Below are 57671 nucleotides of genomic sequence, written 5' to 3'. Positions count from 1 at the left end.
GACGCTTTAACCGAGAAGTTCGACAACCGAGTCCGGACCGATCTGGGCCAGCCAGACTTTGCCCGCAGCGATCATGTGCTCCTTCCAGTGTGCTTCTGCGCCAGGCCCGTCCTCGGCCTCGATCAGATCGACGAGCTTGGTGTGAGACTTGAGACCGAACCGAAGGCGGCGCTTTGAGAACTCAGGATCGATGTCAGCCTGCCGACGCTGCGCTAGTAGCAGATGCTCGTCCACTAACCCGCGAAGCGCTTGAGCAACCATGATAAGGGTCTGGTTCCCAGCGAGCTCGATCATGGTCTGGTGAAACTCGGCAATCCGCCGCGATACCGCCATTCGATCGCTGATCAGCGCCAGTTCGATGTCGATCAGCCCACGCAGGACCGGCACGGCCGCCTTGCTGTTGCGCTCCGCCACCATGCGCGCAGCCGGTGGCTCTATCAGAGTGCGCATCTCGTAAAGATCGCCAATTGTGACACCCTTGGCTTGAAGCGTAATGCCGGCCGCGCGTGCGATCATTTCGTAGTTTGGTGAGGAAATCCGTGCCCCACCTCTTGCCCCGCGCGACACAGTCACAAGGCCTTCGGACTCGAGAATGCGCACAGCCTCCCGGATCGTCGGACGCGAGACCTCGAACTCGGCTATGAGGTGCACTTCTGCTGGGAGCGTGTCGCCGTCCCTCAACTCCCCGCGAATGATCCCGTTGCGGATCTGCCGCGCGACAAGCTCTGCGGTTTTGGGGACGCGCACCGCCTCGGCGTTCCTGCGCGTCCCGGTTGGAATGTCGGCGAAGCCTTTAGACAATTTATATTCCTTGCAATAGCGTACCCTTATTATCAACCGGGGCCGATATTACAAGCTTTGGCTCTCGATGCCGAACTCATTGTGCTCGCCTTATTGCGGCTATTTGCCCGTGTATCGGTTCCGCACATCGTATGTCAGCGCCGCCGTGACCATGGGATCGCACAGGCCTTCGAACGTCCAGCCCTCCGGGGCGAATTGACTACGGATCAGTTCAGGCTCCTGTACCAGGGCAACATGACCACCCACGATATACACCTCCCGGCCGCTTAGGTTTGCCGAATGCGGCGCGCAGAGCCAGGCAATCACGGAAGCAACATGCTGAGGCTGGGAATCGACGCCGTGCGAGAGGAGCCAGTTGTTCGATATGGGCGGGATGTGCAGCGTTTGTGTCTGGTATGTGATGGTTTCCATCACTTCGGGGATACCCAGATTGGTGCCGCCGGACATAGGCCGAACCACGTTTGCGCGCACGCCGAACTCGCCAAGCTCGCGCGCCACGGCCCGCGTCATGCCGACAACACCCTCCTTGGAGGCACAGTAGTTCGCCATGCCCCAGTGCCCGAAGCCGGACGGCGATCCCATATTGACGATAGCTCCACCTTGCTTTGCCAGATGCTCGGCGCCGGCACGGATCGTGGCAAAGTAGCCCTTGAGGCTGACGTTCAGCACAAGATCGAAGTCTTCTTCGCTCATTTCGGTGATCTTGCGCGGTCGGATGATCCCGGCATTGTTGATCAGGAAATCAATTCGACCATAGGTGTCCATCGTGCATTCGATGAGCGCCTTCCCGCCTGCCATCGACGCGATGCTCGAGGTTTCGGCCACGGCTTCTCCGCCAGCGGCTTTTATCTCGTTGACCACGGCTTGGGCAAAGCTGGTGTCGCCGCCGCCGCCTTGCGGGCCACCCCCAAGATCGTTGACGACGACTTTGGCGCCTTCACGCGCCATGAGCAACGCTGCTTCACGGCCGATTCCGCGTCCCGCTCCGGTGATCGCGACGACCTGGCCTTCAAACACACCCATCTCCACCTCCTGAATTCTGAAAATTTTTGGTATTATCAATTTATATGATTGTCCAGCGCTCGCTTGCTATTGCTCGTGGCTGAGCCCAATCATGCAAACCGACATTTAGGTTCGTTATCAACGACGAGCGTAATACGGGAACGGGGTTTCGTTGCGCTCGCCGCCGTAGATCCGGTGATGCGAATAAGGATAGCGCGGCCTCGTCTGGCTCGCGCGGTCAAGCAATTCCATCTCGGCGTCACTGAGTTGCCATTGCTGCGCGGCGAGGTTTTCGGCGAGTTGCGCTGCGCCGCGCGCTCCTATGAGTACCGAACTGACGCCGGTGCGACGAAGCAGCCAGTTGATCGCAACTTGCCCATGGGTCACTCCGGAGCGCGCCGCGACGATCGTGTCCATCGCGGCAAGGACAGCTTCCCCGCGCGGAGTCTGGTATGCACGTATGCCTCCGCCTTGCTCAAGCCGGGTAGGCTCGCTTCGCTCTTTGCGGAACTTGCCGGTCAGGAATCCTTGCGCGAGCGGGCTCCAGATCAGCGCCCCCACGCCCTGATCGATTCCACAGGGGAGAAGCTCGTCCTCGGCCTCGCGGGCCATCAGCGAATACTGTATCTGCTGGCCAATGAAGCGGGCCTGATGCATCTTGTCGGCTGCGGCAAGCGCCTTCATCAGGTGCCAGCCGCCATAATTCGAGCATCCGACATATCGCACCTTGCCTGCGGTGACGAGATCGTCGAGGGCGCGCATCGTTTCCTCGATCGGCACGCGGCCATCCCAGTTGTGGATCTGGTAGAGGTCGATCCAGTCGGTCCCCAACCGCTTGAGACTGGCTTCGCATGCCTCGATTAGGTGTCGCCGCGAAAGACCCATGTCATGCGCGTTGCGGCCCATTCGGCCGAAGGCCTTGGTTGCCAAGACCACATACTTGCGTCGCGTCCCCAAGGCCTCGCCCAGAATCTCCTCCGAGAGGCCCTCGCTGTAGACGTCGGCGGTGTCGAACAGCGTGACACCGGCATCGAGGCACATGTCCACCTGATGCCGCGCATCCTCTCCGTGTGTGCCTCCCATGGTGGCAAAACTGCCTTGACCGTCACCGAATGTCATCGCGCCGAAGCCGAGAACAGATACCTCCAGACCACTTCGCCCAAGAAACCGAGTTTGCATGCCTACTCCTGTAATCCGAAATGGAATGGACCGGGCTCTGTGCCAGATACCGCCGTCTTCGCGCCTGCAGATCGGACAAGGTCCGTACGAGCGCTCCGCACAGTCTGTGGTCGGCCGTGCATGTCAGCCTGCCTCCTGTCCGCCCCTCACCGCCGCCCCCGGAAACGATGCGCGGCGAGTCGCTGCATCGCGGTCGAACCCGGCGTTGCGCATAACCTCATGATCGATGCCCTGCGCCAGCCGCATCCCGTCCGTGTCGTACACCAGCCGCTTGTTTTCGGCGTTCGAATGCGGACTGATCGCCAGGATCGCTTCTGCGTAGTCGGCCAGCGCAGCATCGAGCGCCCCGTCGACAACACACAGGTTCGCGAGGCCGGCACACTCGGCATCGACCCCGGTGACCGGACGACACGTAACCATCATCTCGATCGCGCGCGCCGAGCCGACGCGGCGCGGCAGGCGCTGCGACATGCCCCAACCCGGCACGAGACCCCATTTGCCATGGGTATCGGCAAAGCGGGCGGTCTCATCGCAGATGATGAAATCCGCCGCCAGAGCCAGTTCCAGTCCGCCGGTGAAGCAGGTTCCGCGCACCGCAGCGATCACCGGCTGCCTCAGCTTCGAGAGCAGTTCCAGCGTGTGGACTTCCTTGCGCAACCAGCCCAGTGCATCGGTATGGGGCTTTTCGCCAAGATCGTGGCCCGCGCAGAAATGATCGCCCGCTCCCCTGACGACGACCAGCCGGACCGATGAATCAGATTGCAGCGCGACAAGATGGCCTCGCAGGGCCCGAAAGAGCTCGCGATTGATTGCATTGCGTTTTTCGGGACGATTGAGCACGAGGGTGGCAACGCCGCCCGCGTCATTGCGCAACACCAGATCGCTCACTCCATCCCTCCCTGTTGCAGTGACCCTTGGCACGAGGCACTTGCCGAATAACATCATAATCATATAAAGCTTAAATGTCAGCCGGAATTGTCCGGGGCCAGGTAGAGGATGAGGCGGCGCGAGCATGAAGGACGAGGACTTCGCCACGTATGGGCTCCAGCCGCCGCCAGCGCGGATCGATCCACCCAACAGCCCTCGAGACGTGGCGGAAATCCTTGATCGGTCGATTGCCAGCGCACCAGATGCAGAAGCGCTGGTCGAGGCCTCGCAGCGAATGACCTTTGCCCAGGTCGGGTCTGCGGTCGAGTCTGTGACCACGCTGTTCGAGCAAGCCGGCCTCAAGCCCGGAGACCGAATCGCAGCCTCGCTCGGCAACACCTGCGATCTCGTGATCGCCTTCTTCGCGGCGATGCGCCTGGGAGCGGTGTGGGTGGGGATCAACAAGATCCTCCCTGCGGGCGACAAGCGCTACATTCTCGATCACAGTGGTGCGAAACTGCTGCTGGCCGATGCGAGCATCGCCGGACAGATCGACAGCCTGCGCGGCGAGCTGTCCGCCCTGGCGCATGTCTGGGTGATCGACGAGCCTGCTCGGGACGGCGGCTGGCACGCGGCAAGGACCATGGAATCGCAAGCCCGCGCGTCACGACCGCCGGTCGATCCATATGCCCCTGCCGCCATCATGTACACGAGCGGGACCACCGGAGTCCCGAAAGGGGTGGTCCACAGCCAGCACAACATGGTGGTCGTTCCGGCCGCCACGTTCGCCCACGGCATCCTTTCGCCCGATGCTTCACGCGGCGCGGCTCTGCCTCTGACCATCACCAACGTCATGATCCTCGGCCCGATATCGGCCTTCTTCGCGATCCGACCCTTCAAGTTCGGTCCATCCACGAAAGTCGCGCCATTGGTCGAATGGCTTCACGCAGAGCAGATCGGCCAGATCGCATTCGTGCCGACGATGGTCTACGATCTTCTCCAGGCCGGGCTCGACCTGCCACCGGGGCTGTCGCTCGGGGCAGGCGGCGCACCATTGCCGCAGGTCATCCGCGAGGCCTTCTTCAACCGTTACGGATTTCACATCGGCACCAGCTACGGGCTTACCGAAGCACCCACGGTCGTGGCGATATCGGGCGATCAGATCACGCCAGACGGCGCCAGCGGGTTGGCTGTGCCGCACATGGACGTAACAATCCGTAGCGAAGATGGCCGGGTCCTTCCGATCGGTGAGACCGGCGAGGTCTGCTTTGGTCCCGTCTCCGAAGGTCCATGGGCTGGAGTCTATACACCTCCGCTGGGATACTGGCGCGAGCCCGAGCGCACTGCAGCGCTGCTTCGCGGCGGGGTGGTCCACTCGGGAGACCATGGCCGGCTCAATGAAGAAGGATGGCTGACGATCGCAGACCGCAGCTCCGAACTGATCCTGCGTGGCGGCTCGAACGTATATCCTGCCGAGATCGAGCGTATTCTCCATCGGCACGATGACGTGGCCGACTGCGCCGTGGTCGGTCGGCCTGACCTCAGGATGGGCATGTTGACCGTAGCCTGCGTACTGCCTGCACGGCCCGGCATCGACGCCGACGCCTTGCGAGACGAACTGCGCGCACTCTGCGCCGAACATCTCACACGGTACAAGATCCCCGACGAATGGCGGTTCTTCGAGGAATTCCCGCGCAATGCGATGGGCAAAGTGGTGAAGCCAAAATTGCGCGAACTGGTTGCGCCGACAATCTGACGGGAAGAGGAACGATAACGATGCAGGTAAAATCAAGGCTGCCGCAGCTTGTCGAGGAACTGACTGCAGATTGGCTGACAGAGGTCCTGTCCCGCGATTATCCGGGGACCGTAGTGACACAAGCCCATGTCGGCACGGTGATTTCGGGCACTGCGACGAAGGTCCGGCTGCTGCTCACCTACAACGCCGCTGGCCACAGTCACCGTCTGCCGCCTACGATGTGGATCAAGGGAGGCTTCATCCGGCACGACTACTCGTACGACAACTCGTTCGTGAACGAAGCCCGTTTCTTCGGCACCTGGGCGCGCGAACTTGAGATCAATATTCCCAGGGCCTACTGGTCAGGCTGGGAAGATGGTGTGCAAGGGCTGGTCCTGCTCGAGGACCTCGCCGCCCGCAATGCAACATTCGGCAGGGCCACAAGCCTGATCTCGATTGACCAACAGGCACAGGCGCTCGACCTTCTGGCCAAGATGCATGCCAAATGGTGGGAATCGCCCGAACTGAAGTCTCTCAAGAACTTCTCGAAAGCTTGGGAGGCAGACGGCGACATCGTCATGCAGATGCTGCGTCCGGACTATTTCGACGCCTGTATCAACGATCGCCGCTGCGCCGCCTATGTTGGCCCGTACCGCGACCGTGAGCGGGTCATGGCAGGGCTGCGCACGCAGTGGGCGCGAGGATGCGAAGTGCCGCAGGTGTTCAGCCACGCCGACGCACATCTCGGTAACATGTTCTTCGAACCTGACGGCACGCCCGGCTATCTCGATTGGCAATCGTGGCAGGAAGGTCCTTACATGCACGATGTCGCCTATTCGACAATCGGCAATCTCAAGGTGGAAGACCGGCGCCACGCCGAAAAGGATCTGGTCGCTGGCTATCTTGCAGCGCTGTCTGCCTACGGCGTTGCCAACCCACCCTCGTTTGAGGACGCGTGGGCCGCTTATCGTCGCCACGCGATGCATGGGTTCATGTGGCCGTTCACGCCAGAAGAAATGCAACCGCTCGACATCGTGACAGCGGAGGGCGACTGTTTTGGCGCGGCGGTCATGGATCTTGATACCTTCGGGGCACTGGGTGTCTGACGTGATCAGCTATTCGCAACCACGGATGATTGCGGTCCGCGGTGCCCGCAACTTCCGCGATCTGGGCGGTTATCCGACTGAGGACGGTCGGACGGTGCGATACGGCGTTGCCTATCGCGCCGGCCACCCCGGCGATCTGTGTGAAACCGGCATCGCTGAATTCGCGGCGCTCGGCATCGGTGCCATCGTCGATTTGCGCACCACCGAAGAGCGTGAACACCTCCCCTACCCCGCACGAGCCTTGGGAAATGCGCACTACTGGGCATGTGACTATGCACTCAGTCGCGGCGACATTGTCGCGATGCTCAAGGACTGCGCAACTACGGCCGATGATATGCGTGAGCGCATGCGGAGCAATTATCGCCAGCTACCCGATGAGCAACACGCGGCTATCAACGCAACGCTCCAATTCCTGCTTGAAGGCATGACTCCGGTGCTGATCAACTGCACCGCAGGCAAGGATCGAACGGGGGTAGTGGCTGCAATCGTCCTGGCCGCGCTTGGCGTTTCGACCGAAGTCATAAGTCATGACTATGCCTATACCGAAGTCGTGCAGGATCCGGGCCAGGCGCTGTTCCACTATGATCGCGATGGACCGTTCGCATACCTGCTCGATGTCGACCCCGAAGTGATGCGAGCGATGATGGGTTCGCATCCTGAAAACATCGCGGCCATGCGCCACGAACTGGTCACACGTCACGGCTCGATGGAGGGCTACCTGCTCGAACGGCACGATCTCGACGAGGTCGCGCTACGGGGACTGCGAGCGCGAATGCTCGAAGGCTGAGCGTCAGCAGCCAACTGCTCGGCAGAATTACTCGACCTCGAGTTCGGTCATCGCGAGCATTTCTGCGGGATCGCGCGCTGCCGTACCAAGCTCGCGCACCGCAAAGACCAATCCTCGGCCCATATTTTGCGGCGATGCGGGCATGTGCTTTGCGCCCTCCTCGATAATCTTCGCAATCCGCTCCTGCAGCGTACGATAGACTTCGACCACGACGGGAAGGGCACGATTATCCATGTCACGCGCGTCGGGCGTGTTGCACTTGAGTTCGAATACTTGGACCAGCCACAGGCGGCACGCAGTCAACAGTTGGTCCCGCAGCGACGTGCAGGCCCTGAGCGCGACTTCGATCTCTGCCATCCTGATGCGATTGAGATCGCCAACGCTGGCCTAAAACACTTGTTCTTTTCCGGGGAACAAAAAATTGAACGCCGGTCGAGAGATATCGGCCGCTTGCGCGATCTGGCCCATGGCCGTCCGCGTGAACCCATGGCGCATGGCGAGTCGACGCGCTGCGCAGGCTTTTCGAAGACAAGCAGTTCAACGGTTGCGCTCAAGACAGAAACCCTTTCGCATATCCGAACCACTAGACTTGCAGACCTGCTGTTCCAGAACGCTTGCAACTCACCACTTCTTGCGGAACTGGGCGCCACGGAAGCGTTCGAGCAGGCGCTCCTTGCGGGTAGCCTCGTCGACAACGGGCGTTCCGGTGGGAAGATGGGCGCGCAGTTCCGAGAGCTTGATCCGTTTGATGGTGGGGTGCGGAGCAGAACTGGCCTGATACCAGCGACCCTGGACAACGCCCTTGAACCGCCCCGCCGTGTCCAGCCAGTTGGGCACGCCGGGGTCGACATTGCAGATCACCGCCCGGAACCTTCCATCTCGGTCGCGCTGCGCCTGGAAGCCGTTGAGGCTCGACTGGCACTTGTCCCACTCGATAGAGTTGAAGAGCTGGTCCGCAAGCAGCACCTGCCAATACCGCACGCGCTCGGGGACGTCGGTTTCGAGCAACAGGCACTCACCTTCGGCAAACTCGAACAGGCCTTCGTAATAGGTCTGGTCCTTGAGCCCGCCGATGCTCGCCCAGTCGTTCAACGTCACCGTGTTGACCGGATTCTGCCTGAGCGTCTGTACAAAGTGAACGAACAACTTGGCATAACGCTCGGGAAACCCGGCAAGACGTTCCAGGCGATAGGCAATCTCATCGATCGGCCAGCGGTGGTAGGTGGCCGGTCCGTCGAGCCGTTCGATCGCCATCGTGCTGTCAACTTCGTTGATCCAGTCGTAGCTGGCTTCGCGTATACCGACGGTGCGGGCGTTGGGGTCAAGCTGGTAGAAGTCCCCGGTATAGCCTTCAGGCCGTTCGGGCGCGAGAATGAGGCTGAAGCTTCCGTCCTTTCCGATCGTCAGCGTGTCGAGGTCAATGTCCCCCACACTTGGACCCGGCACATCGTCCACCCCGATATAGCCCGAGCCAATGCCGATGTGGACAAATAGCGTCGTTCCGCGCTTGCCTGAAATCCGATAGGTTCCATGGCCTTCGATGAAACTCGAGCGGTACATGTAATCGGGGTTCGGCGCTGCGGATTTGATGATCGGGTTTAGGAAGGTGTAGAATACCGGATGCTGGGGATCCGAGTGAAAGATTGCCATGTAGCCCTGCGCCAGGCTCATCGCCATCTGCTGGATCGCCTCCTGCTTGAGCCAGGCATCCTGAGGGTCGATCACGTATTCCAGCGTCTTGTCGACACCTTTGATCAACTCGATGAAGCGTGGCCAATCCATCGGCACTGCAGGACTCTGGCTCATCGCAATCTCCTTGGCGATCGTAGCTCCTGCCGCACGCGGAAACAGCAGCGGCAGGGCAAGTGTGGTGGTGGTGAACGCCCGGCGCGTTGTGGCGAAGGGTGTCGAGGGCATCGAGTTTCAGTTCTGCGGCACAGGCGCGAAGTACGCCTTGCCCCCTTCGCCCTTGAGCAGGATCAGTTCGTAGTAGTGGCCAAGCGCCCTGGTCGTGTCGATGTAGGCGTATCGCAGCGCATCGCCCGCAGTCCCTTCGGTCGAAACCGGGCAACCGCCCGCGCCAAGTTGCGCAATTATCGCGTCAAATTCCGCGTCGGTCTCTGGCTTGAATCCGAGATGGTGCAGGCGCGCACCTGCGCCCAAGTCGGGGCGCCAGTTGCTGTAGATCGATTCGACTGCCGGGTTGGGCTCAATCAGTTCGACCATCAGGTCTGCATCGGTCCATGCCAACGCGATGGCATTCGTGGGCGAGCCTTCGCCGTACAACGCCGCCATGTCCATGAGGTGCCAGTTCGACACGCCGTGCTTCGCGGCGAATTCGTCCATCCCGGCGCGGATATCGTCGACGAGATATGCGATCTGGAAGTGACGTTTGAAAAGCACGGTCATGGCCAAATCCTCACTCGAAGCCGAAGCGGACCATGTAATCTGCAAAGGCAGCGCGGATCGGTCCCGCATCCTCGGTGGGCGGGTAGCTGTGTCCTCCATCCGACCGATCGGAATTGGCGGTGGCCCAGGTGCGCATCCGCGCCTCGGCTTCGGGCGACAGCGTGATGCCGAAGTGATCGTAGATCGTGTGCACTACGCCCAGCGGATCACGGCGAATGTCTGGCTGCATCACGTTGACGAAACGATCAGGTACACGGTCCTGCGCGGCCATTGTGCGTTTCAATGCCTCCGCCCAGAACCAGGTTTCGCGCGCGAGGCGGCGCGGCCGGTCAATGTCTTCGCCGGTATAGGCCAACATGACGTTGCCCAGCAGGCTCACGAGGCTGGCCAGGCTCGAGACCGGGTTGCGGTGAGTCTGTACCACGCAGGCATCCGGAAAGACGGCAAGCAATGCATCGATCCCGAAGACGTGACTCGGGTTCTTCAATAGCCAAGGCCGGTCATCGTGGAGGCCGACCAGTCGCAACATGTCCTTGTACCGAGCAAACGAAGCACGTTCATCGGCCGCAGCGAACCATGCATCATAGACAGGCACATCGATCTGCGACGGGATGTGGTTGCAGCAAAAGGACTGCGCCATCGGCAGCAGACATTCGTCCACATCATCCGCCTGCACGCCATGCGCAATCATGACTTCGGGCGCGACTTGGGCCATCAACGCGGTCTGTTCGGTCACGGCGCGGTATTGCGGATGTGCGTCCCATTCCTCGCGGGGCGGGCGCGGCAGCGGTGCCGGGCAAATCCACTTCTCGATGCCCTGGAGTTGCGGGTCATGGCTGAGCAGATTGTGCAGTGCGGTGGTGCCGGTCCTGGGGGCGCCTATCACCACGATCGGACGGGGAATCTCGCGCGACGCATAGCCCGGGTTTGCGCGGAAATTCGCTTCGGTCTGTATGCGGCTGGCGAGGGCACTGACGATCAGACCCTCTGCCGCTCGGGCCTTCATCGGCGAAGGCGGCGGATCGGCATCGAGAGCCTCGAGCAGCACGCGCAAGCCTTCGTGATAGTCATTGCCACCGAAATCGGCGATCCCGCCAGCCTGCGCGCGTGCCTTTTCATGCAACTCGTCGAAGCGATCAATCCAGCGCATGTTCATCAGCTCCATGGATCGACCAGCAACTTGCCGCCGCCGCCGATGCCCTTGCGGAATTGCTCGAAGGCTGCAGGTGCGGCGTCGAGACCGACTGTCTCGGTCACCATCGCGCGAGCAAGATAACCCTCCGCAGCGAGTGCGTCGGCGCAGGCTGCATAGTCCTCGCGGGTATAGATGATCGACCAGCGCATGGTGACGTCCTTCATCAAGTTCATTGCCGGTACGATGGGATCGGGCTGCATGCAGAAGCCCAGCCCCATTATCAGCCCCTGCGGTTTGACCAGATCGACCGCGCGACCAAACACGCCCGGCACGCCGGCCGCCTCGAACACCACGTCGGGTGCACCACCGAGGATCGTCTGGATATCCTCCTTCGCGCCGTCGCTTTCGACCACGAACCGGGTGCCGCCCATTCCTGCTGCAAGGTCGCGCCGACGCCCACTGGAAGCGAGGAGCACTACGTTCTCGACTCCGCGGCGGCGCAGCCAGAACAATACTGACAATCCAATCGGGCCAGGCCCGATGATCAGTACCCTTGCATCCTTTTCCGGATTCGCCAGCCGCACTGCGCGGCAGCCGACCGCGAGCGGTTCAACCAGTGCGCTATCGACGAGGCTGACCGTCTGCGGCAGCCGAGTTGCTCCGCGCGCGCTGACCTTGGCATATTCAGCCAGACCGCCGCCATAACCTTGCCACTGGTTGTTGCAGAGAATGTCGATCCCGGTCCTGCACCCTTCGCAATGACCGCACCCGACGACCGGCAATGCTGACAGGTGGTCGCCGATGCGCCACCCTTCGACTCCCTTGCCTATCGCAACGACTTCGCCACCGTATTCGTGACCGAGCTGGCTGCCGGCGGGCAAGGTCATGCCATGCCCGCTCGTCGCATGCAGATCCGTGCCACAGACCCCGCAGCGCGAAACCCGGATAACCAGTTCCCCTTCGGCTGGTTCCGGATCAGGCAAGCTTGCGACCTCCAGCGGTTTTCCCACGGCGTTGAACACCAATCCGCGCATCACACTCTCCTCCGGACACGTCATCCGCCCGTTTGAAATGAGGTTATGTCGGGTATAGTTGGGGCAATACCCTCGGTTGAGGGTAATCGGGAGGAAGGCAATTCCGGAACTGGACGAGATGGCTGTGGCCGCAATGCGCGGGGTGACCACGGACCCGCCGTGGGAAGCCTTTGTCGCTCTGATGCGTGCCTATTTCGAAGGTACACACGCAAACCTGATTTTCCGCAGGGCCGATCACGAGCAGCCATTCATGACTGCGGACTTTGCCGCCGAAGTGTTAACCGCCGGAGATCCCCATGCCTTCTACCGGCCGGCTGACGATCCGATCCCCTACTTTCGCATGACACCGCTGCGGGTCTACGGCATCGAGGAATTCATCGATGGCCAAGGCCATCCGTTTCTCGCCCAATTCCTCGCACCGCTCGCCATGCGCGCACTGATGATCGTGCGGGTTGCAGCAGACAACGGACTTCAGGCATGGCTGTCGGTAACGCGAAACAGTGCCGAAGCGTTCGGTTCGGTCGAGCGCGGCGAACTGGAGCGAATCGCAAGACTGTTTTCTCCGGCGCTGTCCCTGTTCGGCGCATGGCGCGAGGCGAACGACCAGCGCGACGCCTATGCCAGAGTGCTGCGAGCACGCGCTACCGGGCTGTTGCGTATCGACCAGACCGGCCGCGTGCTCGCGTCAGAATCTTCGACGTTTGACTGGCTTGCTGCGGAAGCGTCGATCACGCTTGAGGATGGGCGCTTGAGTGCAAGTGCGGGGTCCGATCAGCAGCGGCTCAACAAGGCGCTCGCCAGAATCTTGTCTGGTGAGAGCGAGGAGGAACTGCTCGGCCTCGAGACGAACGATGGCCGCCGCATCGAACTGCTGTTCTACCGCGTGAGCGAGGCCACAGAGCCCGCCTGGGCCAACGCTACCCGCGCAATCCTGTACCTCCGGGCCGAAGGCCGGGAATCCCTGCCCTCACCGCAGCGCATCACCACTCTGTTTGGCCTGACGCGCCGCGAAGCGGCACTGGCGCTTTTGCTCAGCAGAGGGCTCACGTTGTCGCAGGCCGCACAGAATCTCGGAATTTCGGTGATGACCGCCCGGGCATACCTGCGCCAGGTGTTCCAGAAGACCGGACTTTCACGTCAGGTCGACCTGATCCGCCAGATCCAGGCGAGCATTGCCGCGGTTGCCTGAAGTCCGGCCTGCGCCGGGTCTGCGAATGCAAGCTTGCCAGCCCATATCCTTTAGATGATTATATGCAATGCAGGTGGAGTGTCTCCGCTTCCTCCGCCCGCACGATCTGATCGTCTGCGTCTGGCAACCTTCGCACGAAAACGGCGGCAACGATTGACGGGAGAACGATGTGACGGACCTTTCCGGCAAGCGCGCGGTGGTGACCGGGGCCGCATCGGGTATCGGGCGGGCAATTGCCGCAGAACTCGCTGGCCGAGGTGCGCAGGTGCTGCTGGCTGACGTCAATCAACCGTTGCTTGGCGAAACCGCTGCGCAGATCGACCGTGGCGTGCTGTGGCAAGTCTGCGACGTTTCGGACCATGCGGCGGTGGAAGCGCTGGCCGAGCGCGCGCGGGGCGAAATGGGCGGTGCAGATCTGGTGTTTGCCAATGCAGGTGTCATCGCGAGTGGGCCGTTGCTGAAGATGAAGCCGGCCGAGGTCGACTGGATACTGGGAGTAAACCTGCGTGGAGCGTGGAGCACCCTTGCCGTCTTCGGTACAGTGCTGGCGGAGCAGATCGAGGGCGGTCGGCTGTGTGTCACAGGTTCTGAGCATTCGTTCGGGCTGCAGCATGCCGGCGCGGGTATCTACACCGCAAGCAAGCATGCAGTGCTTGGGCTTGCCGACGTGCTGCGCGCTGAACTGCCGACGAATGTGAGCATAAGCGTGCTGTGCCCGGGTCTTGTGGCAAGCGGACTGGGGCAAGGCCGGCGACCCGAAGGCATCCCGCTGCCGGGCGGTAATCCCGAATTTGTCGCGGCGATGCAGGCCCGCGCAATGTCGGCCGGACCGGTTGCGCGGGCAACAGTTGAGGGTACGATCAAGGGCGAATTCCTGATCGTCACCCATCCCCACGCAGTAAAAGCGGCGGAGCGACGCCATGCCGAGGTCGCGGCGGCCTTTGCCGCACAGGCACCCTATTCCGGTGAAGCCGAGCGCTACAGCGTCCCAAGGATCATGGCCGAGGTCTCGGCAGAGCTGAAGGCCAAGCGGTCTTCCTGACCTGTCCTGATCAATCAAGGTCCCGACCGCGATCGCGTTATCGGTGTCTTCGCCAGCATCGATGAATCAGGGCTTGCCCGAGTCACGAGTTCGATGCATGACATATAGTATACCAGTTAGGAGGATTATCGGGTGAGCGGTCGGTATTCGAAATACGTCGGTCTCGACATAACGCTTGATGGGCCCGTGCTGACGGTGATGCTCAATGACCCGCCGATGAACTCTCCATCGCCCGAGGCGCATGACGAACTCGGCCGCATCTGGGCCGATGCCTCGGCTGATCCGCAGGTCAGGGTGATCGTATTGACCGGCGCGGGCGATAAGGCGTTTTCGGCCGGGGGAAACATCAATCGCATGGTCGAATTGTGGGGCGACCGCGGCCACTGGCAGGTCGGCATGGCGGAAGCACGCGCCCTAATCGTCGGTGCGCTGGAATGCACCAAGCCGGTCATCTCGCGCATCAACGGCCATGCGATGGGGCTCGGCGCGAGCGTGGCACTCACCGCGGACATTACGGTCATGGTCGACGATGCGAAGATCGGCGACCCGCACGTCAAGGTGGGCTTGGCAACCGGTGACGGCGGCGCGCTGCTGTGGCCCAATCTGGTCGGCATCGTCGAGGCGCGGCGACACCTGCTCACCGGTATCCCGCTTTCCGGCGCACAGGCCGCAGCAAAGGGCCTTGTCACCGAGGCGGTGCCGCGCACCGAACTCGATGCTGCCGTGCAGCGTTGGGTGGATGCGCTGCTCGCACTATCACCCAGTGCGGTACAGACTACGAAGCGGGCGCTCAATCTCGCGATCATCGATCAGGCAAAAGCCTACATGGGCGAGATGCTGCGTCTCGAGACCCAATCGTGGAGCTCGGTCAACCATCGCGAGGCTGCAACTGCAATCGCCGAAAAGCGTAACCCCAACTTTATCGACGAATGAGAACCATGGACGAAACGATTGAACTGGGCGTTCTCGCCGAAAGCTTTGCCGAGATGCTGGGCGCGGAATGGCCGCGCGAGAAGGCCATTGCGCACTCATTCGGGACGGATGCGCCCTTCGAAGAGGGTCTTTGGCAGACGATGGCAGATCTTGGCTGGGCCGCGCTGACGGTGCCGGAGGCCCATGGCGGGCTTGGCCTTGGCCCAGACGCTGCCTTGCGACTTCACATGGCATTCGGTTCCTCTGTCGCACCGGTGCCTATGCTGGGTACCACGCTGGCCGCTGCGTTGCTGACAAGCGCACCTGATCATCCGCAAGGAGGCGCGCTGCTTGGCGGGCTTGCGGAGGGATCGGTGCGTGCAGCCTTCGCCGCCACGACAAGCGTGCCGCTCGCAGCCGATGGCGAGGCTGCAAGCGGCAAGGTGAACGACCTGCTCGACGCTCCATGCGCGACTCACCTGTTCCTGCGCGCGACCCGTGGTGGAGCCACCGGCTGGCTGGTCGTACCTGCCAATGCCGCTGGCATTGCCATTGAACGGTTCGCTCTTGTCGATACTTCCCGCTCGATGGGGAATGTCACGCTCGATGGTGTGGCGATCGACGATGCCGCGTTTGTTGCTGCTGACGCCGCTGCCGAAGCCGCGGTAACGCGGGCTGCAATGCTGGCGATCGCTGGCGACGCGCAGGGCGGCGGCGAGGCCGTTCTGGCAGCGACGATAGAATACATGTTGGGACGCGAACAGTTCGGTGTATCGATCGCCTCGTTTCAGGCGCTCAAGCATCGCGTTGCCGATCACCACACCGCGCTCGCTGCCTCGCGAGAGCTGCTCGAAAAGGCTGCAGCGCTACCCGCCGCCGATCCTGAAGCGCTGCTCTACGCCATTTCGGCCAAGCAGCATGCCACACGGCTGACCGCCGAGGTGGCACGCGACTGCATCCAACTTCACGGTGGGGTCGGCTTTACGGCCGAGTACGTGCCGCACATTTATCTGAAGCGCGCCAAGGTCAACGAGTGCCTGTGGGGCACCCGCTCCGCAACGCTCGACAGCGTGGCCGAACTGCTCGAGTGCATCGGCCTGGAGACCGTGAGTGCGGAAGGCACGCCCCGTGCCTTCGACATTCTTGGCAAAGTCGGCGACGAACCTGCATTCCGTCGGGAGATCCGCGACTGGCTTGCTGCCACGCTTGATCCGGCGTGGCGCGGCAAGTGGCAGTCGGCGCGCGAGAGCGACCTTCGGGCATTGATCATCACGTGGCTGGAGGAGCGGCGCAAGGTCGGTCTGGCCGCGCCGCACTGGCCAAAGGAATGGGGTGGCCCCGGTCTGCCCTTTGCATACCAGATCATGGTATACGAGGAGCTTTGCCGCGCTGACGCTCCCGAACTCGATATGTTCACCATTTCGTTGTTCCACACCCCGGCGACGCTGTTCGAGCACGGTTCGCAAGCGCAAAAGGACAAGTACCTCGACGGAATCGTCAACGGGACCGATATGTGGGTGCAGGGCTTCTCCGAACCCGGCGCAGGTTCGGACCTTGCAAGTCTGCGTACCAGCGCGGTCCGGCAGGGCGACCACTACGTGGTCAACGGCCAGAAGATCTGGTCGTCGGGCGGGATGAACGCCCGTTATTGCCTGCTGCTCGCGCGTACCGACCCGAACGGCAAGCGCAAGCATGACGGCATCTCCTATTTCATCATGGACATGCAGTCCCCCGGCGTCGAGGTCCGCCCCATCCGGCAGATCACGGGCGAAGCCGAGTTCTGCGAAATCTTCATGGACGACGTCAAGATCCCGGTCGAAAACCTGATCGGAGCTGAGGGCAACGGCTGGATGATCGCGCAGTCGACGTTGTCGACCGAGCGCGGTCTTCTGATATTTGGCGCAGTAGAGCGGCTGGCTCGGAGCTTCGCACTCGACGGACGTGACGCCGCCGGAAGCTGGATGCAGGACGCACAGTTCCGTCGCGAGTACGCGCAGTACTGGGCCGAACTCCAGACCATTCGCCTCATGATCCGCAAGCTACTGATCGAGCTTGAAGCCAATCCGGACAAGGCCTCCCCGACGCTACCCACTTTCATCAAACTGACCTTCGGTCCGTTCCTGCAGCGCTACAGCGAGTTCCTGCTTCGTGCCGAGGGGATGGAAGCGATGAAGTGGGAGCCGGCGATCCCCGGCACCGGACATTCCAGTCGCCTGCGCTTCCAGGATTTCCTCAAGAGCTACGGCTGGACCATCGCAGGCGGCTCGAACGAGATCATGCGCAATATCGTCGCCGAACGTATCCTGGGCATGCCGCGCGGGTGACGCGAAGGGAGCAAGGGAAAAGCGGATGAACGAGAGCCCTTGCCCAGCGGAGAACGCGCGTTTCGTGGCGATGATCGTACCGTTGATGATGACTGAAGTTGTTGCCACGCTCGGCCTGGTCATGCTCTTCGCAGCGCTGCGCCAGCTCGCGGTCGATCTCGGCTCAGCCGCAGCTGCAGGTTGGCTGGTCACGGCGTTCATCCTTTCCTCCGCAGTCGGCGGCGCACTGCTCGGCAGGGTGGGAGACGTTGTCGGTCGGCGCCGTGTGCTGCTGGCGGTTCTGGCTGCGGCCGTGATCGGCTCGCTGATCGGTTGCTTCACGCGCAGCGCCGGCCCCCTGATACTCGCGCGCACGCTGCAGGGCCTTGCCGGGGCATCGATGCCGCTGTGCATCGGCCTTGTCCGCGAGCGTGCACCTCCTGCGCTCGTGCCACGCGGCATCGGGTTGATTTCTGCAACTGCCAGCATTTCCGCTGGACTCGGACTGCTCGTCGGCGGGGTTATCGTAGACCTGTTCGACTGGCAGGCGGTGTTCACCGTGCTTGCCATTCTCTCGGTGCTCGCACTTCTAGGCGTGTGGCGCCTCGTTGCGGCTGATCCACCCCGCGGCTCCACCCGGATCGAAGATGTTGTGGGTGGGCTGCTGTTCGCGCCCGGAATAGTGGGCCTGCTGCTGGGCATCGAGGAGATCGGGCACAGTGGCATGGCGGACCCGCGCAACTGGCTGTGGATCGTGGTGTCCCTTGCGCTGTTGGCGATCTGGGTCTGGCGCGAACTGACCGTCGCGCAGCCGCTGATCTCAGTTCGGCTCCTGCTCGTGCCGCAGATCGCTCTTGCCAATCTTGCTTTGGTGTTCGCCGCTCTGGGTGCGTTCCAGTCGGGCCAGATGATGGCGCAGTTCGGTCAGCAGCCGCCCTCAAGCGGAGCCGGCCTCGGCCTCTCAGCCACAGGCGCAGCCATGCTGCTCACGCCGATCAACATAGCAGCCGGCTTCATCTACGCGCGCTTTGCCGGCCTCGTCGCTCGCCATGGGCCGCGCACGATGGCATTGCTTGGTGGCTTGCTGATGGCCGCGAGCTTCACCGGCCTCGTCCTGGTGCACGGCTCGGTCGTCGTGGTTGAGGTCTGGCTGGCAATCCAGATGGTCGGGCTTGGCATGGTCTTCGTTACCGTTCCGGTCGTGGTTGTGTCCGCATGCCCCCCTGAGCGGGTGAGCGAGGCAACCGGAATGATCGTTGTCATCAGATCAACCGCGATGGCGATCGGCGCGCAAGTGGTCGCCACGCTGCTCTCAACGCCCGGCGCTGGAACTCATGCCAGCGAAGGCACCTGGCGCATAGTCTTTGCCTGGGGCGCCATCACCGCCCTTGCAGTCGCGATCGTCGCTTTGCGGCTTCCTTCCCGCCTTCAGATCGAAAAGGCCCCCGATGTCCCTTGAATTTCAGGCAGAGATTGCCCCGCTTTTCGAACCCTTCGCGCTGCGCAGCCTTTCGCTCGCAAATCGCGTTGTCATGGCGCCGATGACGCGCGGGTTCTCGCCAAGTGGAGTGCCGGGAAAGGACGTCGCCGGGTATTATGCCCGCCGGGCCGATTGCGGGCTGATCATCACCGAAGGTGTCGGCGTCGATCACCCTGCCGCGCTCGGTGGCAGCGGCGTCGATGGTGACAACGCTCCGCACATGTACGGGCGTGGCGCGCTCGAAGGCTGGCGCGCCGTCGTTGACACGGTCCACGCGGCAGGTGGCAAGATCATGCCACAACTCTGGCATCAGGGCGTGATGCGCGAGATGGGAACCGGACCGCACCCCGAAGTCGAAACCCTGCGGCCTTCAGGTGTCTGGGGTCCGCTGGACCGCACTGCGATGGTGACGCCTGAATATCTTAGCAATGTCGCAGCAAAGCCCGGACGCGCCATGACCGACGAAGAAGTCGTCGACGTGATCGAAGGTTTCGCCCGCAGCGCACGATATGCAATGGACGTCGGTTTCGACGGTATCGCCATTCATGGCGCTCATGGCTACATGGTCGATGATTTCCTGTGGGATGGTACCAACAGCCGTACCGATCGCTGGGGCGGCGACCACATCGGTCGCGCCGCGTTTGCAGTCGAACTCGTCAAGGCGATCCGGCGCGAAATCGGGCTGGAGCCAGTCATCAACTTCCGCTTCTCGCAATGGAAACAACAAGATGTACGCGCGCGGTTGGCAGAGACACCGGACCAGCTCGGTGAAATCCTGGGCCCGATAGCTGATGCAGGCGTCGACATCTTTGACGGTAGCCAGCGCTATTTCGACAAGGCCGAGTTCGAGGGGTCGTCCCTCAATCTGGCAGGCTGGGCCAAGAAGTTGACCGGCAAGGCTGCGCAGACGGTAGGCGGCGTTGGCCTGAGTTCGGGCGTGTACGATTCCAAACGCACAGGTGGATCGGACGCAGCGCGCGAGAACATCGCCAATGTAGCCCAGCGGCTTGCGCGCAGTGAGTTCGATCTCGTCGGGGTGGGCCGCGCAATCATGCACGACCCGGCCTGGGTCGGCCGCGTACAGAGAGGCGAGGAGTTGCTGCCCTTTGCCGAGGCCTCGCGCTTCGTCCTGACCTGAGGCTTGTGCAAGGTGCAGATCAGGGCAAGGTCGTCACCTCGGCCCGCTCGGCCTCTCGCTCGTTCCAATAGCTGTTCCAGCTTGCATCGCTTTGGGGCAACTCGCAGGCGAAGTCCTCCTCACGCCCCGGCCACTTGTTGAAGTCGAGGCTGCGCGGAGCTTCACGCGCATCGCCCACGAAAAGGAAGCGTGGGCGGCGGCCCAGGAAGAGCCAGCGGCCTTCGATCGCGACATAGCGGTCAAAATAGACCATGAGGTTGACGATCCATTGATCTCCATCCTCATGTTCAGCTCGGCAATAGACGGTGCCCCGTGCGGTCTCGCTGCCAAGGTCTGTTATCACATGGCCGACGACCTGATGGAAACTGCGGTAGAAGCGAGCCAGCACGGGTCCATAGAAGGCGCGCGCGCCTGCGGCACCGGTGCCATGCTCGCCAAAGCGTGTCTGCGGCGCGAACAGTTCGCCCAGTGAGTGGATATCGCGGCTGTCCACTGCACGAGCATAGCTGCTGGCAAGTTGCCTGATTGCGAGCTGCGCTTCGACCGCAGCCAACCGCTCCTCAATTGTCCGGATCATCGTTCTCTCCCTTGGCTGACTACCAAATCAGTGCACTTGTTTATATGAAAATCAAGAGATGAGGACATGGCGATGTCGAGGGATGCTATGGACGCCATACGGCGCAAGTCTGCTGGGGTAGCGACAGAGGCATGCAACACCGTACCGACCATCACCGGTGCGCTGCATATGCTTGATGACGCGGCGGGGCGGATGGAAGCTGGTGAGCGCGGCGCCGGCTGGATGTTGACCAGCAACCCGGACCTTGTGAACCGTCTCTGTGCCTCGGAAGACATCGCAACTCTGAAGGTCTATCGCACGGAAGTCCGGCTGAGCCTGGCATGACGCACGGTCAGCCCTCGCTTACCGGAGGATCGAACCGACCAGCTATGGGCGCGAAAGCTGGCACACGGCCTTCGCGCCGTGCAGCAACAGCTTCACGAAAATCGTGCCCCTGCAGCATTGTGAGGGCAAGCGTCGCAGCGTGGTCCTGCGCGGTTGCAAAATCGTGCGTGGCCGCCTGGAAGATCTGCTTCTTAATTGCTGCGAAGCTTGCCGGCGCCCCACTTGCGAGGTCCTGCGCGTAGGCCAGCATGGCTGATCCAAAACCTTCGACCGGCAGCACATGCGCGACAAGACCCTTGGCAAGTGCTTCGCCTGCGCCCATCCGTCGCGCCGACAAAAGCAATTCGGCCGCATTGCCCGGCCCAATCGCGTGTGACAGCAGCCAGGCGAGCCCGCCTTCGGCCGGCAGCCCAAGCTTCACAAATGGCGCAACGAATACGGCGTCCTCGGCCGCGATACGGATATCGGCCGCGCAGGCAAGTGCAAGGCCGATGCCAGCGCAAGCGCCCCTGATCGCTGCAACCACTGGCTTTTCAAGCCGCATGATGCCATCGTAGCGAAGCCCGTTCGAGCCCGAATGGGCTGCATCAGGTCCGGCCGATATCTCGTCCAGGACATGCAGGTCCGCACCGGCGCAAAAGGCTCGCCCCGCACCGGCCAGCAACACCACGCGAACTTCCGGGTCCACTGCTGCGCGAGTGAACGCGGCCGTCAGACCCTGGCTTAGCGCGCGGTTTGAGGCATTGAGGCGGTCCGGCCGATTGAGCGTGATTTGTGCAACGCCTCCCGCAGCGCTGTACAACACTGCCTCTTGGGCCTGCGTGCTCACCAGCCAGCCAAGTCAGCAGCACGCTGCCTGTGTCGGCTGGGCGTGCCGAGCCATGCCCAATCAAGCATTGCGCGCTTCATGTAGATGTGCGTGTCGTGTTCCCAGGTGAAGCCGATACCGCCGTGCGCCTCGACTGTATCGCGGGTAACCTGGAGATACGTCTCGGCAAGATGCGCCTTGGCCTGCCCAGCGGCGTGGCGAGCCTTTTCTGGCAACGCATCCCAGGCATGCGCTGCAAACCAGTACAGCCCGCGCGCCGGTTCGGTGGCCAGAGCCATGGCGACGAGCTGATAGCGTAGCCCTTGGAAAGCCGCGATCGGCTGGCCGTACTGCTCGCGGATTTTCGCGTACTCGACCGACATGTTCACGCAATGGTCGGCTCCACCAAAGGCGTCGGCAGCGAGCAGCACGGCAGCGGCATCGAACACTCGCGGTGCAGCGACGGTGCCGTTCGCCAGCAGTTCGGCCGATGCATCGGTGAACGTCACGGTATCGAGCGGACGGGTACGGTCGGCAACATCGAGCCGGGCCACGGTAAAGCTCGCGTCTTTCTCGACTACCGCCAATGCGCCAGTGCCAAGCCCGACGACGATAAGGTCGGCCTCTTTTGCGTTGGGCACCATTGTCTTGGTACCAGTCAGGGTTTCACCCAGAAGCGTCCATTCATCCGGTGCCCAACGGCCCGGGCTTTCGCCGAAGGCGACGGTCGCAATCTTCTCGCCGCTGGCCAGCGCCGGCAACCATCGTTCCTTCTGCTCTTCCGAACCGCCGAGCGAGATCGCCAGCGCAGCGAGCGCGTGGCCGAGAAACGGCACTGGCGCTGCTGCGCGGCCGAGCGCCTCGGAAACGATCGCGAGGTCGATCAGCTCGAGCCCGAGCCCGCCGTGCGCCTCAGGCACCATGATCGCCGGCACACCCAGTTCGGACAGCGCAGACCAGAGCGCTGCATCGAACGCTGCCTCGCCGGGGGTGTCGAACACCTGATGAACGTGCAGTGCATCACACCGGTCGCGCAGGAGTCCGCTGACGCTGTCGACGAGTGCGTGCTGTTCGGGAGAAAGAAGAAAATTCATGCTGCGGCTCCCTGGCTATTGGCAGCGCGTTCGCTTGTCCGCTCGCGTGGCAGGCCGAGCACCCTTTCGGCGATGATGTTGCGCTGGATGTTGCTGGTGCCCCCGGCGATCGACATCGACAGCGAAATCATAAAGCGTTCGATCCACTTGAGGCGCGCGCCTCCCATGTCGGCAAAGTCGTCCTCCACAGCGTCGCGGGCCAGCTTGGCCATGCGACCAGCAAGGTCGGTCATATAGAGCTTGCGCATGGTCGAGAAAGTATCACCAGGCTGGTTGTGTATGTCGAGCGAGGTCGAGCGGTAGGTCGAGTAGACGAGGCTCATCAACTCCCCCTCGATCGCGGCGAGTTCCTCGCGGATGCGCAGGTCCTTGATTGCCGGTTGCCCGTCGCGTTCGACCTCCTTCAGCAACTTGACGAGATCGCGAAACATCGAAAGCGGCCAGGTCATCGCAGAGATGCCGGAACGTTCGTGCTTGAGCGTCGATCGGGTGACGTTCCAGCCCTTCCCGCGTTCACCCACGAGCATGTCGACCGGTGTCTCGGCATTGTCGAAGAAGACTTCGTTGAACTCCTTCTGCCGGGTCATCTGGACGAGCGGTCGAATGGTAACGCCTGGCTGGCGCAAGTCGATCAGGAGGTAAGAGATGCCTGCGTGCTTCGGAGCGCCAGGCTCAGTGCGCACAAGACAGAAGATGTGAGTCGACTTGTGCGCGTGACTTGTCCAGATCTTGCTGCCGTTGATGATCCACTTGGTCCCGTCTGACGAGAGCTCGGCACGTGTGCGGAGCGAAGCAAGGTCCGAGCCTGCGCCGGGTTCGGAAAAGCCCTGGCACCATACGATGTCGCCAGTCAGCGTGGGCGAAATGAACCGCTGCTTCTGTTCTTCGGTGCCCCATTCGAGCAACGTCGGCACGACAAGCCCATTGCCTGGAATCCGGCCCGAAGGGGCTCGGGCACGAGTCAGTTCTTCACGAATGATCTCGGCGCGCGCAATGTCGTACGGTTGCTCCGATCCGCCGTATGCGCGAGGGATCGAGCGGTGCATGTAGCCCTGCTCAATGGCGGCAACAACGAAGGCACGTTCATTTGCATGGCTTTTGAGATCGCCGTCTTCGGGCGGCCAATGAGACGCGATGAAGGCGCGCACCTCGGCGCGGAAGGCGTCATATTCGGGTCCAAAACCGAGGTCCACACCTAATCCTCTCTACGATTATCGATACCTTCGGTTCACCAGACAGAACGTTGCCCGTCAAGCCAAAATCAGATAACGACGTTATTGGATTATAAGGTTTGATGTTTGGCGCTTTTGACACATTGACATTTTTTGTCGTTATGTCAGAAAAGTGCCGGATCTGAGAATCGATGGCGCCAATAACGGTCGCCACAATTGGGAGATTGGCAGTGACATCGGATACTCTGGCAGCAATTCCAGACAGTGTGCCGCCTGAACTGGTGGTCGACTTCGATTTCTTCAGTCTGGTCGACGCGATTGAGCGTGGTGAGGCAGAGGATATCCAGAGCGCGTGGGCCGTGCTTCACAAGGGTCCGGATATCGTGTGGACTCCCCGCTACGGTGGCTATTGGATCGCAACCCGCGCGGCAGACATTGATGTGATCCAGATCGATCACGAGCACTTCAGTCACAACGAATTCGACATTCCGCTCGTTCCTGGAAGGGTGAAGTCGATCCCGCTCTCGCTCGATCCGCCCGAGCATACCCCGTACCGCAAGCTTCTGATGACGGCCTTCACACCTCAGAAGGTTCGCGCTTTCTCCCAGATCGCTCGCGACACGGCTCAGGCGCTGGTCGCGAAGCTCAAGCCCCGCGGTGAATGCGAATTCATCGACGAGTTTGCCAAAGTGCTGCCGATCCAGGTATTCCTCTCGATGATGGACCTCCCCTTCGAGGATCGCGAGTGGCTGCTGCCGCGAGTAGAGATCGCAGTGCGCAGTGCCGATATCGAGGCCAAGACGAAGAATCAGGGCGAGTTGGTCGGCTACCTGATGCAACATATTGCCGCACGGCAGGAAAAGCCGGGCGAGGACCTGCTCTCCATGATCGTCCACGGCGAAGTCGAGGGCCGGGCGCTCAACCCTATGGAGATCATGGCGATGAGCATGCTGGTCCTCGTCGGCGGGCTGGACACGGTCGCCTCGCAGCTAGGGTTCGTGGCGCACTATCTGGCCCGACACCCCGAGCAGCGGCACGAACTGATCGACAATCCCAAGTTGATCCCGGTCGCCTGCGAGGAATTCCTCCGCCGCTTCGGCCTGCCCAACACCGCACGCGAAATTACGATGGACTTCGAGTACAAGGGGCTGAAGTTCAAGAAGGGCGACATGATCCAAGCTCCCAAATGCCTCTACGGGCTGGACGACAGGGTCAATGAGCGGCCGTTCGAGGTTGATTTCCATCGAAAGCCTTCAAGCATCAAGCATGCCGCGTTCGGAGCCGGCCCACACATCTGTCCAGGCAATGTGCTCGCTCGGCGTGAGCTGATCGTATTCCTTGAGGAATGGCTGCCTGCGATCCCCGACTTTACAATCGATCCCGAGCGCCCGCCGGTGTTCGCGGCAGGTAGCGTGAACGGCGTGGACAAGCTTTATCTCAAGTGGCGCACCTGATCATGACGGCCTCTACAAAGATCGACGACAGCGCGATCCGCGCTGCCATTCGGCAGGCAATAGACGCGGGGCTCGAGGAAGCAGTCCATGTCGTGGCTTACCATGAAGGACGGCAGGTCCTGAACGTGTGGGATGGCTTGGCCGATCCTGTCCGCAACAAGGCCGCGAGCGAAGATACGCTCTACAACGTCTACTCGGTAACGAAGGCCGTCGCTGCCACGGCGCTTCACATCCAGGCCGAAAAGGGCCTGATCGACTACGACGCGCCAATTGCAGCTTACTGGCCTGAATTTGCGCAAAACGGCAAGGCCGCTGCGACCGTGCGCCATGCCCTCACGCACCGTGCCGGAGTGCCGCTGATGCCCGAAGGCGTCACTCCCGAATTGATGTGCGACACCGGCTGGATGACCTCGCAGATCGCTGCGATGGAGCCGCTCGCCCCGCCGGGAGAAAAGACGCTATACCAGTCGATGACCTTCGGCTGGATCATCGGCGAGATCGTGCGCCGCTCCGATCCCTCCGGCCGCGATCTTGGAACCTTCGTGCAGGACGAGATCGCAAAGCCGCTGGGCCTCACGGATCTCTGTATCGGCATGCCCGATGCTGTCGCGGACCGTGTCGCGGTGATGTCCAACCGCAATGAGAATGATCCCCCCCCGCCCGCTGCCACGCTCTATGCGAAATCGATGCCGTACGCGGTCGATCTCGTACCGCGGGTCTTCGGCCGTCCAGATGTGCAGCGCGCCTGCATTGCCGGGGTGGGCGGCATCTTCAACGCACGCGACGAGGCGCGCTTCTGGGCAATGCTTGCCGAGGGCGGCGCGCTCGACGGGGTTCGGCTGCTATCCGAGGAGCGCGTGCGCAGCTTCACCGCGATGCGCGACAACGGCGACGAGCCCGATCCTGTCATGTTTGGCATCCCCATCCCGCTGAGCACTGGCGGCTACTGGCTGGGTGGCCATCGTGTACCGGGCCCGAAGGTACTTTGGCACCCGGGCGCGGGTGGCTCGCTCGGCTGGGCTGATACCGAACAGCGGCTCGCAGTAGCTGTCTGCCATAACCGCATGTTCAACGCCCAGCGACCGGAAGACGACCCGATCCTGCCTATTACCCGAGCGGTTGTTGCCGCCCTGGACCTGGAGTGGAAAGCATGACCGTGATGCCCAAGCTGGAAGACCTCGTCGATCAGTCGTTCGATCCGTTTGTGGTCGAAAAACTGTCTACCGGCGATTGTCCCGATCCCTACCCTCGCATCCACGAACTGGCTGCACGTAGCCCGGTGATCGAAGGCAGCTACCGCATGCAGTTCACCGACGTTCCCGATGCGCAGATGGGACACCTGCCGCAGGTCATGGTTCTTGGCTACGACGCAGTGCTCCACGTGCTGACCAACCCCGAGATTTTCCGCAACAAGGAGGCTTTCGCCCCGAACCTCGGCAAATCATTCGGCAACACCGTGACGGTGATGGACGCGCCCGAGCACACCCGCTTTCGCAAGATTTTCCAGAAGGCGTTCCTGCCGCAGGTCGTGGCGAAATGGGGCGAGAGCGTGGTTGATCCGGTGGTTAGCCGGCTCATGGAAAATTTCATCCACCGAGGTGAAGCGGACCTCATCGAGGAGTTCACCCACCACTACCCGTTCCAGGTTATCTACGCGCAGGTCGAACTCGATCCCGCGCAGGGCCCAACGTTTCACAAGCTCGCAATCGCGCAGTTGCTCTCGTCGATCGGATTGCCGCAAGGCCCCGAGGCGAGTGGCAAACTAGGCGCGTTCTTCACGGAGCTCCTGCGCCAGAAGCGCGCTAACCCGGGGCCCGACCTCATCAGTCACCTCGCCAACGTGGAGGCCGATGGCGAGAAGCTGCCCGACGACGTACTAGTATCATTCCTTCGCCAGCTGATGAATGCCGGCGGCGACACAACCTACCGCGGCACGAGCGTGCTGCTCACCGCGCTGCTGACTCATCCCGACCAGCTTGCCGCAGTCATCGCGGACCGCAGCCTCATCCCTGCAGCGATCGAAGAGGCATTGCGCTGGGAAGGCCCGGTCAGTTCCACATTCCGCTACTGCTCGGTGGATACCGAAATCATGGGGCATCCGATCAAGGCGGGTACCTACATCAATACCGTGCTTGCGTCGGCCAACCGCGATCCGGAGAAGTTCCCCGAACCCGACAAGTTCGATATTTTCCGCAAGAACACGGTGCGCAACCTTGCCTTCGCCAGCGGCCCGCACCTGTGCATCGGCCAGCATCTTGCTCGTGTGGAAATGACCCGAGCCCTGAATGCGATCCTCGACCGGATGCCGAACCTGAGGCTCGATCCCGACAAGCCGGCGCCTGCTATCATCGGCCACTTGCTCCGCGTTCCAGAGCATCTTTGGGTGAAGTTCGACGTAAGCTGAGAGCGGACAGCGGAGGGGATCAATGAGAGCCTGGATGTGCATGAACTGCGGTTGGGTCTACGATCAGGCGACCGGCGACCCGATGAGCGGAATAGCCCCCGGCACAGCCTGGGAAGATGTACCCGACGACTGGAAATGCCCGGACTGCGGCGCCGAGAAGGCTGATTTCGACATGGAGGAGATTTGAACTTGGCCGAAGCACAAGCCGCGTTCGACTACGTCATTGTGGGCGCAGGATCGGCTGGTTGCGTGCTGGCCGAGCGGCTATCGGCCGACCCCGCCAATCGCGTACTCCTGCTTGAGGAGGGCGGTGATCACTCCGATATGCTCGTTACCATGCCCAAAGGCTTCGGCAAGCTTCTCACGATGCCCGATCGCGCGCACTACTATGCAACCACCAATCAGCGCGAAGGGGGCGGAGGCCCGGAAATCTGGGTTCGCGGCAAGATGCTGGGCGGGTCGAGCGCGGTAAATGGCATGGTTTGGAACCGTGGCCAGCAGGAGGACTACGACCGGCTGGCTGAACTCGCAGGGCCACAATGGTCATGGGATGCGATGCTGCCACATCTGCGTGGGCTCGAGGATCACGCGATGGGTGCAAGCGCCACACGCGGTACGGGCGGCCCGGTAGCAGTGAAAACACACCCAGCGCCCACCCCTCTTGCCAAGGCATGGATATCGGCAGGTACGGAACTCGGGCTTCCAGCGAAGGAGGACCATAGTGGACTTGCTCAGGAAGGCATCGGTCCACTGCAATGGAACATCGACGCGCGCGGACGCCGCGTCAGCAGCGCGCGCGCTTTTCTCGACCGCGCGCGCCGTCGGCCCAATCTTCACGTCGCGACGGGCGTTCGCGTTGACCGGGTGACGCTCGACAGTGGGCGCGCCACTGGGGTCGAAGGGCGCCGTGGCGGCGAAGCGGTGCGCTTTGTAACGCGCGGCGAAGTGATCCTCGCCGCCGGTGCATTGATGTCGCCGCGCATACTCCAACTCTCGGGGATCGGACCTGCGGAGGCTCTGCGTGCAGCTGGCATACCGGTCATCCTCGATAGCCCGAGCGTCGGGCGCCACATGCGCGAGCACATTCTCCTTTCGCTCAATTTCCGTTTGCGGCACTGGCGCGACAGTTCGAACCGAGAATTCTCCGGAGCCAGGCTTCTCGGAAATGTTGCGCGGCACGTATTGCTTGGTAGCGGGACGCTTTCTTACGGATCGTCCGAGGCGGCGGCGTTCGCGCGCGTGCTGCCCGAATCCACGCGGCCCGACACGCAGATCATGTTCCAGCCCTATTCGACCGAGCGCAGCACGGGCGGCTTCAAGTTCGAGGATGCGCCAGGCATGAGCCTCTATTCATTCCGGCTGCGCCCTGAGAGCGAAGGTTCGATAACCGTCACCTCACCTGACCCCGACGGCCCCGCCACAATCGATCCGAACTACCTCTCCGCCGAAAGCGATCGCCGCGCGGTTATCGGTGCTGTCAGGTTCCTTCGCAAGATTATAGCGCAGCCCGCTTTGGAGCCCTTTGTAGTGGGCGAAACCGAAGCGACCGCAAGCATGCAGAGCGATGACGAGATCCTGGATGCCTATCGCCTTTGGGGCGCTTCGGGCCTGCACGCCACCGCGACCGTACGCATGGGACGTGACAACTCCTCTCCCCTCGACGGTGAATTACGCCTGCGCGGTATCGAAGCGCTGCGCGTGGTTGACTGTTCGGTCTTTCCCGAGATGATCGCCGGCAACACAAACGCACCAACGATGGCGCTCGCCTCGCGCGCAGCAGAACTAATCCTGGCCCGCTAGTCAGGCCCGCGCTGTCGTAGCCCTGGCAGCCCATGGCTTACCCAGTGGCCCGCGATCATTGTACCGGACTAGCATCGCAATGGCTTAAGGGCGAAACGTCGGTAACGCCGGCTTGCTGCAGTGCATCTTAATCACGACGTGACTGGCCCTCGGCATGCGGAGATGAGCTGCCGCAGTGTTCTTAGAAGATGCAACTCGATGGCGAAACATGCTGCAATCGTCAGTGCAACGTGATCCACATTATCATATAATTCAATTATCTGATAATGTGCTCCTGTGCGGACCGAGTTGGAGGGGTAGTGAGAATGGCGGACCCGCTACGCGTGCCCGATCAGGCGAACGACATTTCGCCACGATGGTTGACCAGTGCGCTCGCCGAAAACCAGCCTGGCATACAGGTGCACTCAGTCGAGATCGTTGACGTGGTGAAAGGTGCCTGTACCAAGCTGAGGCTGGCATTGCGCACAAATCGCAGCGATTTTCCGGCTACCGTCCTGATGAAGGCCGGGTTCGAGCCGCACAGTCCGCACATGCGCGGGATGCATGTCAACGAAGTCCACGCTTACCGCGATCTGCTTCCCACTGTTGAAATAGAGTCGCCGCATTGCTTCGCCGCACTCGCCGACGATACCGGACGGGCACTCGTCATCCTTGAGGACTTGTGCTTGCGCAATGTCCGTTTCCTCGAACCGCAGAAACCGATCAATTTCAACCTCGCCGCGCGATTTCTTGACGGCTTGGCCGCGCTTCATGCACGCTGGTGGAACTCACCACGTTTGCGGGACGGCAGTTTCGCCTGGGTGCCCGATGCAAGCGAAGCGTCTCTTGCACACTACTTCGAACTGCTGCTCACGCCCGAACACTTTCAGACTTTTGCCACTGCCCCTAGAGGCGCCGCAATGCCACGAGTAATCCTTGACCCGGCACGGATCAGGGCAGCACACGCCGCAATGCGCATCGCCCAGGCGAAACACGAGGCACTGGTCATCAACCATGGCGACATGCACCTCGGCAACCTATACGTCGACGCACAAGGCAATCCCGGCTTTCTCGACGCCCAGCCTCGGCTTGGCTCGTGGTCAATAGACGTCAGCTATTTCCTGATCGCGGGGCTTGATCTGGAGGACCGTCGGCGGTGGCAGGCAGCCTTGCTTCAACACTACCTCGAAGCCCTTGCCGTTCGGGGCGTTGCTGCGCCTTTGTTCGACGATGCGTGGTCGGCTTATCGCCGCAGCGTCATCTGGGGATTGCTGATCTGGCTGCTCAACGGCTCGAATTTCCAGACTGAAGCAAACAACACTGCGGCCGCCTCGCGCTTTGCGATGGCGATGATCGATCTCGACACGTTCGGAATTCTCGGCGTGTAAGGCAAGGAACGACAGGTGAAGCGAACAATTCTTGTGACCGGATCGGCCGGTGGGATCGGCGGAGCGGCAGCGGCGCAGCTTCGCGCGGACGGTCTGCACGTCGTGGGGCTTGATCTGCGCGAAGCCGAAGTCACTGCCAACCTTGCAGATCCTGCCGAACGCGATGGTCTGGTAGATCGTATACTGGTTGCAAGCGGAGGGAGCCTGGACGCAGTCGTTGCGTGTGCCGGGGTCGCCAGCGCAGACACCAGCGCGATGGTAGCAGTCAACTATTTCGGCACGGTAGCCTTGCTCGATGTCCTCAGACCCATCCTTGCCTCCTCGAACGCACCGCGTGCGGTCGTTGTCACATCATCGGCCACGATCCTGCCGATCAGTCCGCCGCTGGTTGCGGCCTGCCTGGCGGGCGATGAAACGCAGGCTCAAGAGCTGGCCTCCATGGAGCCCGGTCTCGTCTACGCGTCAACCAAGCGTGCACTTAGCCGGTGGGTACGCCGCACATCGGCCCACCACGAGTGGGCCGGTGCGGGCGTGTTGCTCAACGGCGTCGCACCAGGCACGGTGCGCACCGCGATGACTGCACGGTTGCTGTCCTCTGCAGAAGGTCGGGCGCTGCTGGCCGAGGCTACGCCGATTGGGACTGCAGACTACGCGAGTCCTGAGGATATTGCACCGCTGCTGGCATTCCTTGCCAGCCCGCAGTGTCGTTACCTCGTCGGTCAGGTTCTGTTCGCGGATGGCGGCAAGGACGTGATCCGGCGCGGCGACGACATCTGGAGTTGAGCCCAGACTTCCGTCGGGCGAGAGGTTATTCGATTGTCCCCAGGATCGCGCCGACTTCATATGTCTCGCCAACCTGCGCAACGATACGGATCGTGCCGCTTGCTGGAGATTCGACCTCGTTGGTCGATTTGTCACTCTCCAGCGCATAAATCGGCTGGCCTTCGGTGACCTGATCTCCATCGGCGACCATCCATTCGGCCAGAACACCCTCATTCATCGAAAAGCCGATCTTGGGCAAAAGAATTTCGGTAGACATAGCTTCCTTCCGATAGTGTCAGCGTAGAAGATCGCGAATTGCGGATGCCAGCACGTCTGCGTCCGGTGCATAGGCATTCTCGAGCGGCTTTGAATACGGAACCGCACTAAAGGCACCGCCAACCCGCTTCACCGGTTTCTTGAGCTGGCCAAACAGTTCCTCGTTAATCACGGCCGCAATTTCAGCTCCGACGCCGTGTTGCTTGACCGCTTCGTGCGCCACCAGCACACGGCCGGTCTTTCGCGCCGAGGCGAGAACTGTTTCGCGATCCCACGGAGCGATCGTGCGAAGATCCACCACTTCGACCGAGATTCCCTCGCCCGCCAATACATCGGCAGCGGCACGGGCGTTTACGGCCATGCGGGCATAGGTAACCACGGTCACGTCCGTACCTTCGCGCTGGATTGCAGCTTTGCCAAGCGGTACACGGTGGCCGGCATCGGGCAATTCGAAGCTCATCGGTGCGAAATATGTCGGCAGATTCTCGATCAGGATGACCGGGTCAGGATCTTCGTATGCGGCGCGCAAAAGGCCATACGCATCCTCCGGAGTCGATGCGGCGCAGACCTTGATTCCGGGCGTGTGCGCGAACCATGCCTCGAGATAATCGCAGTGCTGTCCACCCGAGCCAAAGCCAAGCCCGGTCATCGTACGGATCACGATCGGCACACTGGTCTGCCCGCCAGACATGAAACGCAACTTTGCCGCGTGGTTGACGATCATGTCCATCGCCACGGTGGTGAAGTTCATCAGCATGATCTCGGCAATCGGCCGGTACCCGGCAAGGCTCGCCCCGATGGCCGCTCCCATGATTGCCTGCTCTGAAATCGGCGTTGACCGGACGCGCTCGTCGCCGAACTTCGTCGACAGTCCTTTGGTCATCTTGGTGATGCCGCCGCCCTCTGGATCAGCAAGGTCCTCACCCAGAGTGATTGCCTTTGGGTCCTCGGCAAAGATGTCCTGATAGGCCTTTGCGAGAGCGGCCAGGATCGTGACGGTAGGCTTCTTGGCCACTGGGACGGTTGCAGGCGCGCTCATGCCGCGATCTCCTTCTCGAACACGTCGAAGCGCAGGTCGTCCGGCTCGGGCCATGGTGATTCGAGCGCGAACGCGACCGCATCGTCGATCTGCGCCTCGATTTCGGCCTCAAACGAGGCGAGCTCATCCTCGGTGGCGATCCGATCGGCAATCAAGCGTGCGCGCAGTGCCGGAACCGGATCCGCAGCCATCGCGGCCGACTTCTGTTCCTTTGGCATATAGGAATCGTCATCCCCGAAGGTGTGCCCGAAGAAGCGGAAAGTCATGCATTCGAGCAATGTCGGCCCCTCGCCCGCGCGCGCGCGCGCCACCGCCTCGCTGAAAGCCAGGTACATTTCCGCAGGATCGTTGCCGTTCACCCGCACGCCCGGCATCGCATAGCCGGCAGCCCGGCTGGCAATGTTGCCGCCCGCGGTCATCTTCTCGAACGTCGTGTGCTCGGCGAAAAGGTTGTTCTGGCAGACGAAGATGGTCGGCAGCTTCCACACCGAGGCGAGGTTCATGGCTTCATGGATCGCGCCAATGTTCGATGCGCCGTCACCAAAAGTGCAGATCGAGACACGGTCTGACTGGTCGAGCCTTGCCGCCCAGGCCAGGCCGTTGGCGATCGGCGCGGATGATCCGACGATGCCGGTCGTGACCATGATTCCGCGCGGCGGATAGGTCAGGTGCATGGGGCCACCCTTGCCCTTGCACGATCCCGTCCTGCGCCCGGCCAGTTCCGCCCAGAGTTCGCGCAGCGGAAAGCCTTTGCCGATCATGTCATGAATGCCGCGATAGATCGTGCAGAGAGTGTCATCGTCACGCAAGATCTCGCCCATCACCGACGGAATGATCTCCTGCCCGCGATAGGAGTAGTAGACCATTGCAATCTGGCCCGACAGGATCACCTTGCGCGCGCGCTCGTCGTTCGCCTTGATTAGCGCTGCGCGCTTGTAGATCGACAGCAATGTCGCGTTGTCGATGGCGTTCGATGACATCGGCTCTCTCCCTCGCCGTTTGCAAATACAGATAAATTCGCTATATGATAAATAGAGAGGGGTCAAGCCCATCCAAGGGCAATGGGGAGAACCGGGAATGGCGCTCGAGAAGATTTTCCAGCCACTTAAGATCGGCCCCATAACGGTTCAAAACCGTGTCACGCGCACCGCCCACGGCGGGCTCGAAATGTCTCCCCGGATGACTGACGACTACATTGCTTATCACGCCAGGCGCGGCAGCGGTGGCTGCGGGCTGACCATTCTGGGCGCGGCAAGCGTCCACCCTTCCAGCATGCTCTACCCGTATGGTTTGTTCTACGACGGCATCGTCGATGATTACCGCAGGCTGATGACCGCAGTGGAGCCCTCGCCGATGAAAGTCTTTGCTCAGTTGTGGCACGGGGGCAATCTATATCCCGCGCAGGACGGCGGCCCGCCATGGGCGGTTTCAGACGTGCCTGGCATGACGGGACTAGTCGGCCAGCGGATGAATGAGGCCATGATCGAGGAAGTGATCGGTGCATACGTCCAGTGCGCAAGGCATGCACGCGATGGCGGATTACACGGCATCGAGATCCACGCCGCACACGGCTACTTGCCCCAGCAGTTTCTGTCGGAGATATACAACGACCGTGCAGATGGGTGGGGAGGCAGTTTCGAGAACCGAATGCGGTTTCTGCTCGAGTTAGTGCGACAGGTGCGATCGGCAGTGGGCGGAACGATGGCGGTGGGCGTGCGTCTGGCAGCTAGCGACATGCCCGGCGGCGTCGACGAGGGCATTAATATAAAAGTCCTCGAGCGACTCCAAGCCGAGAACCTCATTGATTACGTCAATATTTCACGTGGCGACTATTACCGCATGGATACGATGGTCGGTGCGATGCAAAACCCGACAGGCTACGAGCTTCCATCCTCTGGCACGATTGTCGCTGCGGCGACTGTGCCCCGCCTTCTTGCCGGGCGATACCGCACATTGGACGATGCCGAACAGTTGCTGCGCGACGGCACCGCAGATCTCGTCTCAATGGTGCGAGCCCAGATTGCAGACCCCGATCTGGTCAACAAGACGCGCGAGGGTCGGGCGCTGGAAGTGCGACCATGTATCGGGTGCAACCAGCATTTTCGCGGAGGTCGCTGGGGGTGCGCAGTAAACGCAGCGGCCGGAATCGAATCGCGCTACGACGAGTCACTGATCTCTCTGACCGAAACACCTCTCAAGGTGCTGGTGGTTGGCGGCGGTCCGGCCGGCATGGAGGCAGCGCGTGTCGCCGCGATGAGAGGCCACAAGGTGACGCTATGCGAGGCAAGCCCAAGGCTCGGGGGGCAGCTCGACATCGCACGCCTAGCACCCCACAGTGCCGGCTTTGGCGATATTGCTTTGTGGCTTGAGGCCGAGGTCTACAGGCTCGGAGTTGAAGTTCGCCTGAACACCTTCATGGAAGAAGACGAAGTCATCGCCGAAATGGCAGACCATGTGATCGTGGCAACCGGTTCGGTTCCGCGGATGGACGCACAGCAACACACATTGCCAAGCCAGCTCGTGCCTGGTGCAGACATGCCGCACGTTGTCTCGACGGCAGAACTTTTGCGAGAGAAGAAGCCACGCGGGCGTACTGCGCTCGTGCTTGATACCGTTGGGGACTATGAAGGGTTGGCTGCAACCGAGCATCTGCTCGCGCAGGGGCTATCTGTCACCTATGTCACCGCTCAAGCGGCGCTGGCCTGGAAGAACGAGCGCAGCCTGGCTGCATGGGAGCGCTTTCAGGCGCTCGGTCGGTTCACGTTGCTCGTACGCCACCACCTCGTTGAAATCCGTGAGAACGACGTGATGGTCCGGCCTTATCTTGCGGCAATGCAACAGGTCACAGCCGTACCTGCGGATACTGTCGTGCTTATCACCCCCAACAAGCCATTGCGCGAAATCCACGAAGCCCTGGCACCTGGAAATCCAAACATCCGGATCGTCGGCGACGCACGTGAGCCACGCGATCTGCTCAGGGCCATCTGGGAAGGCCATGCCGCAGCGCGAGAAATCCATTGACCATTGACGAGATGGAAGACCGATTTGCGATCCATGAGCTGATCGCACTCTACGGCCACCTGATCGACGAAGGTGAATGGCACCGCCTTGGTGAATTGTTTACCGACGACATTGTGTTCGATACCAGCGCATTCGAGCACGGCGAAATCACCGAGGGTCTCGCACGACTTGCTGCCGACTGGGCGACGCCCGGCTGGCCCCACCCGGTAGCACACCACGCCACGAACATCGTGATCAGGACGCTCGAGCTGGACAGGGCCGAGGTCCTCTCCAAGGGCATCGGAGTCGGCCGCAAGGGGCGGGTCGGCAGCGTCACCTACCGCGACACATTGGTGAAGAGCGCCGCCGGATGGCGGATCAAGCACCGCGTGGCTCAACTGCAAAGTGGCAGATGACAGGCGATCGACTTGCAAATTCTTGCCAAATGTCGTTTTACCTAGTTAGATGATAAACGACAAAGGGGCGAGAGTCGGACGTGGCCACATATGGCGTCTGGCGGCCGCATAAGAGGATGACGAAGACAATGAACGACCTGACCAGCGCCCTCCCTGCGCCCGAGCGCAACCCGGTCAGCGCGGGTATCGTACCGGCGCGCAATTACATTTCGCCCGAGTTCGCCCGGAAGGAAGCGGAAGGCCTTTGGAGCCGCGTCTGGCAGATGGCATGCCGCGAGGAGGAAATCCCCAAGATTGGCGACTACTACACCTATGACATCGTCGACCAATCGATCATCGTAATCCGCACCGCCGCAGATGAGATCAAGGCGTTCCACAACGTGTGTCCGCACCGTGGCCGCACGATCACTGAGGGCTGTGGCCACGCGAATCGCCTGTTCTGCAAGTATCATGGCTGGAACTGGAAAATCGATGGGACGGGCGCGAAAGTGGTCGACCGGCACGAGTGGCCTGCCGATGAACTGACCGATGATGCACTGAACCTTGCACCGGTGAACGTCGGCCGTTGGAGCGGCTGGGTCTACGTCAACATGGACCCTGATTGCGTAAGCCTCGAGGAGCATCTTTCTCCCGCCAAGGACTTTCTAGATCCGTTCGATCTCGGTGGGCTGCGCTACCACTGGCGAAAGTCCACCGTGCTCGACTGCAACTGGAAAGTCGCGCTCGAGGCGTTTGACGAGGGTTATCATGTCCAGACCACGCATAATCAGATGCTGCGCTATTTCGACGACTGGACCCAGAGCTATGCCCACGGCCGTCATGCGCACTTCGGCTACTGGGAATCGATGCCGATGGGGTCGCGCTCACCGCGCTTGACCGGCGGCGCCCCCACCGAGGACATCCGCCCGGGAATCCGCGACTACATGGAGGACATGGCGGCAACCCTGAATGCCGGATCGGCTGTTCAAACCGTGCACGCGGCACGGCGTGTCGAACAGGAGGTCGAGCCGGGCACACCAGCGATGGAGGTGCTCATGAAGTTCGGCCAATTCATCTACGAGCACGCGCTGTCGCTTGGTCTCAAATGGCCCGATATCACGGCCGAGCAGATGCAGGCCGCCGGGATCGACTGGCATCTGTTCCCCAACCAGATCATGCTGATGGGACCGACCGGTTCTCTCAATTACCGTGCGCGTCCGGTCGGCAGCAATCCCGACAAGTGCATATTCGACGTCTATTCCCTTCAGCGCTATCCCGAAGGCGAGGCACCCCCCAAGGTCGAGCTCGAATGGAGCCAGGATCATGCTGACACCGACTTCTGGGGACTGATCCTGACGCAGGACTTCGCCAATGTTGCGGAAGTGCAGAAGGGAATGAAGTCGAAGGGCTTCAAGGGCGCGCGCCCCAACCCGCGACAGGAGATCGCGATCTCAAACTTCCACCGCGCGCTCGAGGATTTCGTCGAGAACGGTTACGCGGGCGAAGGCAATCCGGCATGAGCCAGTGGGACGAGACCCGAGACTTTGTCATTGTCGGGAGCGGCGGTGGCTCGATGATTGCCGCGATTGCGATGAAGGACGCCGGCAAGGACCCGCTCGTCCTTGAAAAGACGGACAAGATTGGTGGCTCGACAGCAATGTCAGGCGGTGTGTTCTGGATACCGAACCATCCGCTTCAGGCCCGCGACGGGATCGACGACAACGCAGAGAAAGCGCGGACGTACCTCGATGCCGCTGTAGGGGACGTTGGCCCCGGAACCAGTCGGGCACGCAAGGACATGTTTCTCGAAGAGGGCCCCAAGATGGTGCTCTATCTTGAGCAGAAGGGCATGCCCTTCGTGCGCTGCGACGGCTGGTCGGACTATCATGACGATTTGCCTGGCGGCTGCCCTGAAAGCCGCAGCCTCGCGGTCGAGCCGTTTGCGGCCGCCAGCCTCGGCAAGGAATGGCAAGGCAAGCTCAGACGTGGACTGACGAACGTCGTTATCCGGGGCATCGAAGGTCGCCAGCTTATGCTGATGAAACGAATGGGCGTCGGCAAGCTCGCCGCGCTCAAAGTCGGTCTGCGCATGGCCAAGAGCAAGATCCTGGGTCAGGACCTCGTTGGTGCCGGAACCGCGATCCAGGGGCGGATGCTCAAGATGGCACTCGATCACAAGGTCGATATCCGCACCGAGGCTGGCGTCGCCGATCTGGTCGAAGAGAACGGCCGGGTAGTCGGTGTCGTGTCGAACAGGAACGGAAAACCCTGGCGGATCCGGGCGCGCGACGGGGTGCTTATCAACGCAGGTGGCTTTTCTCGCAACGCGCAGCTTCGCCAGACATACGGTCCCCAGCCCTCTTCCACCGACTGGACCAACGCAAATCCCGGCGACACCGGCGAGATGATCGAATTGGCCAAGGGACTTGGTGCCGCGCTCGATTGCACAGACGGCGCGGTCTGGATACTGACCTCTACGCCGCCATCTGGCGACCGGTACATGCACGTGCTCGACCTGCCGAAGCCGCACGTGATCCTCGTTGACCAACAAGGCAGGCGTTTCACGAACGAGGCGCAGAGCTATATGGCCAACGGTCAGGCGGTCTACGCGCACGGGGATGTGCCGGTCTGGGCAATAATCGAAAGTCGCCACCGCGACCGATACCCCTGGAGCTTTCACGCCGGAGCTACTCCGCAGGAGTGGTTCGACAGCGGCTACATGAAGAAGGCTGCTTCGCTCGAGGATCTGGCACGCCAGATCGAGGTCCCGGCAGAAAACCTCAAGGCTACGGTCGAGCGCTGGAACGTGATGTCGCGCAAGGGCAAGGATGAGGACTTCGGCCGCGGCTCCAAGGCCTATGATCTTGTATTCGCAGACCCGACCAACGCGTATCCCAACCCAGGCCTAGGCCCGATCGAGCAGCCACCCTTCTATGCGGTAGCGATCTACCCCGGCGATGTGGGAACGTTCGGTGGCATCGTGACTGATGAATATGCCCGTGCGCTGCGCGAAGACGGCTCGGTTATCCCCGGCCTTTATGCCACCGGCAATTCGACCGCCTCGGTCATGGGTCGGACATATCCGGGGGCCGGTGCCTCGATATCGCCTGCATTCATCTTCGGCTGGGTGGCTGCACGCCACGCCGCACGCCAGAATTTCGCCTGAGGAGCCAAAAATGGGATCCGGATCGGAGCAGATGCTCAACGAGCTCTACGACAAGATGAAGATTCGTGAAGTTGTCACCAACTACTGCCGTGGTGTCGACCGGATGGACCGTGATCTGCTGATGAGCGTCTATCACCCCGATGCGATCGACGACCATGGCTTCTTCGTGGGAAATCGCGAAGATTTCTGGGACTGGGTGAACCGCTACCACACCAACGCGCAGATCTCGCACCAGCACGTCATCACCAACCACAGTTGCGAACTTGATGGTGATACGGCCCACGCCGAGACGTACTGGATGATGGCCGGCATGGACGCAAAGGACATGACTCTGACACTCGGCGGCGGGCGCTATATCGATCGCATGGAAAAGCGGGAGGGGGAGTGGCGGATCGCTGCGCGCAAGTGCGTAGCCGAGTGGGGCGGGGAACCAGCGCCATCGAAGGTCCCGTTGGAATTCATGGCAATGCTTCGCGAGAGCGGCACGGTAGCGCGCGACCGCAGCGATTCATCCTATGAACGACCGTTGGCTGTGAAGCCTGAACGCGTCGGCATCAATCTCGACATCCTTCCGCCCGAGTACCGGCCGGAATGACCGGCACGCGGGTGCTCGTTCGTGATTGAACGACTTGCATCTCTTCATCATTTTCGTATAAATCAGATATACGTTTATTCTCAGGTAAGGTTCCAATATCGATGGCCACGCTCAATTCGATCGTCCGCGCGGTCCTGGCAATAGATCCGTCGGCGCCGGCGATAGAGCACAACTGCCAGTGGTACACATGGGGTGAGCTGAGCGAGATCATCGACTCGGTCGAAGCAATCCTGACGCGAGAAGGCATCGGTGCAGGTACGCGCATCGGCGGAATCCTTCGCAACACGCCGCAAATTGCCGCAGTCATCATCGCAACAATCATCAACGACCGCTGCGTGGTAACGCTCAATCCGGCATTGCCGGACGACAAGCTGGTTGCGGATATCAACACGCTGGAGATCCCGGTGGTCATCGCCGAAATGGTTGACTGGGAGCGACCGGCAGTGATGGCTGCGGTCAAGCAATCCGGAGCACTCGGGATTGCGATAACCGGTGATCGCGCAGAGCCTGTGCGCGTCGTCCTGCCACGCACCGGCAGCGGGTTCCGCAACGATGCAGCCGGGGTCGGGATCGAAATGCTCACCAGCGGAACAACCGGCACGCCCAAGCGCATTCCGCTCAAGGCCGCGAACTTTTCGCGAATGGTGCTCGACGCCGCCGTGTTCGAGAACCGTGACATTGATACGCCTCCCCGGTTATCCCGCGCTGTGGCGATTACCAACACGCCGTTTTCGCACATCGGCGGGATATTCAGCCTGTTCGTGACGCTTTCGGCTGGCCGGAAGATCTGCATGCTCGACCGGTTCCGCGTCGAAGAGTTCGTTGGCGCAGTCCAACGCCACAAGCCCAAGGTTGCCGGCGCACCGCCCTCGGCCCTTCGCATGATCCTCGATGCCGATGTGCCGCGGGAGGCTCTGTCGAGTCTTGTCGCCTTTCGGACATCAACCGCGCCACTCGACCCCGATCTGGCCGACCAGTTCCAGGAACGCTTCGGCATACCAGTGCTGCAGAATTACGGCGCTACGGAGTTCGCCGGGGGTGTTGCCGGATGGACGCTTCCGGATTTCCGCAAGTACGGCGAAAAGCGTCGCGGCAGTGTGGGGCGCATGAACCCGGGTATCGACGGACGCATCGTGCATCCGGAGACCGGCGAGCCGTTGTCCTTTGGTGAAACAGGTCTTCTCGAGATCCGCGCGAAGCACTTGGGCGATGGCAAGAGCTGGGTGCGCACCACCGATCTTGCGAAGATGGACGAAAAGCAATTCCTCTGGATCCTTGGACGCGCCGACAATGCCATCATCCGAGGAGGCTTTAAGATCATGCCTGACGACGTGGTCAAGGCGATCGAGGCGCATCCTGCGGTGCTCGAAGCGTGCGTCGTCGCTCTACCGGATTCCCGGCTGGGACAGGTACCCGCCGCCGGCTATCGCGTGAAGAACGGCGCCTCGGTGAGCGAAGATGAGTTGCGTGCTTTCCTCCGCGAGAGACTGTCGGCCTATCAGGTGCCAACGCAACTGGTCAAAGTCGATGATTTCGTTCGCACGCCTTCGATGAAGCCCAGCCAGCCCGAGCTCAAGAAGCTGTTCGAAGCTGCATGAGCGTGGCCATGCGCCATAGATGATACCACAGCCGCCCTTCCCCGCGACCGTCCGGGGCCTGATCCGAAGCTTTGCCGAACGCTTCGGCTATGGTGACGCCTTGGTGCGTGAGGGACAGTGCATCAGCTTCAACGGACGTGCCAGCCAATCTGCTGCCGTCGCCGAAGCACTGGTTGGCCTTGGCGTGAACCGCGGCATGCGAATTGCGGTGTTGGCACCTCTTGGGCCCGATTTCATCGTGACGGTACTCGCCGCGGACGGGATCGGTGCAGTTATCGGCCCAATCAGCACGCTCTACCAAGCTCGTGAACTCGCCTAGGTTCTGGCCCGCGGCGAATTCGCACACCTAATCGTGGCCGACAGCTTTTTGAACCATGATTACTTGTCCCGCCTCGAAGAAGCACTCCCTGATCTTGCACAGGCCGAATAAGGGCCGCCGTTTATAGAAGCCGCACCTGCCCTGAGTGCGATACACGTGATCGGCTCGGTCGACTGCCCGTGGGCGCGTCCTTTCTCGCGGCTGCTAGAGGGCGATCCACGGATTGATGACACCATTCTGGCATCCTTTGACGAGCGGGTCACACCGGTCGACCCGGTCTGCATCATTTATACGTCTGGCAGCACGGCCGAACCCAAGGGCGTTGTCCATGGCCATGGACCCTTCGTACGGCATGCGTGGCAAATGGGTACGACAGCGACGGCGTTCGGGCATGGCGATCGCACGATCACGACGTGCGCGATGTTCTGGGTCGCTGGGTACGTCGCGACGTTGTTCAACGCGTTGGCAAATGGCACCTGCCTCCTACTCACCAGCGACGGCTCTGCCGCCAATGTCGTGCGGCTGATCAAGGCGGGGGGCGCGACAGGTCTTTCCGGCGACGTCGGCTGGTTTGAGGTCCTGCGTGATTCCGAAGAGTTGGCCAGCGCTGGAACTGAGCTAGGCAGGCGCCTGTCCTCGTTCAAAGTGCCCAAACGGATTTTGGCTCTTGCTGAAACGGATATGCCGATGACTGGGGCGGGCAATATCCGCAAGACCGTACTGGCAACCTTGCTTGCCACCAGGTTCGGCTGGAGCCGGTGACATAGGATCGTCTCGCTTGGAAATCGCGTCGGGTGCGGTGCCGAGGGCTATGGCGCATCCGTCGCCTGGTATCCGAGCCGCGCGCCTTCAGCCCTTGGTCCAGCCGCCGTCAACCAGCAGTTCCACGCCCGTAATGTAGCTTGCCGCATCGCTCGCAAGAAACAGCACTGCGCGGGCCATTTCGATCGGTTCCGCCGCCCGGCCGATCGGATTGCGGCCCGGGATCATTGCAGGTCCGGCTATCACCGCGCCTCCACTGGCTTCCGCAGCCTTCATCGTCTTGGGCCCTGGCGTGTTCATTCCGCCTGGCAGCACCGAGTTTACCCGGATCTTGTCGGCAGCAAATTCGAGGCACGCCAACCGCGTAATTGCGTCGACACCTGCCTTAGCCGCATCGTAGTGCATATTGGGAAAGATCATCGGGTGATGTGAGCAAGCCGACGAGATGTTGACGATTGATCCACCGCCACGCCCTCTCATCTGCTTGACCGCCTCGCGCAGACAAAGAAACGTGCCGCGAGTGGTCACTGCCTGCATCGTGTCCCATTCGGACACCGGCATGTCCATTGTATTGGCCTTCTTTCGGTACGCGGCATTGTTGACGAGGATGTCCACCCCGCCGAACTGCTTGGCAGCCGCGCTGAATCCGGCCTGAACCGCGCCTTCATCGGCCACATCCATCTCCACCGCTATCACCGGCCCACGCGAGGCGAGTTCGACCGCTGTTTCCTCGGCATGAGCACCATCGAGATCGGCGATCACGACAGACGCGCCGACATCGAGGAACAGTGCCGCAATTTCGCGGCCCAGACCCTGCGCGGCCCCGGTGATCAATGCCACTTTGCCAGGCAATGTGAATGGCGCGAGCGCCGCAATTTCGTTAGCCAAAGCCTTCTCCTGAAAATCGTTGCAGCGCGCCGGTCAATCCCAACGTAGATACAGCTCGTCAAAGCCGGGTACAGAGCCGCAATGCTCGACATGGGTGCGATCGGGATCGAGCCGAAACATCGGCATCCGGCCCACGAACTCCTCCAGAAACACCTGGATTTCCGCGCGCGCCAACGGTGCACCTACACACTTGTGCGGACCATTGCCGAATGTGTTGTGATCACCCGGCTTTACTTCGCGGTCAAAATCCACCTCTAGTGGATCATCCCACACGCGTTCATCGATCCCCGAAAGGTTGTTGGGGACCATGATCATCTCGTCCTTCTTGAAAAGGACCCCTTTGTACTCGAAGTCCTGCGTGAGAATCCGCCCGGTGTTGGACAAACCGAAGCGGCGGATGAACTCTTCACTGACGCGGCCGATGATCTCTGGCTCATCGCGCAGGCGCTGCTGCTTTTCGGGGTGCGTGGCGAGGTAATGCGTGATGTAGGAGAGCGAGGCAGCTACCGTATCCAGCCCGCCGACGAACAGCAGAGAGGCCATGGACAGCGTCTCCTCGTCGGACTCGAAGCGCGGGTTGCGCCGCCAATTGGCGACACGCGTCAGCAGATCATCGCCCTCGCCGCCCTCCCGCTCGTCAAGCACGGTCTGGAGGTAGTCGTTTATCCTCTGATTGGCCTCAATGCGCGACTGGAGATCGTACGAAGAAATAATTGCAATGCCCCATTCGACGAATTCCTCACGCCGATCGAGCGGGAGATCGACCATTCGTAGAAACATCGTCACCGGCATAACCCGGCCAAATTCGGCAAGAAACTCGCACTGGCCGTTCGGGAGCATCTTCTCGGCAAGTTCAATCGTCAGTGCACGGGCATCTTCGCGCATCCGCGCCACTGCCTTTGGCGTGAAGGCTGGATTGATGACCGCGCGATACCGTGCGTGGATTGGCGGATCAACCGCAAGCGGGATCGGCTTCCTGACCATCAGCTGGCGCGGAATCATGAATTCCTCGTGGCTGAAGATCGCATAGTTTTCCTGTACGAAGCGCACGTCCTCAGCGCGGGTGACCATCCAGTGACCACCGTGACGCGGCGTCCAGATTATATCTGGGCCTGAGTGGAGCTGCCGCTTGACCGCGCGATAGACACCTAGCTCCTTCAAATTCTCGGGCCGCACGTAGTCGAAATCGACCACGAGATGTGCAGGAACGTGATCCGGTTTCGGGGTCAGCTGCGGAATCGTGTTTGTCATTGATCTGAGTCCTTGGATCGGGATCAGCAAACGAAAGCGGCACGACCCCTGATACGGGAGCCGCGCCGCCTTGCGTGTTTCAAGGCTTACTTTGCATCGTCACCGAAGCGGTACTTCAGGCTGACACCCCACATCCGCGGAGCGGCATAGATATTGCCCAGCACGCCAAGCGAAGAACGCTGCAGCAGGTTGTTCGCGCCGATGCGATAGGTCTTGTCCGTGACGTTGGTCACGAACACCCCGAGATCGACCGGCTGACCCATCACGTTCCTCCAGTTCGCCGTCAAATCGAGCGTTGTATAAGGCTTCTCGATAGACTGCGGATTCAGTTTGCTGGTATCGGTCAATGCTACGCTCGACTGATGATAGAGCAGGCCGCCAAAGCTGATCTGGCCGATGTCCTCCGTGAGCGGAAGCGTGTAGTCCATCGACAGCGTGTACTGTGTCTTGGGCACTGAGTTGTACAGGTTGTCGGAACAGAACCCTTCAATGTTCGCCGCGTTGGGATCGCATGGATTCTTCAATGGATTCGGGGTCAGCTTGTCAAACTTGGCGTCCGTGTAGGCGAAGGTTCCGCCGAAGGTGAGCCCCTTCACCGGGATCAGGGTAACTTCCGCCTCAATGCCCTTGATGCGTCCATTACCGACATTCTGGACCTGCGAGACCGGCACAGCGCCCGGAAGCACGACGTTCTTCTGGATGCCCTTGTAGCGGTCCGTGTATGCGGCCAAGTTGGTGCGCAGGAATACTCCGTCGAAGTTGAAGTCGGCCTTGACGCCGGCTTCTGCCGAGAGGTCGGTTTCCTGCCGGTAGGCAGGATCGACGCCCGGAGGCGAAGTACCGTTCACACCGCCAGGACGATAGCCCTTGCTGACCTTTGCATAGAACAACTGGCCACCATCGGTCTTGTAGGAGGCACCTGCCTGCCAAGTGGTGGAGTTGAACGAACCGCGCGTCTCGGTGCAGCCAACCGCTCCGAAGAGATTATTGAGCGGAATAACGCCGTTCGGCGGGCCAAGGTCAATCGAGCCCGCGCCGTAATTCGTGCATTGGCCATGCGGGATCGGTGCAAATGTATTTGCCACGATGATATCTGCAAACGGCGCGGGGGTGCCGATAGCCGTGAGGAAGTCCTTCAGCCCTGCCTCACCGCCAGGCAACGGGCTCAGGTACGTGGCCTGGCGAGAAAGAACCGTATCACGTGTATAGCGCAGGCCGCCGTTGACCTTGAAGTTGTCGGTCACGGCATATTCGAACGAACCATAGACTGCACGCGACTTCGTCGTCAGATAGTTGACACCGACGCGCTGGAGGATCGCCACGTTGACCGTGGCGTTCTCGCTCGGCCCGGCCGGACGCTGCTCATCCATGTAACCGCCCAGAGCCCAGGTCAGGCGATTGTCAAACGCCTTGCCCGACAGGCGGAGTTCCTCGCTGAACTGCTCTTGGTTCGTGAACAACAGGCCACCGCAAGCCGAGTGGCAAGTGAGGACCGCTGCGCCGTTGGATGCAGCGTAATTGGAAGCCTCGTCCTCACGTTCGCGAACATAGCCGAATATGTTTGTCAGCGTGATCGAGTCGGTCAGTTCGGCTGTGGTCTTGTTGACCACATAGAGGTTCTTGCGCCTGCTATAGAGGGGATCCACCAACGAAACGGCGCGGTTGCCGCGGGCCTGCTGGGCAGAGAGTTGCGCATTAAGCGATGCGAGATAGTTGGCGGTGGTGAACGGTGTGTCCCCAGGCTTGAAAGCCCGCACCGACCCATTGGCGTCGATGCCATAGGACCCGGGGAACAGCGGGGCAAGCCCGCCTACACTCGCGCCGAGGGCGGCATCGTTGATCCCCGCAAAGACAACGGATGTGCCGTTGTCGTGCGTGTTCTGGTAGGACACGATAGTCGTGTTCTCCAGCCCTTCGACCGGGCGGAGGGTCAGGCCGAAACGGTAGCCCTCGTAAGCAACGTTATCCAGTTTCTGGCCATTGGCGACGTTTGTCGTGAAACCATCGCGGCGGGCCGTCTCGAAGGCGGCGCGGAAAAGAACCTTGTCCGCAACCAGTGGAACATTGACGGCGCCATTGACCGTGCGCAGTCCGTAGTTGCCTACCTTGACGCCGAAGTATCCCCCAAAGTCTTCCTTCGGAGTCTGTGCGGCGACCATGACGTTGCCGCCATCGGTAACACGGCCGAAGGTGACCCCTTGTGGACCGCGCAAAACCTGGATGTTCTGAACATCGAAGAACTGACCTTGGGTCAGCCGAGCGATCGGCACTTCGTTGAAATAGGTAATAACTGCCGGGAACACGGTCCCGAACGAATAGCCTTGCCCGCGGATGGTGTAGGTAAGGTTGTTACGATTGGATACCGAAGCGGTCACGCTTAGGCCCGGAGTGCTTTGCACCAAGTCGACCGGATTGAATGAGCCCTTGGCCTCGATCCTCGCCGGGGTGATGATCGAAACCGCCACGGGAACGTCCTGCAGGCGCTCTGAAGTGCGCCGGGCAGTAACCACGATGTCTGTCATTGGCGGAGCGCTCTGAACGGCCGATTGCTCTGCCTCTGCGGTCATGGGCGCGTTTGCTGCTTCGGCCGCAGAACTTGCTGCAAATGCTGGCGCGCTCGCACAAAGCGCAGTGCTGGCAAAAAGGGCGATTTTCCAAGTTTTCATCCGTACCTCCCAAGGTACACCCGACGAAGGGTGGTGTTTCTTCCGGATTGCGCGGTCCGCTTCTTAAATCACGTGACTCGCGGCGGGCCAGTTGGAGGACCCGCTCCGGACCCATTGGCTAGCACGAGCCTTCCTCTTGTCAATATTAGTTATACGATTATCTGGCGCGGTCGCATCACTCGATCTCGGGAGAAGCGCCAGCCTCCGCCGTGTGTGTGAGCCCGGAGGCGCTTGTGTTGCTAACGAAAATAGATATTATCAAGTTAGATAATTACCCGACTCCAGAAGATGCACTGCAGTATGGGAAGGTGAGTGGATGACAAGGCAGATCGGCGTCGATCTCCACGAATGCGTGCCTCATCATGCCAGCTCGTCCACGCGCGAACGAGCTGGGCCAGAGGGGTGTTGTCACAGCAGCATATTGGCTTCGCCACGAGCGCTGGTGCCTTACCAGTTCAACCAAAGGAATGTGCAATGACGGAGAAGAACGCTCCTCTCATCCACGCTTTCGGCCTTTCGAACCGGACTGCGCTTGTGACTGGCGCCGGGTCTGGACTGGCGGAAACCATTGCTCAGATACTTGCTCTGGCCGGTGCCAGTGTGATCGTTGCGCACGATGTTCTCAGCGAGGCTGGCCGCGTAGCTTCAACGATATGCGAAAGCGGAGGCACGGCGCGGGCTGTTGCTTGCGATGTCAAGGTCGAAGCAGACGTCATAGCGCTTTTCGAAGACTGCGCGGCGCGCGGCGAAATTCCTGACATCATCGTAATGGGCGCGATGATGCAGGGTGGGGTCCCCGCGATCGACATGAGTGCCTCGCAATGGGACGCGATGTACGAGATCAATGCCCGCGGCGCTTTCCTGACTGCACGTGAAGCCATCCGCCAGCTCAAGCGGGTATCGATGCCCGGCAGAATCATCGCCCTTTCGACGATGGGTTCGGAGCATCCGGTTCTCGTCGGCAATGCAGCGTATGGCTCGTCAAAGGCCGCGCTCAACCAATTGTGCCGCCAGCTTGCCTTCGAACACGCCGCCGACGGCATCCGCGTCAATGCGGTTCTGCCCGGCGCCGTTCCCGGCAATGCGCCCAAGATGGTAGGTGCCACCTTCGTTGGTGGACCGGGGGCAGATCCGTCCCGCCACCTGTCAGGCTTCGGCAAGCCAGCAGACGTCGGTTGGCTTGTGGTTTATCTTGCCGGCCCATCCGCGGACTACATCACGGGGCAGACGTTCGTGATCGATGGAGGCTTCGGTGTCGGCTGATCTTTGCGGGCCTTACGCCGCTGCCCTCATGCCCTTCGCAGCAACTCTCGATCCGGCGGCACTCATCACCGCGGCAGAAGCGGCCACCGGGCTGTCCGACTGGGGCGGAAAGCGTTGGGATGAAGAGCGCTTTCGCCACGATTTTTCGTTGCTTTGCCATGCGATTGAAGAGGATGCACAGCTTACTCCGCTCGGTCGCAGTCGCACCCATTCGCGGTTTCACACGATGCTGGTCTCACGGCTGCGCTATTTAGCGATGCGCAAGACGCTTCCGGGGATCGATGCGCAGCCTCTAGTCTCACCTCTGATTGGCAGCGGACTTCCGCGTGCAGGCACCACTTTCCTCCACGGCTGTCTCACTCAGGACCCTGCCAATCGCGTTGCCCGCGCATTTGAAGCCGCGATTCCTGCGGCGCTGCCGGGAGACGACCCGCGCGAATTGCTCTACCGCGATATCCTCGCCTTTCAGGGGATGACAGAAGATGCGCTCACCCGCATCCACCCTTTTGGTGCAGAACTGCCCGAAGAATGCATATTCCTTCAGGAAGGCGATATCGGCTCGCTTTATTCGGTTTACTGGAACGCGCCGACATTTGCCGCAATCATGGCCGACAAGGCCGCCAGCGGGTTGCGTTGGCAGATCGGGGTTATGCAAGCGCTTCAGGCGGCAAAGCCCGGCGGACGCTGGGCACTCAAGGCACCGGGGCACATGTTCGCGTGGGAGGAAATGCGGCTCGCGTTTCCCGATGCTGCAATCTACGTAAATCATCGCGACCCTGCCAAAGTCATCCCGTCAATCGCCAGTCTATTCATGGGGCTGCGTCGGTTGTTCTCTGACCTGGCGAGCGATCCCGCCGAAGTTGGTGCAGGACAACTCGTGGGCTGGTCGGAGGCGATGAACGCCTATACCACGTGGCGGAAGGGTCCAGGTTCGGACGCCAACGTATTCGACGTACACTTCGCGGATTTGACCGCACACCCACTCGAGACCGTCGCGGCTCTCTATGACCGCTTCGCGATCCCGTTCACAGCCTCCTACCGTGAAGCGCTGCTGCGTCATCTGGACCGCGATCAACACGGAAAGGGACCGGCGCGGCACTATACGCTGGCTGAGTTCGGGCTGGATGAAGCGCAGATCGAAGCACACTTCGGCCACTACATGGACCAGTTCAAGGTCGCGCGGGAGAAGCGGGTGTGACTGTGCAGAAATCTGGTCCGCTTGCAGGCAAAGTGGCTCTCGTTACGGGTGGCGGCAACGGCATCGGCCGCGCAACAGTTATGGCCCTGCGCAATCACGGGGCAAAAGTGGCCTGGACCGATATCCTCGATTCCGCACCGCCGGGAGATAGCGGTCAGTTCGCGATCCGCGCCGACGCCACGCTTGAACCCGACGCTGCTCGCACGGTTGAGGAAACCCTGTCGACTTTCGGACGGCTAGACATCGCCGTACACAATGTCGGCAATTTTGGCGCGGGGGACCGCTGGGACGCTCCTCTTGAAGACACTGCGCTGGAAGCTTGGAATGCGACCGTGTGCCAGTGCCTGACCAGTTGCATGCTCGGCATGAAGTACGCAATTCCCGCGCTTCGTCGCAGTGGTGGCGGCGCGATCGTCAACATCGCCTCACTGGCCGGCATCCGTGTGACCCGATTTGCCTCTCCGGCCTATGCCGCAGCAAAGGCCGGCGTGGTTCACCTCAGCCAACATGCCGCAGTGACGCTTGCGCCCGAGAACGTCCGCGTCAACGTCGTCGCCCCAGGGCTGACTTTAACGCCAAATATCGAGAGCAGCATGCCGCCGGCAACCCGTGCGGCGATCGCGGCGGAGTTTCAGCCGATGAATCGCATGATGACGACGCAGGAGATTGCCGAGGCGATCCTGTGGGCAGCTTCCCCTGCGAGTTCGGGTGTCACAGGACTGGTCATTCCGGTCGATGGCGGCTGGGCGGCCAAGTGACGCTCCAGAAGGAAAGGAAGAACGACATGACCGGCATTCTCGAAGGACGGGTCGCCATTGTTACAGGGTCGGGCCGAGGTATCGGGCGCGGCATTGCAGTCGAACTGGCGCGTGAAGGCGCCAAGGTTGTTGTCGCGTCGCGCAGCCAGGGTTCGATCGACGACACACTTTCTATCGTTGCCCAAGCTGGCGGCACAGCGGTTGGCCAGATCTGTGACGTCGGCGAGCACGCTGACATCGTGGCCACGGTCGAGCGGGCGGTATCGGCCTTCGGCGGTCTCGACATACTCGTCAACAATGCCCAAGCCTTTGGGACCAAGGATGCCCCAGATTCCTCGCCGGTGCTGACAGGCATAGAGAAATTCCGCGACGCGGAGTGGGATCTGACCTTCCAGACCGGACCGACGGCAAGCTATCTCTTCATGAAGGCTGCGTTTCCCCACCTCGTCGCCTCGGGCCGAGGACGGATCATCAACTTCGGCTCTTACTGGGGCCAGGCAGGCAATGAAGGCTCGGTTGCCTATAATGCCGCGAAGGAAGCGATCCGCGGCCTGTCCCGAACCGCCGCGCGCGAGTGGGGCAAGCATGCAATCACTTGCAACGTCATCAATCCGGCCATCGAGACCGACGCTCTGCGCAACCATACGGGCGGAGACCCGGCTGCAACAGCGGCCGCTGCGGCTGGCATCCCGTTGCGCCGCTTCGGCGACATTTTTGCCGACGGCGGCCGGATCGCAGTATTCCTTGCCAGCGATGATGCCGCCTTTCTCACTGGCATGACCTTTCAGGTCGATGGCGGGCTCTTCATGTATCCCTGAACACTTTGAATCATTTGCAATTTCGCAAACGACAGTCTCCCTCATGTCTGAAGGAACTGACATCGTAGGCCGGGATTATCGGGCCGATCCAGCATCGCAAGACACACGGGAGAGCATGCCATGACCAATCCCATCGCCAATCGTGGCCAGTTTCTGGCCGAGAGCGATGTGCTCGCGATGCGCGCCGATCCTAGGGTTTCATCGACCCGCGCCATCATCGAGATGCTGTTTGCGCGGGGATACAGCGATCGTATGCCAGTCCAAGCAAAGCCGCTGTTGTCGGCCTTTGCCGACGAGTTCTTGAATAACTGGCTGTTCAAGGCAGCAGCCTCGGACGCGCAGCACCCCAAGTTTGTCCGTGACTTCATGCCCGCTTACCGCTGGCCCGGCCAGGTGGCAGACCATGAAGTCGTTGGCTCGCGAACCGGAGGAGACAATCCGGACAACTGCTACCGCCTGGCCGGGATCGAGCATGGCACTGCCTACCGGATCATCGGACGCCTGCCCGCCCAGCCTGATGCCAAGGCGGCCAACATCTCGTTTACGCTGACCGCGAACTACGGCACGAGCCAGACGGTCCAGACAGTTGAAGACCACGAACTGGCAATTGCACCCGATGGCTGGTTTGACCTGACGATAGACGACAAGCCCGCGAACGGGCGAGCCAATCACTTGACCACCTCGCCCGGCACGCGCTTCCTGTTCGTTCGGGATTCAATGATGGATTGGGCACGCGAAACGCCGCTCGATCTCCAGATCGAGCGCATCGGCGAAGCACGCACCGCCCCCCTCACCACGCAGGACATGGCAACCCGGGCAATCGAACACGCACTGAACGATCTCTATCTGTACTTCTGGTTCCAGAACATCTGGAGCGGAATGGCGCTCAACTCGATCACGCAGGCCGAGGCCATGCGTGGCTCGGGCGGTGGGCTCGTTACTCAGGGAATATGCAACGGAACCTTCGACCTCGGCCCCGACGATGCCGCAGTGATCACCTATGATCCGGTCGACGCGGGCTATGCTGCGGTACAGCTCACCGAATGGCTCTATCGCAGCCTTGATTATCATCGCATCCAATCGAGCCTGACTGCGGCGCAAAGCCACGTCGATGCTGACGGGCTGGTCCGTGTCGTAATCGCGCGTCGCGATCCCGGCATTGCCAACTGGCTCGATACCGGGGGGCAGAGCCGCGTGCACTCGATCCTGCGCTGGCAACGAATGAAGCCCGACGGTCGTCCGATCAAGGCCAGGCTGACACTGACGACGATCGACAGGTTGCGCCACGAATTGCCCGTCGGCACCTTGTGGGTCGAAACTGCCGAGCGCAAGTCTCGTCTCGAAAACCGTGTTGCAGCGTACCGGCGCCGCATCACCGCCTGAATCAATCCCGGTCATTGCGAAAGGAATGCGATCATGCCCCGTCTGCTACTCGTCAATTCACGCGCCAATGAAGGGCGCGAAGATGAATACAAGGCCTGGTACACCGGCACCCATATCGGCGAGGTGACACAGGTTCCAGGCTTCCTTTCGGGTACCTTCAATGCCTGTATCGGTCCGGACGGGCAACCGACCGGTGAATTTACCGCAATCTACGAAGTTTCCGACGAACCTCCGGCCGTGTTGATGCAGGCACTCATGGGCGCCAGCAAGGACATGCAGATGACCGATGCGATCGATGGATCAAGCGTGCGGTTCAATTTCCTCGATCCGCAGTGACCGTGAGCACACTCCGCCGAGAAGGTACCATCATCGGGTACCTCTAGCGGCGGGGTGTGGTTGGCAATCGGCACTGCGATCGGTCCGGAACCGGTCCGCAACCTGGCGAACCAGTCTTGGCGAAAAGCGCTCTAGAACCCTAGATCGCGAACCAGTACGTCGATCGGGCCCGAAACCTGTTGCACGGCGCTCAGCAGCGCTTCGCGCAGCAATTCCGCAGGCAAGGAGCGAGTCCCGGACCATGGCCAACATTGCCGTTTTCGTCTCTCCTCGCACGTTGGCAGTCAGCCTTGGCGCAATGACAGACATTCATGCGCGCCTGGGCGAAGTGTTCGAGAGCAACGAAGCACTTGGCAATTACGCAGGAGTGGCAACCCGCCTCACGATTGCGGCCTCGACGGGCGCGCCCGTTCACTTCGCAGGGGGAATGCCCCTGCCGTGCAGCACCACTTTCACGGCAATCGAAGATGCCCGGCTGATCTATCTGCCCGCCTTCCAGATCGGAACGATCGAGCATCTCCAGGCCATACTCAAGGCGGCCGAGGCATTCCATGTGTGGCTGGCGCGCGCAGCCGCTGGCACGCCTGCTGGAGCAGCCGGTGCATCAGTCTTTCACCTCGCAGCCGCTGGATTGCTCGATGGAGGCGAATGTGCCGTACCGCCTCGCCTCACAGCCGCCTTCCAGGACCTCTTTCCCAGAGTGAGCATCGCGAAGACACGCACGCTATGTGTATCGGACGGACCTGCTCCCAGGATCACCTGCAGTCGTGACTGGCAAAACGGCGCACTGGCAATTCGTCTGCTGGCGGCTGGCTTCTCGACGGCAATTGCCGAGAGCCTGGCTCTGCGCGAACCGCCTGAGGGCGATGTCGGCTTCGTCGCCAATGAGCCCGATCCCGTTGTCGCTCGTGCGCGGACTTGGATCCGGGACCGTTTTGCGCGGGACTTCCGCATCGCCGATCTCGCGCGTGAACTTGGCGTTTCGCATCAGGGCCTGATCCGCCGGTTCCGCGCAACGGGAGGAGACACGCCTCGCAGCTACGTCCAACGGCTGCGCTGCGAGACCGCTGCGAGCATGCTGGTCGAGACACGCCGCACGGTCTCAGAGATCGCCCAACTCGTCGGATACCGAGATGTCGCCTCGTTTCGCGATGTATTCGCCGCGCATGCCGGCATGTCGCCGTCAACCTGGCGCCGCACCCGATTGCACCACTCCCCTCCTTTGCAAGGCCTCGTGCGCGCCCAGACCGACGCGCTTCCCTGACCGCCTCAAGGGTATGAGAACCGTTTTCAACGGCGCAGGCTCGCTTGGGGACGGAGTTACACGCATCGGGCCACTGGCTGCCCACGAGGCCGAACTCAGCCGTTTAGCCCAAAGTGGCCAGAGTGAAGCTTACTCCTCGTGCACGACGCCTGCAGCCGCATTTGCGCTCTTCCAGAAGTCACCGCCCATGACCATGTCAAGTTCGAGTTCCGCTACCTCGGAAACCCGCGCGAACAGCATGTAGAGCCCGATCACATGGATCAACTCCACGATCTGGCGCAGGGAGTAGAACGCCTTGACGGCGTCAAACACGAAGTCATCGACCCGCACGGTCTTGACCACCTGCCGGGTGAACGCGAGCAGCGCCTTCTCGCGATGATTGAACGCAGGATCCCCAAACCGGTCGTCGGCGATCGCTGCAACCTTTTCGTCGGGAATGCCCATCGCTTTGGAAACTTCGAGATGCTGGGCCCATTCGTATGCGCCGCGATCGAGATGAAGGACTGCCAGCACGCAAATCTGGCGCTCGAGGGGCGGCACTTCGATATCGCTCATCATCGCGCTCACCGCGCTGCCGATACCAATGCGCATCGAACGCGCGTGTGCGAGCAGCATTGCGAGATTGGACCTGCCACTCGGCGTGCTGTGATAGCGCTCCTGCTCTTCTTCCGTCAGATCCTCGACGCGCATTGGCGGAATACGGTTCATACGATCAGATTCTCCGGAGCAGGAAGGGGACGGGACAGGAAGCGGTTGGAACCTCGACTTCCGCTTGAGGGATGATGCGCTTCAGTTTTCGCTGCTGCGGCGCAGGGTAACGGCATGGTCGCCGTCGAACACCACGACAATGCGCTTGCCCGCCGGTGCTGTTGGCACATACTCGTTGCGCTTCTGCCGCACGCCGGGGTGATCCACACGGATGAATGTATCGTCATCCACGCGGAAGCAGCGCTCGCCCCCGTCGCTCGTGCGCACTCGGATCTCGTCTTCGCGTGCCTTGATGATCTCCGCCAGCAGAACGCGAGGGTCAGTCGCGGATTGCACGCGGGTGTCGAGGGTCACCCGGCAACGCTTGGACGTATTCGGCATCGACGCGTGCGGCGTGTAAGGGTTGATCATCAGCACATCGCCTGGAAAGTAGTCGGTTGTGGCCCAGGCATCATCGGGGATGACCCCGGCGGGGACAGGGCTCGGGGTCTTGGCCACGTTGTGGAGAAATCCGCGGTTGCATTGCCGTACCGCTACCATCAGCCCGCCTACCTCGCGCTCGCACGGCGTAAGCGGTGTCCATACCGGCCTGTAGTTGACAATTCCCGGGCTGAAGAACCCATCCTGATGGATTCCCGTGATCGAGCCGCCCGGAGGATAGACCCGGTACTGCACGATCGGGAGCAATGCTGCGGGTTCGCCCAGAACCTTATGGAACAACGCCGAATTGGCAGGATTTGCGACCAGCTTGCGGGCAATGCCGGAAAATTCAGGACTTTCCTCCATCCCTGCGGGTGCGGCCATTCCTGTCCAGATTGCGCTCGCATCGCCACTTGCAACCAGACCGTGCCGCGCTGCGACCGCCAGCATCGCATCACGCGCCTCCAGCACCGAGACAGGATCGAGCACCCCACGCAGTAGGATATATCCCTCCTCGTCATGAAAGCGCATCAGCGCAGCGTGATCTTCAAGCAGGTGGTTGCAGGACTGCAGTTCCCGTGTCGCTCTCACTGCCAGCACATCGGCGTCAGGCGCATCGGGCATGAAAAGCGCTTTGCTAGCCATCAGACAATCCACTCCTTCCTTATACTTCGCCAGGAGGCTTTATCTTTGACCATACCACCATGGCAGTTCCCCCCAAGCAATGGGCAATGTTCGCATTCTTAAGGGGTGATTTTCGCTCTCAGAATGCTTTTGCTTGTTTGCGATCAGTCTTGCTTGCTGTTCAAGACCGCGTATCGAAGCCGCACGGCCTCACCTTGTGCTCGACATGCTATAGGACAGGATGAGCGGACAAAGGCACGAGATGCTCACGGCCCCTTTTCATTCAGCTTGCTGGATTGCACCATAGTGGCTCGGGACCGTCGAGACCTTCAATTTCGGTCTTGGTCGCAAATCGAAGTTCTTTGGTTCTGACCCAGGTTAGCACCGTGAGCGGTGTTTTCAGCCCACGTGCGCGTGGGGCAGAGCTGATCGATGCGCGAAGCTGAGTGACCATTGGCGAGGCTGGTGAGCGTCGCGGTCAGCCATGCGTGCGGGTTGATGCCGGTGAGCTTCCAGTTCTCGATGAGTGTGGCGATCAACGCCCAGTTATCGCCGCCTTCGTCGGAACCTGCGAACAGGGCGTTCTTGCGGTTGAGAGCCAGCGGGCGGATGGCGCGTTCGACGGCATTGCTGTCGAGATCGATGCGGCCATCGTCGAGGAAGCGTGTCAGCCCACCCTAGCGTTTGAGGGCGTAGCTGATCGCTTCGCATAGCTTGGCCTTGGCGCTGACCTGCCGGCCGCGTGCTTCGAGGAACCTGTAGAGGTCGTCGAAGATCGGACGGCTGCGCTGGTCGCGGGCGTCGCGACGCTCGTCAGCGGCAAGCCCGCGGACCTCATTCTGATCGCCGCGCGACTGATCGCGCAAGGGGCGCAGATACCAAGCCGCTCTGCCGACCCAATCGGCAAGGGTTGAGCGATCCAGCTGAATACCCTGACGGGCATAGATCTGCGCCTGTCGGTACAGCGTAAGCGCTGTGCGGCCCCCACCTTGCGCGGGTGATGCCCAGCGTTGAGCTTGCCGGGCCTGATTTGGGCCGAGGCGCTACTCCTATGATAATCCCG

General features: G+C 61.3%; 53 protein-coding genes and 2 pseudogenes. 32 read left to right on the top strand and 23 right to left on the bottom strand.

Annotated features, from left to right (window positions below):
- Positions 1–6: 6 nt before the first annotated feature.
- The 4 genes from HGI47_RS18280 to HGI47_RS18265 form a co-directional block, all read right to left on the bottom strand.
- Positions 7–801: a FadR/GntR family transcriptional regulator gene (locus HGI47_RS18280; protein WP_168854217.1), complete on the bottom strand. Its 795-nt coding sequence runs from the start codon at positions 799–801 to the stop codon at positions 7–9.
- Between the two features lie 99 nt (positions 802–900).
- Complete coding sequence (locus tag HGI47_RS18275; protein ID WP_168854216.1) at positions 901–1824, bottom strand: SDR family NAD(P)-dependent oxidoreductase; 924 nt, start codon at positions 1822–1824, stop codon at positions 901–903.
- A 117-nt stretch (positions 1825–1941) separates the two neighbouring features.
- The gene (locus tag HGI47_RS18270; RefSeq protein ID WP_168854215.1) at positions 1942–2982 is read right to left on the bottom strand and encodes an aldo/keto reductase; all 1041 of its coding nucleotides are present in this window, start codon (positions 2980–2982) and stop codon (positions 1942–1944) included.
- Between the two features lie 123 nt (positions 2983–3105).
- Positions 3106–3870: an enoyl-CoA hydratase/isomerase family protein gene (locus tag HGI47_RS18265; RefSeq protein ID WP_168854214.1), complete on the bottom strand. Its 765-nt coding sequence runs from the start codon at positions 3868–3870 to the stop codon at positions 3106–3108.
- Positions 3871–3994: 124 nt separating this feature from the next.
- Between HGI47_RS18265 and HGI47_RS18260 the strand changes: the two genes are divergently transcribed.
- Genes HGI47_RS18260 through HGI47_RS18250 form a run of 3 tightly spaced genes read left to right on the top strand, consistent with a single transcriptional unit; the run spans position 3995 to position 7477 of the window.
- Entirely contained in the window at positions 3995–5605 is a 1611-nt protein-coding gene (locus HGI47_RS18260; RefSeq protein WP_168854213.1) for a class I adenylate-forming enzyme family protein, read from the top strand.
- A 20-nt stretch (positions 5606–5625) separates the two neighbouring features.
- Positions 5626–6690, top strand: a complete 1065-nt coding sequence (locus tag HGI47_RS18255; protein ID WP_168854212.1) for a phosphotransferase — start codon at positions 5626–5628, stop codon at positions 6688–6690.
- A complete protein-coding gene (locus tag HGI47_RS18250; protein ID WP_168854211.1) occupies positions 6683–7477 on the top strand; it encodes a tyrosine-protein phosphatase in 795 nt (264 codons plus the stop codon). The genes HGI47_RS18255 and HGI47_RS18250 overlap by 8 nt, the downstream gene beginning before the upstream one ends.
- Before the next feature lie 27 nt (positions 7478–7504).
- On the opposite strand, the gene HGI47_RS18245 is transcribed toward HGI47_RS18250, so the two are convergent.
- The 6 genes and pseudogenes from HGI47_RS18245 to HGI47_RS18220 form a co-directional block, all read right to left on the bottom strand.
- Positions 7505–7834: a hypothetical protein gene (locus HGI47_RS18245; RefSeq protein WP_168854210.1), complete on the bottom strand. Its 330-nt coding sequence runs from the start codon at positions 7832–7834 to the stop codon at positions 7505–7507.
- 30 nt (positions 7835–7864) lie between these two features.
- Positions 7865–7978, bottom strand: a pseudogene (locus HGI47_RS23145) (TetR family transcriptional regulator); the annotation flags it as partial.
- Positions 7979–8098: 120 nt separating this feature from the next.
- Positions 8099–9394 (bottom strand): hypothetical protein, encoded by a 1296-nt coding sequence (locus tag HGI47_RS18235; RefSeq protein ID WP_168854208.1) that lies wholly within the window; start codon positions 9392–9394, stop codon positions 8099–8101.
- Positions 9395–9400: 6 nt separating this feature from the next.
- Positions 9401–9886, bottom strand: coding sequence for a VOC family protein (locus tag HGI47_RS18230; protein WP_168854207.1), 486 nt, complete (start codon positions 9884–9886; stop codon positions 9401–9403).
- Between the two features lie 10 nt (positions 9887–9896).
- On the bottom strand, positions 9897–11051 hold the full coding sequence (locus tag HGI47_RS18225; protein WP_168854206.1) for a sulfotransferase: 1155 nt from the start codon (positions 11049–11051) through the stop codon (positions 9897–9899).
- The gene (locus tag HGI47_RS18220; RefSeq protein ID WP_168854205.1) at positions 11042–12055 is read right to left on the bottom strand and encodes an alcohol dehydrogenase catalytic domain-containing protein; all 1014 of its coding nucleotides are present in this window, start codon (positions 12053–12055) and stop codon (positions 11042–11044) included. Before HGI47_RS18220 ends, HGI47_RS18225 begins: the two co-directional genes overlap by 10 nt.
- Before the next feature lie 133 nt (positions 12056–12188).
- Here HGI47_RS18220 and HGI47_RS18215 point away from each other — a divergent pair, with 133 nt between their 5' ends.
- The 6 genes from HGI47_RS18215 (at position 12189) to HGI47_RS18190 (ending at position 20119) form a co-directional block, all read left to right on the top strand.
- Positions 12189–13244: a helix-turn-helix transcriptional regulator gene (locus HGI47_RS18215; protein ID WP_168854204.1), complete on the top strand. Its 1056-nt coding sequence runs from the start codon at positions 12189–12191 to the stop codon at positions 13242–13244.
- A 169-nt stretch (positions 13245–13413) separates the two neighbouring features.
- Entirely contained in the window at positions 13414–14286 is an 873-nt protein-coding gene (locus HGI47_RS18210; RefSeq protein WP_168854203.1) for an SDR family NAD(P)-dependent oxidoreductase, read from the top strand.
- A 132-nt stretch (positions 14287–14418) separates the two neighbouring features.
- Positions 14419–15219: an enoyl-CoA hydratase-related protein gene (locus HGI47_RS18205; RefSeq protein WP_168854202.1), complete on the top strand. Its 801-nt coding sequence runs from the start codon at positions 14419–14421 to the stop codon at positions 15217–15219.
- A 5-nt stretch (positions 15220–15224) separates the two neighbouring features.
- Positions 15225–17522 carry an acyl-CoA dehydrogenase gene (locus HGI47_RS18200; RefSeq protein WP_168854201.1) on the top strand — a complete coding sequence of 766 codons (2298 nt, stop codon included), beginning with the start codon at positions 15225–15227 and terminating at the stop codon, positions 17520–17522.
- Between the two features lie 25 nt (positions 17523–17547).
- Positions 17548–18960, top strand: coding sequence for an MFS transporter (locus HGI47_RS18195; RefSeq protein WP_168854200.1), 1413 nt, complete (start codon positions 17548–17550; stop codon positions 18958–18960).
- On the top strand, positions 18950–20119 hold the full coding sequence (locus HGI47_RS18190) for an NADH:flavin oxidoreductase (RefSeq protein ID WP_168854198.1): 1170 nt from the start codon (positions 18950–18952) through the stop codon (positions 20117–20119). The genes HGI47_RS18195 and HGI47_RS18190 overlap by 11 nt, the downstream gene beginning before the upstream one ends.
- Positions 20120–20138: 19 nt before the next feature.
- On the opposite strand, the gene HGI47_RS18185 is transcribed toward HGI47_RS18190, so the two are convergent.
- The gene (locus HGI47_RS18185; RefSeq protein ID WP_168854197.1) at positions 20139–20696 is read right to left on the bottom strand and encodes a nuclear transport factor 2 family protein; all 558 of its coding nucleotides are present in this window, start codon (positions 20694–20696) and stop codon (positions 20139–20141) included.
- Positions 20697–20768: 72 nt separating this feature from the next.
- Here HGI47_RS18185 and HGI47_RS18180 point away from each other — a divergent pair, with 72 nt between their 5' ends.
- Entirely contained in the window at positions 20769–21020 is a 252-nt protein-coding gene (locus tag HGI47_RS18180) for a hypothetical protein (RefSeq protein WP_168854196.1), read from the top strand.
- A 7-nt stretch (positions 21021–21027) separates the two neighbouring features.
- On the opposite strand, the gene HGI47_RS18175 is transcribed toward HGI47_RS18180, so the two are convergent.
- Genes HGI47_RS18175 through HGI47_RS23140 form a run of 3 tightly spaced genes read right to left on the bottom strand, consistent with a single transcriptional unit; the run spans position 21028 to position 24115 of the window.
- Positions 21028–21849 (bottom strand): enoyl-CoA hydratase-related protein, encoded by an 822-nt coding sequence (locus HGI47_RS18175; protein WP_168854195.1) that lies wholly within the window; start codon positions 21847–21849, stop codon positions 21028–21030.
- The gene (locus HGI47_RS18170) at positions 21846–22922 is read right to left on the bottom strand and encodes an acyl-CoA dehydrogenase family protein (protein WP_168854194.1); all 1077 of its coding nucleotides are present in this window, start codon (positions 22920–22922) and stop codon (positions 21846–21848) included. Before HGI47_RS18170 ends, HGI47_RS18175 begins: the two co-directional genes overlap by 4 nt.
- The gene (locus HGI47_RS23140) at positions 22919–24115 is read right to left on the bottom strand and encodes an acyl-CoA dehydrogenase family protein (protein ID WP_168854192.1); all 1197 of its coding nucleotides are present in this window, start codon (positions 24113–24115) and stop codon (positions 22919–22921) included. Before HGI47_RS23140 ends, HGI47_RS18170 begins: the two co-directional genes overlap by 4 nt.
- Before the next feature lie 209 nt (positions 24116–24324).
- Here HGI47_RS23140 and HGI47_RS23135 point away from each other — a divergent pair, with 209 nt between their 5' ends.
- The 7 genes from HGI47_RS23135 (at position 24325) to HGI47_RS18130 (ending at position 31902) form a co-directional block, all read left to right on the top strand.
- Complete coding sequence (locus HGI47_RS23135; RefSeq protein WP_206066282.1) at positions 24325–25548, top strand: cytochrome P450; 1224 nt, start codon at positions 24325–24327, stop codon at positions 25546–25548.
- Entirely contained in the window at positions 25536–26702 is a 1167-nt protein-coding gene (locus HGI47_RS18155; protein ID WP_206066281.1) for a serine hydrolase domain-containing protein, read from the top strand. Before HGI47_RS23135 ends, HGI47_RS18155 begins: the two co-directional genes overlap by 13 nt.
- On the top strand, positions 26699–27952 hold the full coding sequence (locus HGI47_RS18150) for a cytochrome P450 (protein WP_168854189.1): 1254 nt from the start codon (positions 26699–26701) through the stop codon (positions 27950–27952). Before HGI47_RS18155 ends, HGI47_RS18150 begins: the two co-directional genes overlap by 4 nt.
- Before the next feature lie 22 nt (positions 27953–27974).
- Complete coding sequence (locus HGI47_RS18145) at positions 27975–28139, top strand: rubredoxin (RefSeq protein WP_168854187.1); 165 nt, start codon at positions 27975–27977, stop codon at positions 28137–28139.
- 2 nt (positions 28140–28141) lie between these two features.
- On the top strand, positions 28142–29752 hold the full coding sequence (locus HGI47_RS18140; RefSeq protein WP_168854186.1) for a GMC family oxidoreductase: 1611 nt from the start codon (positions 28142–28144) through the stop codon (positions 29750–29752).
- A 305-nt stretch (positions 29753–30057) separates the two neighbouring features.
- A complete protein-coding gene (locus tag HGI47_RS18135; RefSeq protein ID WP_168854184.1) occupies positions 30058–31119 on the top strand; it encodes a phosphotransferase in 1062 nt (353 codons plus the stop codon).
- Positions 31120–31134: 15 nt separating this feature from the next.
- Positions 31135–31902 carry an SDR family oxidoreductase gene (locus HGI47_RS18130; RefSeq protein ID WP_168854183.1) on the top strand — a complete coding sequence of 256 codons (768 nt, stop codon included), beginning with the start codon at positions 31135–31137 and terminating at the stop codon, positions 31900–31902.
- A gap of 25 nt (positions 31903–31927) precedes the next feature.
- Here the strand turns inward: HGI47_RS18130 and HGI47_RS18125 are convergent, their stop codons facing one another.
- The 3 genes from HGI47_RS18125 to HGI47_RS18115 are packed head-to-tail and all read right to left on the bottom strand — an operon-like array spanning position 31928 to position 34176.
- On the bottom strand, positions 31928–32158 hold the full coding sequence (locus HGI47_RS18125; RefSeq protein ID WP_144907307.1) for a biotin/lipoyl-containing protein: 231 nt from the start codon (positions 32156–32158) through the stop codon (positions 31928–31930).
- Positions 32159–32176: 18 nt separating this feature from the next.
- Positions 32177–33196, bottom strand: coding sequence for an alpha-ketoacid dehydrogenase subunit beta (locus tag HGI47_RS18120; RefSeq protein ID WP_168854182.1), 1020 nt, complete (start codon positions 33194–33196; stop codon positions 32177–32179).
- Positions 33193–34176 carry a thiamine pyrophosphate-dependent dehydrogenase E1 component subunit alpha gene (locus tag HGI47_RS18115; protein ID WP_168854181.1) on the bottom strand — a complete coding sequence of 328 codons (984 nt, stop codon included), beginning with the start codon at positions 34174–34176 and terminating at the stop codon, positions 33193–33195. Before HGI47_RS18115 ends, HGI47_RS18120 begins: the two co-directional genes overlap by 4 nt.
- A gap of 97 nt (positions 34177–34273) precedes the next feature.
- Between HGI47_RS18115 and HGI47_RS18110 the strand changes: the two genes are divergently transcribed.
- The 8 genes from HGI47_RS18110 to HGI47_RS18075 all read left to right on the top strand — a co-directional run bounded on the left by HGI47_RS18110 (position 34274) and on the right by HGI47_RS18075 (position 43031).
- Positions 34274–36217 carry an FAD-dependent oxidoreductase gene (locus tag HGI47_RS18110; RefSeq protein WP_168854180.1) on the top strand — a complete coding sequence of 648 codons (1944 nt, stop codon included), beginning with the start codon at positions 34274–34276 and terminating at the stop codon, positions 36215–36217.
- Positions 36214–36612: a nuclear transport factor 2 family protein gene (locus tag HGI47_RS18105; RefSeq protein ID WP_206066280.1), complete on the top strand. Its 399-nt coding sequence runs from the start codon at positions 36214–36216 to the stop codon at positions 36610–36612. The genes HGI47_RS18110 and HGI47_RS18105 overlap by 4 nt, the downstream gene beginning before the upstream one ends.
- 128 nt (positions 36613–36740) lie before the next feature.
- Positions 36741–38111 (top strand): SRPBCC family protein, encoded by a 1371-nt coding sequence (locus tag HGI47_RS18100; RefSeq protein ID WP_168854178.1) that lies wholly within the window; start codon positions 36741–36743, stop codon positions 38109–38111.
- Positions 38108–39757 carry an FAD-binding protein gene (locus tag HGI47_RS18095; RefSeq protein ID WP_144907302.1) on the top strand — a complete coding sequence of 550 codons (1650 nt, stop codon included), beginning with the start codon at positions 38108–38110 and terminating at the stop codon, positions 39755–39757. Before HGI47_RS18100 ends, HGI47_RS18095 begins: the two co-directional genes overlap by 4 nt.
- 10 nt (positions 39758–39767) lie before the next feature.
- Positions 39768–40352, top strand: coding sequence for a nuclear transport factor 2 family protein (locus tag HGI47_RS18090; RefSeq protein ID WP_168854177.1), 585 nt, complete (start codon positions 39768–39770; stop codon positions 40350–40352).
- A gap of 101 nt (positions 40353–40453) precedes the next feature.
- A complete protein-coding gene (locus HGI47_RS18085; RefSeq protein ID WP_168854176.1) occupies positions 40454–41950 on the top strand; it encodes a class I adenylate-forming enzyme family protein in 1497 nt (498 codons plus the stop codon).
- Positions 41951–41969: 19 nt separating this feature from the next.
- Positions 41970–42269: an AMP-binding protein gene (locus tag HGI47_RS18080; RefSeq protein WP_168854175.1), complete on the top strand. Its 300-nt coding sequence runs from the start codon at positions 41970–41972 to the stop codon at positions 42267–42269.
- Between the two features lie 156 nt (positions 42270–42425).
- Positions 42426–43031 carry an AMP-binding protein gene (locus tag HGI47_RS18075; RefSeq protein WP_168854174.1) on the top strand — a complete coding sequence of 202 codons (606 nt, stop codon included), beginning with the start codon at positions 42426–42428 and terminating at the stop codon, positions 43029–43031.
- A gap of 87 nt (positions 43032–43118) precedes the next feature.
- Here HGI47_RS18075 and HGI47_RS18070 read toward each other — a convergent pair whose 3' ends face one another.
- From HGI47_RS18070 to HGI47_RS18060, 3 genes are all read right to left on the bottom strand, one after another.
- Positions 43119–43871 (bottom strand): SDR family NAD(P)-dependent oxidoreductase, encoded by a 753-nt coding sequence (locus HGI47_RS18070; RefSeq protein ID WP_370521789.1) that lies wholly within the window; start codon positions 43869–43871, stop codon positions 43119–43121.
- Between the two features lie 81 nt (positions 43872–43952).
- The gene (locus HGI47_RS18065; protein WP_168854172.1) at positions 43953–45170 is read right to left on the bottom strand and encodes a cytochrome P450; all 1218 of its coding nucleotides are present in this window, start codon (positions 45168–45170) and stop codon (positions 43953–43955) included.
- Between the two features lie 86 nt (positions 45171–45256).
- Positions 45257–47737 carry a TonB-dependent receptor gene (locus tag HGI47_RS18060; RefSeq protein ID WP_168854171.1) on the bottom strand — a complete coding sequence of 827 codons (2481 nt, stop codon included), beginning with the start codon at positions 47735–47737 and terminating at the stop codon, positions 45257–45259.
- 573 nt (positions 47738–48310) lie between these two features.
- Here HGI47_RS18060 and HGI47_RS18055 point away from each other — a divergent pair.
- From HGI47_RS18055 to HGI47_RS18025, 7 genes are all read left to right on the top strand, one after another.
- Complete coding sequence (locus HGI47_RS18055) at positions 48311–49099, top strand: SDR family NAD(P)-dependent oxidoreductase (RefSeq protein WP_168854170.1); 789 nt, start codon at positions 48311–48313, stop codon at positions 49097–49099.
- Positions 49089–50297 carry a sulfotransferase gene (locus HGI47_RS18050; RefSeq protein WP_168854169.1) on the top strand — a complete coding sequence of 403 codons (1209 nt, stop codon included), beginning with the start codon at positions 49089–49091 and terminating at the stop codon, positions 50295–50297. The genes HGI47_RS18055 and HGI47_RS18050 overlap by 11 nt, the downstream gene beginning before the upstream one ends.
- Before the next feature lie 32 nt (positions 50298–50329).
- On the top strand, positions 50330–51055 hold the full coding sequence (locus tag HGI47_RS18045; RefSeq protein WP_168854168.1) for an SDR family oxidoreductase: 726 nt from the start codon (positions 50330–50332) through the stop codon (positions 51053–51055).
- 26 nt (positions 51056–51081) lie between these two features.
- The gene (locus HGI47_RS18040; RefSeq protein ID WP_168854167.1) at positions 51082–51873 is read left to right on the top strand and encodes an SDR family NAD(P)-dependent oxidoreductase; all 792 of its coding nucleotides are present in this window, start codon (positions 51082–51084) and stop codon (positions 51871–51873) included.
- Between the two features lie 120 nt (positions 51874–51993).
- Entirely contained in the window at positions 51994–53256 is a 1263-nt protein-coding gene (locus HGI47_RS18035; protein WP_168854166.1) for a hypothetical protein, read from the top strand.
- Between the two features lie 33 nt (positions 53257–53289).
- Positions 53290–53592, top strand: a complete 303-nt coding sequence (locus HGI47_RS18030) for a hypothetical protein (RefSeq protein WP_168854165.1) — start codon at positions 53290–53292, stop codon at positions 53590–53592.
- Between the two features lie 241 nt (positions 53593–53833).
- Complete coding sequence (locus HGI47_RS18025; protein ID WP_168854164.1) at positions 53834–54856, top strand: helix-turn-helix domain-containing protein; 1023 nt, start codon at positions 53834–53836, stop codon at positions 54854–54856.
- 129 nt (positions 54857–54985) lie between these two features.
- Here HGI47_RS18025 and HGI47_RS18020 read toward each other — a convergent pair whose 3' ends face one another.
- The 3 genes and pseudogenes from HGI47_RS18020 to HGI47_RS18010 form a co-directional block, all read right to left on the bottom strand.
- Positions 54986–55564 carry a carboxymuconolactone decarboxylase family protein gene (locus tag HGI47_RS18020; RefSeq protein ID WP_168854163.1) on the bottom strand — a complete coding sequence of 193 codons (579 nt, stop codon included), beginning with the start codon at positions 55562–55564 and terminating at the stop codon, positions 54986–54988.
- Positions 55565–55645: 81 nt separating this feature from the next.
- Entirely contained in the window at positions 55646–56629 is a 984-nt protein-coding gene (locus tag HGI47_RS18015) for a phytanoyl-CoA dioxygenase family protein (protein WP_168854162.1), read from the bottom strand.
- Between the two features lie 308 nt (positions 56630–56937).
- Positions 56938–57579: pseudogene (locus HGI47_RS18010) on the bottom strand (transposase); the annotation flags it as partial.
- Positions 57580–57671 lie beyond the last annotated feature (92 nt).

This window comes from Novosphingobium sp. ERN07 (assembly GCF_012641335.1).
Lineage (GTDB): Bacteria > Pseudomonadota > Alphaproteobacteria > Sphingomonadales > Sphingomonadaceae > Novosphingobium.
This window is presented reverse-complemented; position numbering and strand designations above follow the sequence as displayed.

Excerpts from the sequence above, each read along its gene's own strand:
- HGI47_RS18190 (WP_168854198.1), top strand. The coding sequence starts at position 18,950 with ATGTCCCTTGAATTTCAGGCAGAGATTGCCCCGCTTTTCGAACCCTTC.
- HGI47_RS18255 (WP_168854212.1), top strand. The coding sequence starts at position 5,626 with ATGCAGGTAAAATCAAGGCTGCCGCAGCTTGTCGAGGAACTGACTGCA.
- HGI47_RS18025 (WP_168854164.1), top strand. The coding sequence starts at position 53,834 with ATGGCCAACATTGCCGTTTTCGTCTCTCCTCGCACGTTGGCAGTCAGC.
- HGI47_RS18260 (WP_168854213.1), top strand. The coding sequence starts at position 3,995 with ATGAAGGACGAGGACTTCGCCACGTATGGGCTCCAGCCGCCGCCAGCG.
- HGI47_RS18270 (WP_168854215.1), bottom strand. The coding sequence starts at position 2,982 with ATGCAAACTCGGTTTCTTGGGCGAAGTGGTCTGGAGGTATCTGTTCTC.
- HGI47_RS18120 (WP_168854182.1), bottom strand. The coding sequence starts at position 33,196 with ATGAGCGCGCCTGCAACCGTCCCAGTGGCCAAGAAGCCTACCGTCACG.
- HGI47_RS18040 (WP_168854167.1), top strand. The coding sequence starts at position 51,082 with ATGACCGGCATTCTCGAAGGACGGGTCGCCATTGTTACAGGGTCGGGC.
- HGI47_RS18115 (WP_168854181.1), bottom strand. The coding sequence starts at position 34,176 with ATGTCATCGAACGCCATCGACAACGCGACATTGCTGTCGATCTACAAG.
- HGI47_RS18030 (WP_168854165.1), top strand. The coding sequence starts at position 53,290 with ATGCCCCGTCTGCTACTCGTCAATTCACGCGCCAATGAAGGGCGCGAA.
- HGI47_RS18090 (WP_168854177.1), top strand. The coding sequence starts at position 39,768 with ATGGGATCCGGATCGGAGCAGATGCTCAACGAGCTCTACGACAAGATG.
- HGI47_RS18170 (WP_168854194.1), bottom strand. The coding sequence starts at position 22,922 with ATGAATTTTCTTCTTTCTCCCGAACAGCACGCACTCGTCGACAGCGTC.
- HGI47_RS18035 (WP_168854166.1), top strand. The coding sequence starts at position 51,994 with ATGACCAATCCCATCGCCAATCGTGGCCAGTTTCTGGCCGAGAGCGAT.
- HGI47_RS18015 (WP_168854162.1), bottom strand. The coding sequence starts at position 56,629 with ATGGCTAGCAAAGCGCTTTTCATGCCCGATGCGCCTGACGCCGATGTG.
- HGI47_RS18215 (WP_168854204.1), top strand. The coding sequence starts at position 12,189 with ATGCGCGGGGTGACCACGGACCCGCCGTGGGAAGCCTTTGTCGCTCTG.
- HGI47_RS18125 (WP_144907307.1), bottom strand. The coding sequence starts at position 32,158 with ATGTCTACCGAAATTCTTTTGCCCAAGATCGGCTTTTCGATGAATGAG.
- HGI47_RS18200 (WP_168854201.1), top strand. The coding sequence starts at position 15,225 with ATGGACGAAACGATTGAACTGGGCGTTCTCGCCGAAAGCTTTGCCGAG.
- HGI47_RS18135 (WP_168854184.1), top strand. The coding sequence starts at position 30,058 with ATGGCGGACCCGCTACGCGTGCCCGATCAGGCGAACGACATTTCGCCA.
- HGI47_RS18235 (WP_168854208.1), bottom strand. The coding sequence starts at position 9,394 with ATGCCCTCGACACCCTTCGCCACAACGCGCCGGGCGTTCACCACCACC.
- HGI47_RS18225 (WP_168854206.1), bottom strand. The coding sequence starts at position 11,051 with ATGGAGCTGATGAACATGCGCTGGATTGATCGCTTCGACGAGTTGCAT.
- HGI47_RS18230 (WP_168854207.1), bottom strand. The coding sequence starts at position 9,886 with ATGACCGTGCTTTTCAAACGTCACTTCCAGATCGCATATCTCGTCGAC.
- HGI47_RS18180 (WP_168854196.1), top strand. The coding sequence starts at position 20,769 with ATGTCGAGGGATGCTATGGACGCCATACGGCGCAAGTCTGCTGGGGTA.
- HGI47_RS18195 (WP_168854200.1), top strand. The coding sequence starts at position 17,548 with ATGAACGAGAGCCCTTGCCCAGCGGAGAACGCGCGTTTCGTGGCGATG.
- HGI47_RS18060 (WP_168854171.1), bottom strand. The coding sequence starts at position 47,737 with ATGACCGCAGAGGCAGAGCAATCGGCCGTTCAGAGCGCTCCGCCAATG.
- HGI47_RS18275 (WP_168854216.1), bottom strand. The coding sequence starts at position 1,824 with ATGGGTGTGTTTGAAGGCCAGGTCGTCGCGATCACCGGAGCGGGACGC.
- HGI47_RS18020 (WP_168854163.1), bottom strand. The coding sequence starts at position 55,564 with ATGAACCGTATTCCGCCAATGCGCGTCGAGGATCTGACGGAAGAAGAG.
- HGI47_RS18055 (WP_168854170.1), top strand. The coding sequence starts at position 48,311 with ATGACGGAGAAGAACGCTCCTCTCATCCACGCTTTCGGCCTTTCGAAC.
- HGI47_RS18100 (WP_168854178.1), top strand. The coding sequence starts at position 36,741 with ATGAACGACCTGACCAGCGCCCTCCCTGCGCCCGAGCGCAACCCGGTC.
- HGI47_RS18110 (WP_168854180.1), top strand. The coding sequence starts at position 34,274 with ATGGCGCTCGAGAAGATTTTCCAGCCACTTAAGATCGGCCCCATAACG.
- HGI47_RS18080 (WP_168854175.1), top strand. The coding sequence starts at position 41,970 with ATGATACCACAGCCGCCCTTCCCCGCGACCGTCCGGGGCCTGATCCGA.
- HGI47_RS18150 (WP_168854189.1), top strand. The coding sequence starts at position 26,699 with ATGACCGTGATGCCCAAGCTGGAAGACCTCGTCGATCAGTCGTTCGAT.
- HGI47_RS18185 (WP_168854197.1), bottom strand. The coding sequence starts at position 20,696 with ATGATCCGGACAATTGAGGAGCGGTTGGCTGCGGTCGAAGCGCAGCTC.
- HGI47_RS18220 (WP_168854205.1), bottom strand. The coding sequence starts at position 12,055 with ATGCGCGGATTGGTGTTCAACGCCGTGGGAAAACCGCTGGAGGTCGCA.
- HGI47_RS18085 (WP_168854176.1), top strand. The coding sequence starts at position 40,454 with ATGGCCACGCTCAATTCGATCGTCCGCGCGGTCCTGGCAATAGATCCG.
- HGI47_RS18245 (WP_168854210.1), bottom strand. The coding sequence starts at position 7,834 with ATGGCAGAGATCGAAGTCGCGCTCAGGGCCTGCACGTCGCTGCGGGAC.
- HGI47_RS18095 (WP_144907302.1), top strand. The coding sequence starts at position 38,108 with ATGAGCCAGTGGGACGAGACCCGAGACTTTGTCATTGTCGGGAGCGGC.
- HGI47_RS18065 (WP_168854172.1), bottom strand. The coding sequence starts at position 45,170 with ATGACAAACACGATTCCGCAGCTGACCCCGAAACCGGATCACGTTCCT.
- HGI47_RS18145 (WP_168854187.1), top strand. The coding sequence starts at position 27,975 with ATGAGAGCCTGGATGTGCATGAACTGCGGTTGGGTCTACGATCAGGCG.